The organism is Kitasatospora sp. NE20-6 (genome assembly GCF_045862635.1).
This window is the reverse complement of record NZ_BPRL01000019.1, coordinates 111,689-168,874: the sequence shown is the minus strand read 5'-3', so window position 1 is coordinate 168,874 and position 57,186 is coordinate 111,689. Positions and strand designations below refer to the sequence as shown.

At 73.8% G+C, this 57,186-nt stretch carries 47 protein-coding genes, 1 pseudogene and 1 riboswitch (2 of these 49 only partly in view); of the genes and pseudogenes, 25 read left to right on the top strand and 23 right to left on the bottom strand.

Annotation, left to right across the window (positions count from 1 at the left end):
• Positions 1–1,945, bottom strand: partial view of a hypothetical protein gene (locus SNE206_RS17150; RefSeq protein ID WP_407914236.1) — the 5' portion only. The gene continues 179 nt to the left of window position 1, outside the view; 1,945 of the gene's 2,124 nt are visible here — the first part of the coding sequence; its start codon is at positions 1,943–1,945; its stop codon lies off the left edge, out of view.
• Positions 1,946–2,215: 270 nt separating this feature from the next.
• A riboswitch (cyclic di-AMP (ydaO/yuaA leader) is annotated at positions 2,216–2,401 on the top strand.
• Positions 2,402–2,408: 7 nt separating this feature from the next.
• Here SNE206_RS17150 and SNE206_RS17145 point away from each other — a divergent pair.
• Entirely contained in the window at positions 2,409–3,566 is a 1,158-nt protein-coding gene (locus SNE206_RS17145; protein ID WP_407914235.1) for a transglycosylase family protein, read from the top strand.
• A 422-nt stretch (positions 3,567–3,988) separates the two neighbouring features.
• Positions 3,989–4,189 (top strand): hypothetical protein, encoded by a 201-nt coding sequence (locus SNE206_RS17140; protein ID WP_407914234.1) that lies wholly within the window; start codon positions 3,989–3,991, stop codon positions 4,187–4,189.
• A gap of 168 nt (positions 4,190–4,357) precedes the next feature.
• Here SNE206_RS17140 and SNE206_RS17135 read toward each other — a convergent pair whose 3' ends face one another.
• The 8 genes and pseudogenes from SNE206_RS17135 to SNE206_RS17100 form a co-directional block, all read right to left on the bottom strand.
• Positions 4,358–5,401, bottom strand: a complete 1,044-nt coding sequence (locus SNE206_RS17135) for a LacI family DNA-binding transcriptional regulator (protein WP_407914233.1) — start codon at positions 5,399–5,401, stop codon at positions 4,358–4,360.
• Position 5,402: 1 nt separating this feature from the next.
• Positions 5,403–7,124 (bottom strand): glycoside hydrolase family 13 protein, encoded by a 1,722-nt coding sequence (locus tag SNE206_RS17130; protein WP_407914232.1) that lies wholly within the window; start codon positions 7,122–7,124, stop codon positions 5,403–5,405.
• An 80-nt stretch (positions 7,125–7,204) separates the two neighbouring features.
• On the bottom strand, positions 7,205–8,113 hold the full coding sequence (locus SNE206_RS17125) for a sugar ABC transporter permease (RefSeq protein ID WP_407914258.1): 909 nt from the start codon (positions 8,111–8,113) through the stop codon (positions 7,205–7,207).
• Positions 8,114–8,166: 53 nt separating this feature from the next.
• Entirely contained in the window at positions 8,167–9,171 is a 1,005-nt protein-coding gene (locus SNE206_RS17120; protein ID WP_407914231.1) for a carbohydrate ABC transporter permease, read from the bottom strand.
• Positions 9,172–9,243: 72 nt separating this feature from the next.
• Entirely contained in the window at positions 9,244–10,527 is a 1,284-nt protein-coding gene (locus tag SNE206_RS17115) for an extracellular solute-binding protein (RefSeq protein WP_407914230.1), read from the bottom strand.
• Positions 10,528–10,913: 386 nt separating this feature from the next.
• Positions 10,914–12,002 carry an aldose epimerase family protein gene (locus SNE206_RS17110; protein WP_407914229.1) on the bottom strand — a complete coding sequence of 363 codons (1,089 nt, stop codon included), beginning with the start codon at positions 12,000–12,002 and terminating at the stop codon, positions 10,914–10,916.
• A gap of 225 nt (positions 12,003–12,227) precedes the next feature.
• Positions 12,228–13,736: a hypothetical protein gene (locus SNE206_RS17105; RefSeq protein WP_407914228.1), complete on the bottom strand. Its 1,509-nt coding sequence runs from the start codon at positions 13,734–13,736 to the stop codon at positions 12,228–12,230.
• 913 nt (positions 13,737–14,649) lie between these two features.
• Positions 14,650–15,261: pseudogene (locus SNE206_RS17100) on the bottom strand (AAA family ATPase); the annotation flags it as partial.
• A gap of 242 nt (positions 15,262–15,503) precedes the next feature.
• On the opposite strand from SNE206_RS17100, the gene SNE206_RS17095 reads away from it, so the two are divergent.
• The gene (locus SNE206_RS17095; protein WP_407914227.1) at positions 15,504–16,454 is read left to right on the top strand and encodes a terpene synthase family protein; all 951 of its coding nucleotides are present in this window, start codon (positions 15,504–15,506) and stop codon (positions 16,452–16,454) included.
• A gap of 213 nt (positions 16,455–16,667) precedes the next feature.
• On the opposite strand, the gene SNE206_RS17090 is transcribed toward SNE206_RS17095, so the two are convergent.
• Positions 16,668–17,096, bottom strand: coding sequence for a DUF6325 family protein (locus SNE206_RS17090; RefSeq protein ID WP_407914226.1), 429 nt, complete (start codon positions 17,094–17,096; stop codon positions 16,668–16,670).
• 183 nt (positions 17,097–17,279) lie between these two features.
• Here SNE206_RS17090 and SNE206_RS17085 point away from each other — a divergent pair, with 183 nt between their 5' ends.
• From SNE206_RS17085 to SNE206_RS17065, 5 genes are all read left to right on the top strand, one after another.
• Entirely contained in the window at positions 17,280–17,603 is a 324-nt protein-coding gene (locus SNE206_RS17085; RefSeq protein WP_407914225.1) for a nuclear transport factor 2 family protein, read from the top strand.
• 167 nt (positions 17,604–17,770) lie between these two features.
• Positions 17,771–18,784, top strand: coding sequence for a LacI family DNA-binding transcriptional regulator (locus tag SNE206_RS17080; protein ID WP_405014146.1), 1,014 nt, complete (start codon positions 17,771–17,773; stop codon positions 18,782–18,784).
• A gap of 184 nt (positions 18,785–18,968) precedes the next feature.
• Entirely contained in the window at positions 18,969–20,990 is a 2,022-nt protein-coding gene (locus tag SNE206_RS17075; RefSeq protein WP_407914224.1) for a TIM-barrel domain-containing protein, read from the top strand.
• 37 nt (positions 20,991–21,027) lie between these two features.
• Entirely contained in the window at positions 21,028–21,357 is a 330-nt protein-coding gene (locus SNE206_RS17070; protein ID WP_407914223.1) for a DNA-binding response regulator, read from the top strand.
• 55 nt (positions 21,358–21,412) lie between these two features.
• Positions 21,413–22,390, top strand: a complete 978-nt coding sequence (locus SNE206_RS17065; protein ID WP_407914222.1) for an acetylxylan esterase — start codon at positions 21,413–21,415, stop codon at positions 22,388–22,390.
• Positions 22,391–22,471: 81 nt separating this feature from the next.
• On the opposite strand, the gene SNE206_RS17060 is transcribed toward SNE206_RS17065, so the two are convergent.
• Positions 22,472–23,695, bottom strand: a complete 1,224-nt coding sequence (locus tag SNE206_RS17060) for a serine hydrolase domain-containing protein (RefSeq protein WP_407914221.1) — start codon at positions 23,693–23,695, stop codon at positions 22,472–22,474.
• A 91-nt stretch (positions 23,696–23,786) separates the two neighbouring features.
• Between SNE206_RS17060 and SNE206_RS17055 the strand changes: the two genes are divergently transcribed.
• Positions 23,787–24,299 carry an NUDIX hydrolase gene (locus SNE206_RS17055; RefSeq protein WP_407914220.1) on the top strand — a complete coding sequence of 171 codons (513 nt, stop codon included), beginning with the start codon at positions 23,787–23,789 and terminating at the stop codon, positions 24,297–24,299.
• Here SNE206_RS17055 and SNE206_RS17050 read toward each other — a convergent pair.
• Together SNE206_RS17050 and SNE206_RS17045 are read right to left on the bottom strand one after the other, a co-directional pair.
• Entirely contained in the window at positions 24,272–24,898 is a 627-nt protein-coding gene (locus SNE206_RS17050) for a cytochrome b/b6 domain-containing protein (protein ID WP_407914219.1), read from the bottom strand. The genes SNE206_RS17055 and SNE206_RS17050 overlap by 28 nt on opposite strands.
• Positions 24,882–25,535 carry a molybdopterin-dependent oxidoreductase gene (locus SNE206_RS17045; protein ID WP_407914257.1) on the bottom strand — a complete coding sequence of 218 codons (654 nt, stop codon included), beginning with the start codon at positions 25,533–25,535 and terminating at the stop codon, positions 24,882–24,884. The genes SNE206_RS17050 and SNE206_RS17045 overlap by 17 nt, the downstream gene beginning before the upstream one ends.
• Before the next feature lie 224 nt (positions 25,536–25,759).
• Between SNE206_RS17045 and SNE206_RS17040 the strand changes: the two genes are divergently transcribed.
• From SNE206_RS17040 to SNE206_RS17030, 3 genes are all read left to right on the top strand, one after another.
• A complete protein-coding gene (locus SNE206_RS17040; RefSeq protein ID WP_407914218.1) occupies positions 25,760–26,554 on the top strand; it encodes a TetR/AcrR family transcriptional regulator in 795 nt (264 codons plus the stop codon).
• 106 nt (positions 26,555–26,660) lie between these two features.
• Positions 26,661–28,580: a hypothetical protein gene (locus SNE206_RS17035; protein ID WP_407914217.1), complete on the top strand. Its 1,920-nt coding sequence runs from the start codon at positions 26,661–26,663 to the stop codon at positions 28,578–28,580.
• A gap of 367 nt (positions 28,581–28,947) precedes the next feature.
• Positions 28,948–31,200, top strand: coding sequence for a glycosyl hydrolase family 18 protein (locus SNE206_RS17030; RefSeq protein WP_407914216.1), 2,253 nt, complete (start codon positions 28,948–28,950; stop codon positions 31,198–31,200).
• Positions 31,201–31,258: 58 nt separating this feature from the next.
• Here SNE206_RS17030 and SNE206_RS17025 read toward each other — a convergent pair whose 3' ends face one another.
• The 4 genes from SNE206_RS17025 to SNE206_RS17010 form a co-directional block, all read right to left on the bottom strand.
• Entirely contained in the window at positions 31,259–31,948 is a 690-nt protein-coding gene (locus SNE206_RS17025; protein WP_407914215.1) for a spermidine synthase, read from the bottom strand.
• Between the two features lie 208 nt (positions 31,949–32,156).
• Positions 32,157–32,429 carry a LapA family protein gene (locus tag SNE206_RS17020; protein WP_407914214.1) on the bottom strand — a complete coding sequence of 91 codons (273 nt, stop codon included), beginning with the start codon at positions 32,427–32,429 and terminating at the stop codon, positions 32,157–32,159.
• Positions 32,430–32,514: 85 nt separating this feature from the next.
• On the bottom strand, positions 32,515–34,305 hold the full coding sequence (locus tag SNE206_RS17015; protein WP_407914213.1) for an ABC transporter ATP-binding protein: 1,791 nt from the start codon (positions 34,303–34,305) through the stop codon (positions 32,515–32,517).
• Positions 34,284–36,137 (bottom strand): ABC transporter transmembrane domain-containing protein, encoded by a 1,854-nt coding sequence (locus SNE206_RS17010; protein ID WP_407914212.1) that lies wholly within the window; start codon positions 36,135–36,137, stop codon positions 34,284–34,286. The genes SNE206_RS17015 and SNE206_RS17010 overlap by 22 nt, the downstream gene beginning before the upstream one ends.
• Positions 36,138–36,555: 418 nt before the next feature.
• Here SNE206_RS17010 and SNE206_RS17005 point away from each other — a divergent pair, with 418 nt between their 5' ends.
• On the top strand, positions 36,556–37,410 hold the full coding sequence (locus SNE206_RS17005; RefSeq protein WP_407914211.1) for an aldo/keto reductase: 855 nt from the start codon (positions 36,556–36,558) through the stop codon (positions 37,408–37,410).
• Between the two features lie 105 nt (positions 37,411–37,515).
• Here the strand turns inward: SNE206_RS17005 and SNE206_RS17000 are convergent, their stop codons facing one another.
• Entirely contained in the window at positions 37,516–38,394 is an 879-nt protein-coding gene (locus SNE206_RS17000; protein WP_405014131.1) for a MarR family winged helix-turn-helix transcriptional regulator, read from the bottom strand.
• Between the two features lie 460 nt (positions 38,395–38,854).
• Here SNE206_RS17000 and fabG point away from each other — a divergent pair, with 460 nt between their 5' ends.
• The 4 genes from fabG (at position 38,855) to SNE206_RS16980 (ending at position 41,276) form a co-directional block, all read left to right on the top strand.
• Complete coding sequence (gene fabG / locus SNE206_RS16995) at positions 38,855–39,622, top strand: 3-oxoacyl-ACP reductase FabG (RefSeq protein ID WP_407914210.1); 768 nt, start codon at positions 38,855–38,857, stop codon at positions 39,620–39,622.
• A gap of 225 nt (positions 39,623–39,847) precedes the next feature.
• Positions 39,848–40,039, top strand: a complete 192-nt coding sequence (locus tag SNE206_RS16990; RefSeq protein ID WP_030272071.1) for a hypothetical protein — start codon at positions 39,848–39,850, stop codon at positions 40,037–40,039.
• Between the two features lie 99 nt (positions 40,040–40,138).
• Positions 40,139–40,891, top strand: coding sequence for a phosphatase PAP2 family protein (locus SNE206_RS16985; protein ID WP_407914209.1), 753 nt, complete (start codon positions 40,139–40,141; stop codon positions 40,889–40,891).
• A 118-nt stretch (positions 40,892–41,009) separates the two neighbouring features.
• Positions 41,010–41,276 (top strand): DUF6343 family protein, encoded by a 267-nt coding sequence (locus SNE206_RS16980; protein WP_407914208.1) that lies wholly within the window; start codon positions 41,010–41,012, stop codon positions 41,274–41,276.
• Between the two features lie 79 nt (positions 41,277–41,355).
• Here SNE206_RS16980 and SNE206_RS16975 read toward each other — a convergent pair whose 3' ends face one another.
• A complete protein-coding gene (locus SNE206_RS16975; RefSeq protein ID WP_407914207.1) occupies positions 41,356–42,879 on the bottom strand; it encodes an aldehyde dehydrogenase (NADP(+)) in 1,524 nt (507 codons plus the stop codon).
• 160 nt (positions 42,880–43,039) lie between these two features.
• Between SNE206_RS16975 and SNE206_RS16970 the strand changes: the two genes are divergently transcribed.
• From SNE206_RS16970 to SNE206_RS16960, 3 genes are all read left to right on the top strand, one after another.
• Positions 43,040–43,822, top strand: coding sequence for an IclR family transcriptional regulator (locus tag SNE206_RS16970; protein ID WP_407914256.1), 783 nt, complete (start codon positions 43,040–43,042; stop codon positions 43,820–43,822).
• A 237-nt stretch (positions 43,823–44,059) separates the two neighbouring features.
• Positions 44,060–45,196 (top strand): pectinesterase family protein, encoded by a 1,137-nt coding sequence (locus SNE206_RS16965; RefSeq protein WP_407914206.1) that lies wholly within the window; start codon positions 44,060–44,062, stop codon positions 45,194–45,196.
• A gap of 12 nt (positions 45,197–45,208) precedes the next feature.
• Entirely contained in the window at positions 45,209–46,042 is an 834-nt protein-coding gene (locus SNE206_RS16960; RefSeq protein WP_407914205.1) for a rhamnogalacturonan acetylesterase, read from the top strand.
• 257 nt (positions 46,043–46,299) lie between these two features.
• Here the strand turns inward: SNE206_RS16960 and SNE206_RS16955 are convergent, their stop codons facing one another.
• Together SNE206_RS16955 and SNE206_RS16950 are read right to left on the bottom strand one after the other, a co-directional pair.
• Positions 46,300–47,430, bottom strand: coding sequence for a hypothetical protein (locus SNE206_RS16955; protein ID WP_407914204.1), 1,131 nt, complete (start codon positions 47,428–47,430; stop codon positions 46,300–46,302).
• A 61-nt stretch (positions 47,431–47,491) separates the two neighbouring features.
• Positions 47,492–48,421 (bottom strand): 5-dehydro-4-deoxyglucarate dehydratase, encoded by a 930-nt coding sequence (locus SNE206_RS16950; protein ID WP_407914203.1) that lies wholly within the window; start codon positions 48,419–48,421, stop codon positions 47,492–47,494.
• 318 nt (positions 48,422–48,739) lie between these two features.
• On the opposite strand from SNE206_RS16950, the gene SNE206_RS16945 reads away from it, so the two are divergent.
• From SNE206_RS16945 to SNE206_RS16925, 5 genes are read left to right on the top strand one after another with little or no spacing between them, the layout of a single operon-like run.
• Positions 48,740–49,648, top strand: a complete 909-nt coding sequence (locus tag SNE206_RS16945; protein WP_407914202.1) for a carbohydrate ABC transporter permease — start codon at positions 48,740–48,742, stop codon at positions 49,646–49,648.
• An 11-nt stretch (positions 49,649–49,659) separates the two neighbouring features.
• The gene (locus SNE206_RS16940; protein ID WP_407914201.1) at positions 49,660–50,562 is read left to right on the top strand and encodes a carbohydrate ABC transporter permease; all 903 of its coding nucleotides are present in this window, start codon (positions 49,660–49,662) and stop codon (positions 50,560–50,562) included.
• A 54-nt stretch (positions 50,563–50,616) separates the two neighbouring features.
• Entirely contained in the window at positions 50,617–51,921 is a 1,305-nt protein-coding gene (locus SNE206_RS16935; protein WP_407914200.1) for an ABC transporter substrate-binding protein, read from the top strand.
• Positions 51,922–51,923: 2 nt separating this feature from the next.
• Positions 51,924–53,084, top strand: a complete 1,161-nt coding sequence (locus tag SNE206_RS16930; protein WP_407914199.1) for an enolase C-terminal domain-like protein — start codon at positions 51,924–51,926, stop codon at positions 53,082–53,084.
• Complete coding sequence (locus SNE206_RS16925; protein ID WP_407914198.1) at positions 53,081–53,893, top strand: NAD-dependent epimerase/dehydratase family protein; 813 nt, start codon at positions 53,081–53,083, stop codon at positions 53,891–53,893. The genes SNE206_RS16930 and SNE206_RS16925 overlap by 4 nt, the downstream gene beginning before the upstream one ends.
• Before the next feature lie 46 nt (positions 53,894–53,939).
• Here SNE206_RS16925 and SNE206_RS16920 read toward each other — a convergent pair whose 3' ends face one another.
• Together SNE206_RS16920 and dxs are read right to left on the bottom strand one after the other, a co-directional pair.
• Positions 53,940–55,340, bottom strand: coding sequence for an aspartate aminotransferase family protein (locus SNE206_RS16920; RefSeq protein WP_407914197.1), 1,401 nt, complete (start codon positions 55,338–55,340; stop codon positions 53,940–53,942).
• Positions 55,330–57,186: the 3' portion of a 1-deoxy-D-xylulose-5-phosphate synthase gene (gene dxs, locus SNE206_RS16915; protein WP_407914196.1), read on the bottom strand. The gene runs 54 nt beyond the window's last position; only the last 1,857 of its 1,911 coding nucleotides appear in the window; its start codon lies beyond the right edge, outside the window; it ends in the stop codon at positions 55,330–55,332. Before dxs ends, SNE206_RS16920 begins: the two co-directional genes overlap by 11 nt.

The following is a 57,186-nucleotide window of genomic DNA, read 5'->3' as shown; positions in this document are numbered from 1 at the left end:
GCACGATCCTGGTGGGCGGCGGCGAGTCCGGGTCGAGCCAGACCTCCGTCCCGCCGGCCTTGCCGTCGAAGCTGCAGTCGAGCACCGCGATGTCGTCCGGCTGCCCGTCCGCGGTGGCACGGAAGGCGATGCCGGCCTTGCGATAGCCCGTCAGCCGGCACCGCCCGATCGTCACCGTCGTGCCGGCGAGCTGGTGCTTCGCGGTGACGATCGCGTGGTCGGACTGCCCGGCGGCGTCGACGAGCAGGCCGTCGAGGACGGTGCCGGCGTCGCGTCCGAGCGCGTGCACGGTGACGCCCGCGGCGGCGTTGCCGTACAGCACGCCGGCCGTGTAGTCGAAGTCGTTGAGGTAGGCACCGTGCTCGATGCCCGATGCGCCGTTGTGGTACGCCACGAACTGCGTGACGGTGTGGTGGTGCCGGGCGTTCAGCCAGACGAAGATGCCGTTCTGCAGGTTGTTGTGGGCCAGGCAGCGCTCGAAGGTCCACACGCCTTCGCTGGTCTCCGGCCACTCGAACCCGGACGCCCCCTCGGCGCCCTGCACGCCGACCGCCACGCAGTCGCGGGCGATGCCGCCCGTGCCCGCGCCCAGGGCGAAGCCGGTCAGCCGGTAGCCGCGCGGGGCGGGTTCGTAGACGGTGCGCGAGGCCACGCAGGACTCGTAGACGATGTCGTCGGACGGCGCCTGCGGGGTGCGGGTGTCCAGCGGCCCGTCCCACCAGTAGGCGTCCTCCCACGTGTCGTGGCTGATGCAGCTGCGGAAGGTGATGCCGTGACTGGCGTGCGGCACGAAGGCGTGGCTGCCCGTGTCGCGGACGACGACCCCCTCGACGACGGTGCCGCGCGAGGAGTCGGCGAGCATGTGGAAGTGCAGGCCGTAGCGTCCGAGCACGGGCTCGGTGACGGGCTCGCCGTTCCAGCGCTCCTTGCCCGCGCGGCGCGGGCCGAGCCAGCGCAGGGCGGCGTGCCGGATCTCGGCCTGCCGGGAGCTCGTGAGGTGGACGTGCGCGCGGCCCTTGGCGGTGCCTTCGATCCGTACGCTGCGCGTCAGGTTGAGCACCTCGGCGCCGGCCGTCACGCCACCGCCCACGGCGACCCTGGGGTGGGCGTGCGCCAGCGGTTCCGCGAGGGTGACGGTGCGGCCGTCGACCCGTCGGATCGTGCACAGATCGTACCGGGTGGAGAAGCCGTCCTCGGACGGGGGGCCCGTCGGGGCGACGGCGAGCTCGTCGCCCGCGCGCCATCCGGCGGGCACGGCGGCGAGCTCCAGGGCGGTGTCGCCGGCCTTCAGCGGACGGGCGGCGCGCACCCACGCGGTCTTGGCGGCACCGTCCAGGCGCAGGCGCCCGGCGCCGGTGACCCACAGGCCGGTGTCCGTGCCGACCACCCCCATGCCGCCCCCGACGAAGGTTCGTTCACCGACCGACGGGAAGCGCAGGGCGTGCACCGCCCCGTCGTCCGGCACCAGGGCGAGGGTGCCGCGGACCTCGACGTTGCCGGCGGACGCCAGCGTCACGCTGCTGCCGGGCGCGAAGACCAGCGAGCCGCCCGGCTCGACGAGCAGCGAGGCCACGGTGGCGTCGGTGTCCAGCAGCACGCGGTCGGCGATGCGCACCGCCGTCCGCGGGCCCGGCACGGTTCCGCCCCAGCCGCCCGCGTCGGACCACCGGCGGCCCGTCAGGTCGAGCGGGGAGGGCGTCGGGCTCTCCGGGGGCGGCGCGCCGTGCGAATGCCCGGCCACGGCCGCCTGGGTGGCACCGGAGGGGGCCACCGTGCGGGCCACAGGGCCGGCCTCGCCGGCCGCCGGGCGGCGCAGCAGTGCGCCGCCGCCGACGGCTGCCGCGGCGACGGAGACCGCCGTCCAGCCGAGCATCCGCCGACGGCCGACCCGGCGGTGGGAGACGGGCTTCCCCGGCGCCGCCGGCATGTCCTCGTCGCGTTCCATGATCGGTGAAACCCCTCCCCGGGCCGCCGCCCGGGGCCCCGACGCCTGAAGCATAAACAAGCCCGTTTCGGCTCAACGGGTTTGCGCGAAAGCGGCCGAAGGCGACCGGAACGGCGCCGAATAATCGATCATGAATTCATACAAGATCCACTGTGATCGGGCTCACACATGTTTGCAGTTTGAACTTATCTCTGCCTAATGTCCTCCCACGTTCGTGGTCACACGGACCCAGTTGGCCCGAACGCCGAGTCCTGCCGGCGGTCCGACTGGCAAAGCGAAACGCACTTCGGCAGGGGCGGGGGAACCAGGTAAGTCGCCAGGGAACGGTCCAGCGCCGTTCCCCGGCTTGGGGTGAAGCCGCACGCGCAGAAACGTCATTTCGACGTGTCCGCACGTGCGGCCGGGCAACTCCAGCCCGAATCCGACAGCTCACCTCGCAGGCGTGGGAGAGGAACGCTCCTTCATGCTGTCCATCAACTCCAAGCGCAGCCGCCGCATCCTCGCCACCACCGGCGTCGTCGGCATCGGCCTCTCGATCCCGTGCCTCACCGCCGGCACCGCCTCCGCCGCCTCGGTCGCCACCTGGGACAAGGTCGCCCAGTGCGAGTCCTCCGGCGACTGGCACATCAACACCGGCAACGGCTTCTACGGCGGCCTGCAGTTCACCAACAGCACCTGGGCCGCCTTCGGCGGCACCTCGTACGCGTCCCGCGCCGACCTCGCCACCAAGGACCAGCAGATCGCCACGGCCGAGAAGGTGCTGGCCGTCCAGGGCCCCGGCGCCTGGCCCGTCTGCTCCGTCCAGGCCGGTCTGACCAAGGGCGGCCCCGCCCCCGAGATCAGCACCGGTGGCTCCGCCACCACCGCGCCGAGCACCCCGGCCACCACCGCGCCGAGCGCCCCGGCCACCACGGCCCCGAGCACCGGCACCGGGTCGACCGCCTCCGGCACCTCGCAGGGCGGCACGTCCTGGCAGGGCAAGCAGTCCTGGGGCCACCGCACCGGCGCCACCTACACCGTGAAGGCCGGCGACTGGCTCTCCACCATCGCCGACCACAACCACGTGCAGGGCGGCTGGCAGAAGCTCTACGAGATCAACAAGTCGGTCCTGACCCAGGGCCCGCACTCGATCTACCCGGGCCAGAAGCTGTCGCTGGGCACCTCGGCCACCGCGCAGACCCCGGCCCCCGCGAAGACCGCGACCACCACCACGGCCACCACCGCCGCCGCGACCACGGCCGCCCCGGCCAAGGCCGCCACCGGCTCCAAGGCCGCCGCAGTCGACTTCGCCCTCTCCAAGGTCGGCCAGGCCTACATCTACGGCGGCACCGGCAACGGCGGCTGGGACTGCTCCGGCCTGACCCAGGCCGCCTTCAAGGCCGCCGGCATCGCGATCCCGCGCGTCGCCGCCGACCAGGCCGACTTCTCCACCCGCGTCTCGCTGGACAACCTGCAGCCGGGCGACCTGCTGTTCTGGTCCAACAACGGCGCCAACTCCGGTGTCTACCACGTCGGCATGTACGTCGGCGACGGCAAGTACGTCGAGGCGGCCAACCCGAGCGCGGGCGTCCGCACCCAGACCGTCGCCAACTGGGCGCCGGACTTCGCCGGCCGGATCTGACCTCACGGCAGACCGCCGGTTCCCGACCGCCGTCCGGCCGGCCCGCTCCTGGCACAGAGGGGTGGACCGGCGGGGCGGCTTCGGCGCGCCGACGGGCCCGGCCCGGCCGATCTGCCGGGCCGGGCCCGTCGGGCACGCCCGGGTGCGGCCCCGGCGGGTGGGCAGGGAGGCCCGCCCGCCCGGGACCGCACCCGACTCCGCGCCTTCCCCGGGGGCACCTGCCCGGGGCACCTGCCTCCGGGCGCCTTCCTCCGCCGGTGCCGCACACCCGGCATCCGACGGCCGGACTGCGGCCATCGACCATCGGCCCCCAACCCTCGGACTCCGGACTCCGATCTCCGGACTCCGGGCTCCGGCAGAACCGGCGACCCCGCCCTCCGGAGCCCCTAGGCTGCTGCTCCCCGGAGTTGAGGAGCACCGCCATGGCGAAGGTCACCGTCACCCTGGACGCCGATCTGGCGATCGAGGTGATGTTGCTGTCCGGCACCGGCAACCCGCAGGACGCCGTCGAGCTGATCGTCCGTGACTACCTGGCGCGCGGACGGCGCACCGAGGCCCGGACCGGGAACCCCGCCGACGCGCACCGCACCGCCCGGCCGCAGCGGGGGGCGGAGGAGGGCTGAGCGGGGGCCGAGCGGCCCGTACGGGCCCTGCACGGCCCCGCACCGCACGGCAACGCCGACGGCCCCGGAGAGACCGCTCTCCGGGGCCATCGGCGTTGCCGTGCCTGGTGTACCTGCCGTACCTGGTGTATCTGTCGTGCCTGCCGTGCCTGCCTCGCCCGGTGCGGGTCAGCGGCCGCCGGCCGCCGTGGAGCCGCGCATGACGAGCTCCGGCTGGAACATGAACTCGGCGCGCTGCGGCGGGTTTCCGCCGACCTCCTCCAGGAGGGCGTCGACCGCGGCGGTGGCCATGGCCTCCACCGGCTGCCGGATCGTCGTCAGCGGCGGCTCGGTGAACGCTATCAGCGGCGAGTCGTCGAACCCGACGACCGAGACGTCCTGCGGCACGGAGAGCCCGCGCTGCCGGGCGGCCCGGATCGCACCGAGCGCCATCATGTCGCTTCCGCAGACGATGGCGGTGCAGCCCTTGTCGAGGAGCGCGCCGGCCGCGGCGTGTCCGCCCTCCACGCTGAACAGCGTGTGGTGGACGAAGCTCTCGGCCTCCTCGGGCGTGCGTCCGAGGAGTTCCCGGACGGCCGCGGTGAAGCCCTCGATCTTGCGGAGCACGGGCACGTACCGCTTCTGCCCGACCGCGAGGCCGATGGTGGTGTGGCCGAGCTCCACCAGGTGCTGGACGGCCATCCACATGGCCGCCCGGTCGTCCGGTGAGATGAAGGGTGCGGCGATGCGTTCGCTGTACCCGTTGATCATCACGAACGGCACCTGCCGGCCGATGAGCTTGTTGTAGCGGTCGTGGTCGGCGGTCGTGTCGGCGTGCAGGCCGGACACGAAGACGATGCCGGCCACGCCGCGTTCGACCAGCATCTCCACGAGTTCGTCCTCGGTGGAGCCGCCGGGCGTCTGGGTGCACAGGACCGGCGTGAAGCCGTGCCGGCTGAGCACCTGTTCGATCACCTGCGCCAGGGCCGGGAAGATCGGGTTGCTGAGCTCCGGGGTGATCAGGCCGATCAGCCCGGCGCTGCGCTGCCGCAGGCGGGTGGGCCGCTCGTACCCGAGCACGTCGAGTGCGGCCAGAACGGTCTGGCGGGTGGCGGCGGAGACACCCGCCTTACCGTTGAGTACACGGCTGACGGTGGCTTCGCTGACCCCCGCCTGCGCTGCGATGTCCGAGAGTCGCGCTGTAGTCACGATCCCAGAGCCTATTGCAACCATGTCAGACCGCCCACCATACGGTGCTGTCGGCTGCCAGAAGAATCTCGCCGCCCTCGCGGCCGGCCTCGGCGGAGGCGAGCAGCAGACGGCCCGGGGACGGGATGCGGACCGACTCGCCGGTGGTGTTGGCGGTGCACACGAACGAGCCCTCGGCGCTGTCGCGGCGGAAGGCGAGAACGCCCTCCGGGGCCTCCAGCCAGGTCACTTCGGTGCCGGCGCCGAGCGCGGGCTGGGCGCGCCGCACGCTCAGCGCGGAGCGGTAGAGCTCCAGGGTGGAGGTGGGGTCGCCGGTCTGCGCCTCGACGCTGAGCTGCGCCCACTCGGCGGGCTGCGGCAGCCACGACGGCCCGCCGGCGGAGGGCCCGAAGCCGTACGGGGCCTCGGTGCCCGACCACGGGATCGGCACGCGGCAGCCGTCGCGGAAGCCGTCCTGGCCGGCCGCCCGGAAGTACGACGGGTCCTGGCGGACCTCGTCGGGCAGGTCGGTGACGTCCGGCAGGCCGAGCTCCTCGCCCTGGTAGATGTACGCGGAGCCGGGCAGGGCGAGCATCAGCAGGCTGGCGGCGCGGGCGCGGCGCAGGCCGAGCTCGCGGTCGCCGGCGGTGCGGATCTGGGTGCCCAGGCCCGGCTCGTTGGCGAAGCGGGTGGCGTGCCGGGTGACGTCGTGGTTGGAGAGCACCCACGTGGTGGGCGCGCCGACCGGGCGCATCGAGTCGAGCGAGAGGTCGATGACCTCGCGCAGCGCGGCGGAGTCCCAGGAGGTGCCGAGGTACTGGAAGTTGAACGCCTGGTGCAGCTCGTCCGGGCGGACGTAGTTGGCGGTGCGCTGCACGGTGGGCGTCCAGGCCTCGGCGACGCCGATCCGCTCGCCCGGGTACTCGTCGAGGATCCGGCGCCAATCGCGGTAGATCGCGTGCACGCCGTCCTGGTCGAAGAACGGCATGACGTCGTTGCCGAGCAGCTTGAGCTGGTCGCCGCCGGTGACGAGGTCGGGCAGGCCGGGGGCCTTGACCATGCCGTGGGCGACGTCGATGCGGAAGCCGTCGACGCCCATGTCGAGCCAGAACCGCAGGATGGAGCGGAACTCGTCGGCGACGGCCCGGTTCTCCCAGTTGAAGTCGGGCTGCTCGGGGGCGAAGAGGTGCAGGTACCAGTCGCCGGGGGTGCCGTCCGGGTCGGTGGTGCGGGTCCAGGCCGGGCCGCCAAAGATGGACTCCCAGTTGTTCGGGGGGAGTTCGCCGTTCTCGCCCTGGCCGGGGCGGAAGTGGTACCGCTCGCGCAGCGGCGAGGAGGGGCCCTCCCGCAGGGCCCGCTGGAACCACTCGTGCTGGTCGGACGAGTGGTTGGGCACCAGGTCGACGATGATCCGCAGGCCCAGGGCGTGGGCGTCGCGGATCAGGCCGTCGGCGTCCAGCAGGGTGCCGAACATCGGGTCGACGGCGCGGTAGTCGGCGACGTCGTAGCCCGCGTCGGCCTGCGGGGAGGCGTAGAACGGCGACAGCCAGACGGCGTCGACGCCGAGGTCGCGCAGGTAGGGCAGGCGGGCCCGGACGCCCGGGAGGTCGCCCATGCCGTCGCCGTTCGCGTCGGCGAAGCTCCGCGGGTACACCTGGTAGATGACCGCGTCCCGCCACCAGCCTCTGGACGCGCCCGCACTCGCTGCGATCGGCTCGGCGGCGGGGACGGGGGCGGGCCGGGAGGCGTCGGCCAGGTTCTGGGTCATTGGACAGTCATCCCTTGGGGATTCGTGGCGAACAGAGCGTGATGTGACGGTACGTCGGAAGCGTGCGGCGCGTCAGCGCGTCACGACTTCGCGGCTCCGGCCGTCAGGCCGGTGACGAGGTGGCGCTGCACGAGGTAGAAGACCAGTGCGGCGGGCAGCGCGATGAGCACCGAGGTGGTGGCCATGAGCTGCCACTGGTGGTCGTGCTCGCTGATGAACGACTGGAGGCCGACGGCCAGCGTGTACTTGTCGGAGCTCAGCATGAACGTCGAGGCGTAGGCCACCTCGGCCCAGGCGGTGAGGAAGGAGTAGAACGCGGCGACCGCCAGGCCCGGACGGGCGAGCGGCAGGATCAGCCGCCAGAAGGTGCCGATCGGCGAGAGGCCGTCGACGCGGCCGGCCTCGTCGATCTCCTGCGGGATGGTGTCGAAGTAGCCCTTCAGCAGCCAGGCGCAGTACGGCACGGTGGTGCCGGAGTAGACCAGGATCAGGCCGACGTAGCTGTCCAGCAGCTGGAGGCTGGAGAGGATGTAGTACATCGGCACGATGAGGACGGCGATCGGGAACATCTGGGTGACGAGCAGCACCCACATCAGCTGCTTGTAGCCCGCGAAGCGCATCCGGGAGACCGCGTAGCCGGTGGAGGCCGCGACGATGACGCCGAAGACGGTGGTGCCGGCGGCGATGATCACCGAGTTGCCGAACCAGGTGAAGAAGTCGGTGTTGTTGAGGACCTTGCCGTAGTTCGCCAGGGTCGCCTTGCCGAAGATGTCGCCCGGGTGCAGGTAGTCCATGTCGTCGGGCCCGAGCGAGATGTAGGCGATGTAGACGACGGGGAACAGCGCGATCAGGCTGGCGCCGATCAGCGCGGCGTGGCTGAGCACGGTGGCGAGCGGGCTGCGCTCCTCGCGGCCGCGCACCTTGGCGGGCTTGGCGGCGCGGGCGGCGGCGGGGGCTTCGGCGGTGGGGCGTTCGGTGGTGACGGTCATCGGGGTACCTGCCTCGTCGAGGTCGCTGGGCTGCTGGGCGCTGGCGGCGGCGGTCATCCGTTCGCCTGCTCGTTGCGGGCCAGCCAGCGGCGGTAGAAGCTGGTGAAGACGATCAGGATCGACAGCAGGATCACGCCGTACGTGGCGGACTGCGCGTAGTCGCGCGGCATCTGGCCGAAGCCGAGTCGGTAGGCCCAGGTGACCAGGATCTGGGCGTCGGGTGCGCCGTTGCCGCCGAACAGCAGGAAGATGACGGCGAACTGGTTGAACGTCCAGATCACGCCGAGCAGGACGACCGTGCTGCTGACGGAGCGCAGGCCGGGCAGGGTGATGTGGCGGAAGCGCTGCCAGGGGCTGGCGCCGTCCATCTCGGCGGCCTCGTAGAGCTCGGCCGGGATGGACTGCAGGCCGCCGAGCAGGGAGACCATCATGAACGGCACGCCGACCCAGGTGTTGACCGTGATCGCGGCGGCCTTCTGCGCGAGCGGCTCGGAGAGCCAGCCCGGCTCGGGCAGGCCGAGCGTGCCCAGCACGGCGTTGACCGCGCCGCCGTCGGCCAGCATGAGGCGCCAGGAGAAGACGGTGACGAAGGTCGGCACGGCCCAGGGCAGGATGAGCAGCATGCGGTAGAAGCCGCGGCCCTTGAGCTTCTGGTTGAGCAGCATCGCGAGGGCGAGGCCGATCGTGTAGTGCAGGACGACGCAGATGACCGTCCAGGCGATGGTCCACACGAAGTGCGACCAGAAGCGGTCGTACGATCCGGGGCCCCACAGCACGTCGGCGTAGTTGTGCAGGCCGACGAAGCTGAAGCTGTCCGGGATGTGGTTGACGCCGATCTGGCGGCCGGTGTTGAGGCTGGTGGCGTCGGTGAGGGTCAGGTAGAGGCCGCGCACGAGCGGGTAGCCGACCAGCAACCCGAGCACGATCACGACCGGTGCGACCATCGCGTACGCGTACCAGTACTTGCTGTACGAGATCCTGATGCGCTGCACGAGGCCGGGACGCGGTTCGCGCCCGCGGCTGCTCTGACCGGGAGCGCCCTGCACGGCGACTGCCATTGTTGACACCTTTTCGGGAGGTCCGCCGCCTCGCGCCGGCGACTGGTGTTCGTTCGGGGGCGGCCGGGGGTCCTACTTGGCGAAGGTCGGGAGGAGCTTCGCGTAGTCGACGGAGGTGGCGTCGAGGCCGGCCTTGGTGTCGGCCTGGCCCTGGACGATCTTGCCCAGGTTGGTGCCGATCGAGCCGAAGAGCGAGCTGTACTCGGGCAGCTCGGGACGCGGCTGGGCGGAGGCCAGGATCGCCTGGTAGCCGGCGATGCCCAGGTTGCCCTTGACCTCGGCGGTGTAGGCGTCGCTGCGGGTCGGCAGGGTGGAGTTCTTCAGCGCGAGCTCGGTCTGGCTCTCCGCGGAGGTCAGGAACGCGGCGAGCTTCTCGGCAGCGGCCTTGTGGGCGGCGTCGGAGCCGGCGTAGACCGAGACGTTGTGGCCGCCGGTCGGGGCGCCCGCCTTGCCGGTGGAGCCGGCCGGGACGGCGGCGATGCCGAGGTTGGCCTTGTCGCTGAAGGCCGAGCCCTTGTAGATGTTGGTGATCTCCCAGGGGCCCTGGATGATCATGGCGACCTTGCCGGTGTTGAAGGCGTCCATCATGTGGGCGTACGAGTCGGTGGTGACGTCGGCCTTGACGGTGCCCGGCGCGGTGAAGACCGACTTGTAGGTCTCGATGGCCTTGACGGCCTCGGGCGAGTTCACCGTGATCTTCTTCGCGGTGGCGTCGACCATGTTGGTGCCCTCGCCGTACAGGAACGGCATGGCGTAGTAGCCGTCACCGGCACGCATGAAGAAGCCGTCGACGCCGGCCTTCTCCTTGAGGAGCGCGGCGTCGGCCTTCAGCTCGTCCCACGTGGTGGGGGCGGCGGTGATGCCGGCCTTGGCGAAGAGGGCCTTGTTGTAGAGCAGGCCGAGGGTGTCGGTGACCAGCGGGGCGCCGTAGGTCTTGCCCTCGTACTTGGCCTGCTGGATCAGGCTCGGCTGGAAGGCCGAGACGTCCGGCAGGGCCGGGGTGCCGTCGAGCGGCTCCAGGAAGCCGGCCTTGGCGAAGGCGGAGGTCCAGCCGACCTCGGCGCGGAAGGCGTCCGGCGCGCCCTTGGCGCCCATCGCGGTCTGCAGCTTGTTCTGCGCCTGGTCGAACGCCACGTTGACGAAGTTGACCTTGATGTCCGGGTTCGCGGCCTCGAACTTCTTGACCAGCGCCTGGTAGGTCGGCGCCTCGTTGGTGGCGTTGGAGGTGTCCCAGTAGGTGATGCTGACCGGACCGCCGTTGCCCTTGGCGTCCGAGCCGGAGCCGCTGCTGCCGCAGGCTGCAAGAGAAACCGCAAGGGCCGCAACGAGTGCGGAGGCCGCAATGCCACGCCGCATGAGAACTCCTAGGAAGGTGGGGGTGCCCGAATTGGTGGAGGACGGCGCATAATGGCTGTCCCGTGCCGACTGCGCCGTTGCGGCCGTCGGGCTTGTGGAGGAACGTAACAGCGGCGAAAGCAACCTGAAAGCCCTTGCAGCAACTTTCTGCAAGGCTCGTTCATATCGTTACATCCGCGTGTCCTGCGGGTTGCCGGGGCGGGGAAGCGGGGGCGCCGGCCCGGTCCGCGCCATCGCCGCAGATCCGCCCGGACATGCCGTGAACATGCCGCGGACATGCAGAACGGCCCGCACGGCCGGGGTCCTCCCCGGCGGCACGGGCCGTCGTTGCACTGCTTTTCGGCAAGCCCTGTCAGGGCCCCCGCTGCGTCAGGGCTCCCCCTGTGTCAGGCGCCCCCGCCCGGTCGGGCGGAGCCGAGGCGCAGCACCGTGGTCGAGCGGAACTCCTCCCCCGGGCGCAGCACCGTCGACGGGTACGCCGGGTGGTGCGGGGAGTCGGGGTGGTGCTGGGTCTCCAGGGCGACGCCCGCGTACGGGCCGTACGCGACGCCGCGGGCGCCGGTGACGGCGCCGTGGAAGCCGTTGGCGGTGTAGACCTGGACGCCGGGCTCGGTGGTCAGCACCTCCAGGGTGCGGCCGCTCGACGGGTCCTCCAGGAACGCGGCGCGGGCCGGGCCGCCGTCCGCGGGGCGCTCGCGGAGCACCCAGTTGTGGTCGAAGCCGTGTGCCGCGGCGACCTGCGGGTGGTCGGAGTCGATGCCCTCGCCGAGCGGCCGGGCCTTGGTGAAGTCGAACGGCGTGCCGGCCACCGGCTCGTACGGGCCGAGCGGGATCTGCCGGGCGTCGACGGGCGTGTAGTGGTCGGCGTCGACCGTGAGGAGGTGGTCCCGGACGTCGCCGCTGCCCTCGCCCGCGAGGTTGAAGTAGGCGTGGTTGGTGAGGTTGACGACGGTGGGCTTGCTGGTCACGGCGTGGTAGTCGATGGTGACGGCGTCGGCGGAGAGCGTGTAGTCCACGGCGACGTCGAGGGCGCCGGGGAAGCCCTGGTCGCCGTCGGGGCTGTGGAGCTTCAGCCGGACGCCGCCGGGGATCTCCTCGGACGTCCAGACCCGGTGGGCGAAGCCGTCCGGGCCGCCGTGCAGGGTGACGCCGTTGCCGGTCGGGGCGATCGGGTGGTCCTCGCCGTCGAGGGTGATCCGGCAGTCGGCGATGCGGTTGGCGTAGCGGCCGACGGTCGTGCCGTAGTGCCGGGCGGCGCCGAGGATCAGCGGCAGCTCGTCGGTGGACAGCAGGATCTGGCCTGGGGTGCCGTCCCGGTCGGGGGCGACCAGGGTGTGCAGGGTCGCCCCGAGCGTGAGCACGCTGGCCTCCAGCGGGCCGTTGCGCAGCGTCCAGCGCTCGATCGCCGCTCCTGCTCCGCTGGGCTCGAAGAGCTCCCGCCGTACTTCGGTGGTGGCCTCTGCCGACCCCGCCATGCCCTGCTCCTCACCTGGGCGGCCGAGCCGCCTCACGTCCGCTGGCTGTCGATGCGGGCGATCTTGCCGCCCCGGGAGCAGCCTAGCCGGACGCGGCCCCGCCCGGCGGCGGACTGCCTGGCGTGCCCAGGTCGGTCGGCGCGCCGGGGCGAAGGACCGTCAGTGGACGTGCGGCCCGCGCGGGGGCGTGCGCCCGGGCGCGGGCGCCGCGACCTCGACGGACCGTCAGCTCTGCGGGTCCTCGGGGTCCTCCGGCCGGCCGAGGGCGGCGGCCAGCCCTTCGGGTCCGGTGCCCGCCTTGCGGTGCACGGCGGCCAGCCGGCGGTGCACCAGGCTCAGCGGCAGTCGGAGGTCGTCGGCGATCCGCTGCGGCGGCAGCCCGCGGACGGCGAGTTCGGCGACCTCCCACTCGTGCTGGCTGAGGGCGTCCTTGGAGAGCGTCCGCAGCCGGTTGGGGCGCAGCCCGGAGGCGGCGAGTTCGCGGCGGGCGCGGGCGACGAGGCCGTCGGCGCCGCACTGCTGGCCCAGTTCCATGCCCTGGTAGAGGTACTCGGCGGCGTCGACCAGCCGGCCGCTGCGGCGCAGCGCGGCCCCGAGGTCGACGAGGGCGTGGGCGTGCTCGTAGCCGGCCGGGGACTGGCCGAGCACGGAGACGGCCTCGCTGAGGAGGTCGACGGCGACGTGGCCCTCGGACACGGCGGCCTGCAGCCGCAGGGCGGTGCCGATCGCGGAGGCGGAGCCGAAGGTGCGGGCGCGGTCGACGGCGTCCTGGGCGACCTTGCGGGCGCCGTCCGGGTCGTCCGGGGCGAGGGCGAGCGCGAGGTGGCCGGCCCAGGGCGCCCAGACGGTGTTGTGCCGCTCGCGGTCCTCCAGCTGCCGACCGGCGTTGGTGAGTGCGTCGACGGCGCCGGGCAGGTCGCCGCGGGCGAGCAGCAGCTTGCCGTAGAGGGTGGGTGCGTCGGGCAGCACCATGGCGGTCGGGTGGTACGGCGGGGCGAAGCGGTAGTGCTGGGCGAGGTCCCAGGCCTCCTGGACGCGGCCGCGGGCGAGCAGGGTGTCGGCGAGGACGCCGACGATGTCCCACTGCAGCGGGAGGTCGGGGGCGATCCGCTCGGAGATCCGCAGGCCGCGGCGGAGGAAGTCCTCGGCCTCCAGGAGGAAGCCGCGCCGGAAGCGCACGAGGCCCATGAGGAAGTAGGCGAAGCCGCGGTGGGCGCCGCTCCAGCCGGCGACCTCGAACTCCATGATGGCGTCGGAGAAGAGCCGCTCGGCGCGGGCGAGTTCGTCGGTGTAGGTGAGGGTGAGGCCGATCAGGGCGGGGAGTTCGAAGCCCCAGGTGGTGCCCGTCCAGCCGAGGCCGTCGGGGAGCCGGCCGCCGACGAGGGCCCGGTCGGCGTGCTCGACGGCCAGGGCGGCGGACTCGCCGCGCAGGGTGAGGTCCCAGGCGCGCATGGCCTGGACGGCCCGTGCGGCGCTGTCGTGGCCGGCGAAGGAGGACTCCGCGAGTTCCCTGAGGCGGCGGGAGCGGCCGGGGCCGTCCTCCTCGTCGCGCTGGAAGGCGGCCCACATGAAGTGGGTGGCCTGGAGGCGGAGGCGGCCGGGTCCGGGCGGGGTGCGCTCGGCCTCCTCCTGGCAGATCCGGGCGGCCCGGGTGAGTTCGCCGTTGTGGGCGAGCGCCTCGGAGAGCCGGAAGGTGGCGTCGATCCGCAGGGCGGGGCCGAGGCCGTGCTCCATCTCCAGGGCGAGGGTGAGCTGGTTGACGGTGGCGGCGGGGTCGGTGAGCAGGGCGGAGCAGCCGAGTTCGTAGGATCACCTCGGCGCGGATGTCGTCGTCCGGCGGCTCGTTGAGGGCGCGTTCCAGGCAGCGTTTGGCGGCGTCGGGGGCGCCGATGGCGAGGTGTTCCTGGGCGGCCTTGCGCAGTTTGCGCACGATGGCGTAGTCGCCCTCGGCGTGGACCTCCAGGAGGTGCCGGGAGGCGGTGAGCAGGGAGCCTCCGGAGTTCTCGATGGCGGCGGCCGCGATGCCGTGCATGGCGGTCTTGGTGCCGGCCGGCATGGTCAGGTAGATGGAGGTGCCGATGAGGGGGTGGACGAATTCGAGCCGTCCGTTGGGCGCGGCGGTGAGGACGCGCTGGCGGCGGAGCTGCCGCACGGACTCCTCGGCCTGTTCGGGGCCCTGGGCGGAGATGGTGGCGGCCAGGCTCTGCCGGATGTCGGTGCCGAGCAGGGCGGCGGCCCAGGCGAACCGCAGGGTGGTCGGGCCGAGCTTGTCCAGCCAGTGCTGGAGGGTCTCGCCGCGGGCGGCGGCGGCGAGGTCGTGCAGGCGGCGGGCGTTCTCCTCGCTCGGTTCGAGGCCCTGGTCGCGGACCTCGCGCAGCAGCGCCACGATCTCGTACGGGGTGCCGCCGGTGACGGCCCAGACCTGGCGGCAGAAGGAGTCCTCGGCGTCGCTGCCGAGTTCGGCGCGGACGAGGTCGGCGACGGTGTCGGGGGTGAGGCGGCGCAGTTCGTGGCGGTGCTGCGCGATGGACTCGATCTGGTGCCGCAGGCCGTGCGCGGTGTGGTCGAACTCGTCGCGGTAGGCGAGGACGAGCAGCACGGGCAGTTCGCGGGAGCGGACGGCGAAGGAGGCGAGCCAGTTGAGCGACTCCATGTCGGCCCAGTGGAGGTCGTCGACGACCATGACGAGCGGGGCGCGGCGCGGGGCGAGCTGGGTGAAGACGAAGTCGAGGCCGTCGCGGACGCCCTGGGGGTCGAGGGGTTCGAGTTCGTCGGAGGGCGGGACGAGGCCGATGGCGGGGCCGACGATGCCGTACCAGCTGCCGAAGACCTCCTCCTTCTCGTCCTCGGAGAGCGAGCCGAGGACCGGCTGGAGGAGCTGGCGCAGGACGCGGAAGGGTTCGTTGCGCTGGCGTTCGCCGCCGCGGGCGAAGAGCACGGTGCACTCGGGCTGGAGCTTGGCCATGCGGCGCACGCGGTGCAGGATCGAGGTCTTGCCCATGCCGCCGTGGCCGGAGTAGAGGAGGACCTCGCCGATCTCGGTGCCGCCGGCGGCGAACTTGCGGCAGAGGCCGGTCACGGCCTGCTCGGCGGCGTGCACCTCCGCGTCGCGCTCGCGCAGCGTCTCCTCGGTCGGCGGTCCGCTCTGTTCCCGCCCGCCCTGTCCGTGCTGGTCTGCCGACACCGCCGCGCCCTCCGCCTCTTCCGTTCCGTGGTCCGTTCCCGACCCTAGCGCCGTGTGCGAGCCGGTGGGCGGCATTCGCGCAGGCCGGGGCGGGAACGGAGGGTTGAGTGCGGGTGCCGAGGGCAAATGCCCTGGTGCGCCCGACATCTGATGATCCGATCAGGTAATCTGCCCGCCCGGCGACACCTGTGATCTTCAGCGGATCCCGAGCGGTCATCACCGGCCACCAGCAGTCATCAGCAGTCATCAGCAGTCATCGAGGTAAGTGCGCACGCACACGCTCAGCACCGAACCGCCAGCCCAGTGCCGGGAGCACGATGTCCGACGACGCCTCACTCACTCTTCCCTTCCCACTCCGCCGCAGCCGACACCACGCCCACGCCGCCGACCGCCACCGCACCTGGCTGGACCGCCACCGCGAGCTCGCGGACGTCACCGACGAGGCCGCCTACGGGCACTGGGAGGTGGCCGAGCTCGCCGCGCTGGGCTACCCCGCCGCCGGACCCGACGAACTCGCCCTGGCCGCCGACCTGCTGGGCTTCTACTTCCTCTTCGACGACCAGTTCGACACCGAGCTCGGACGCCGCCCGACCGAGGTCGCCCGGATCTGCGACCGGCTCACCGACATCCTGCACGGCGCCCTCCCCGACGCCTCGTCGGCCGTCGAGCGGGCCTTCGCCGACCTGTGGCGGCGCTCCACCGCCGGCATGCCCGGCCGCTGGAGAGCGCGCGCCGCCACGAACTGGGAGTGGTACTTCGCCAGCCACCCCGCCGAGGCCGCGGGCCGCCTGGCAGGCCGGATCCCCGACCGCGAGGGCTACCTGATCCTCCGCCGCGGGACGGCCGCCATGGAGACCATCTTCGACATGGTCGAACGCCTCGGCGGCTTCACCGTGCCACCGAGCACCTACCACCACCCCGTGCTCCGCCAGATCCGGCAACTCGCCGCAGACATACCGTCGTTCAGCAACGACGTCCGCTCCTACCCGCTGGAGGCGCCGCGCGGCGACGTGTACAACCTGGTGATGATCGTGCAGCGCGAACGCGACTGCCCCCCGGAGGAGGCCTGCGCGATCGTGCTCACCGAGGCGCAGCACATGGTCGACCGGTACACCCACCTGCTGACCGAACTCCCCTGCGCCTACGACGAGCTGGAACTCGACGAGGAGCAGAGCCGGACGGCGCAGCAGTACGCCGACGGCATCACCGCCTGGCTGACGGGCTACCTCTACTGGGAGCGGCGCACCGGCCGGTACCGCGCCGGGTGAGACCGCTCGGACGGGGCGCCGCGGACGGGGCACTCCGGGTGGGGTGCTCCGCGTGACCGGCAGTACACCCACCGTAGCGGACCGTGCGCGCCGCGACCAGAGCGCGGGGCGCCCCGGGGCGGGAAATCCTGGCGGGCGCGCACCGGGCCGGGCGCGCCCGCCCGCGCACCCACCCGCTGCGGCCGCGGGGCGGCCCCGGCCTGGGTGCGGCGGTCAGCGCTCCGCGCGGCTGCGCGCCTCCGCGGCGCGGACGGCGGCCTCGATGCGCTCCTCCGGGATCCGCACCCCGGAGGCGATCCGGCCGCCGACCGCGGCGAGCGCCTCCGCGGCGGTCCGCGCCCACAGGTGTTCGATCAGGACGAGCACGCCGACGGTGCCCGGTTCCAGCAGCCCGGCCGCCTCCTGCGCGTCCTCCGGTCCGATGAGCGGCAGCCCGTGGCCGCCGGCCGCGACCGTCCCGCGGAGGTGCTCCACCTCGCCGACCTCGGCGTAGCCGATCCCGCCGTCGGCGTGCCGCGACACGACGAGCGAGTCGATCACCCGGATGTCGCCGGCGGTCCGCAGCGCACCGAGCGCCCGGGCCTCCTCCGCGGTGATGACCTCGTGCGGGAACGTCAGGACGATCAGTTCGGCCGGCCCCATCCAGGGCTCCCTTCCGTCGGCGGTTGCCCGCGGCTGCCCCCGGAAGCGGATCAAAGCACAGGTCACGCCCCTCCCCCGGGAGGCGGGGCGCGGACGGCGCACGGCCGCTGGCGGGCGGGCGGACCCCGTGGTCTCTGGAAAGCACGGCACCGTGCCGCCCCTGGACCGAAGGAGTCCCCCGCCATGACCATTCCCGCCGCCAAGCTCTCCCATCCCGCCGTCCGCGCCCTGGTCTCCGCCATCAACGGCGGCGACCCGACGGCGTTCTTCGCCGCGCTGACGCCGGACGCGACGATGTCGGACGACGGCGCGGACCGCCCGCTGGCCGCCTGGGCGGACCGTGAGATCTTCTCCTCGCGCGGCCGCATGGAGGTGCAGGCCGAGAAGCAGGGCGGCCTCGCCCTGGTCGCCAACTACCGGAACGACACCTGGGGCGAGATGAGGACCGCCTGGCGGTTCACCGTCGACGGCGGCCGCATCAGCCGCTTCGAGACCGGGCAGGCCTGACCCCGGAACCCGTGCGAACGGGTTGGTGAAGCGCTTCGACACCAGGTCTGGACACAGCCCATCTGCCTCTCTAAGCTCTCCCGGCAGGACAGCATCGAGCCGCACAGCAGACATCGTCGAAGCGCTTCACCACCGGCGCCCGGCCGTGTCGCGAGATGGAGCACCAGATGGTCACGCTCGCCCAGGTCGCCCGGCACGCCGGGGTGTCCCCGAGCACGGTCTCGTACGTCATCAGCGGCAAGCGGTCCATCTCGCAGGACACCCGGCTGCGGGTGGAGCGCAGCATCGCCGAGCTCGGCTACCACCCGCACGCGGGAGCCCGGGCCCTGGCCAGCAACCGGTCCAACGTGATCGCCCTGATGATCCCGCTGCGCACCGACATGTTCGTGCCGGTGATGATGGAGATCGCGATCGCCATCACCACCACCGCCCGGCGCTACGCCCACGACGTGCTGCTGCTCACCAGCGAGGAGGGGCCGTCCGCGGTGAAGCGGATCGCCGCCAGCGGACTCGCCGACGCGATGATCCTCATGGACGTCGAGCTCGACGACGAGCGCATCCCGCTGCTGCGGCAGACCGGCGCGGCCGCCGCACTCATCGGCCTGCCCGCCGACCCGGCCGGGCTCACCTGCGTCGACCTCGACTTCGAGGCCACCGGCGCGCTCGCCGCCGACCACCTCGCCGACCTCGGGCACCGCGAGATCGCGCTGATCGGCGCCGCCGAGTCGGTCTACCGCCGGCACACCGGATTCGCCGAACGCACCCTGGCCGGATTCCGGCAGCAGGCCGCCGCCCGCGGCGTCAGCCACCTGCACCGGCCCTGCGGCGCCGGCCACCAGGCCGCCAGCGGCACCCTCTCCCGCATCCTCCAGGAGCGGCCGAACACCACCGGCTTCGTCGTGCAGAACGAGGCCGCCCTGCCGCACCTGCTCAGCCAGCTCCGCCAGTCCGGGCGGGCCGTCCCGGAGGACGTCTCCGTCGTCGCGATCTGCCCGGACGAGGTCGCCCTGCACTCCGCCCCGCAGCTCACCTCCGTCTCCATCCCCGCCCAGGAGATGGGCCGCCGGGCCGTGGAACTCCTCATGGCGCAGGCCGCGGGGGAGGACACCTCCGGGCTCACCCTGCTCAGCCCCACCCTCACCATGAGGGAGAGCAGCGGCCCCGCGCCGCACCGTGCCTGACGCATCGTCGGCCACTCCACGAAGCACGAAGCACGAAGACCGCACCACCGGGCTGCTCGCGCGCATCGCCGATCCCCGGGACACCGGGCCCCACCACGCCCGGCCCCCACCGATCCCGCCCGCCGGCGGACCACCCGCCGCCGGCGTGCCCCGCGCTGCCCGCGCGCAACCCCAGGAGCCGTCCGTGAACCACCCTTCACCCATTGCCCCGCCGGAGAAGCCCGAGGGCCCCGGTGTGCTCCGCGAGAGCGGCGGCGCCCTGGAGTGGCACGGCCACCTGGAGAGCCTGCGGCTGGAGCCCTGGGGCCCGGACGCCGTACGGGTCCGGGCCGTGCGCGGCGGACGGCTGCACCACGGCCTGCCCGGCGCGCTCGCCGAGGAGGCGCCCGCCGCGCCGCAGGCCGTGGTGAAGAACGAGGGCACCGTCGGACGCATCGTCAACGGCGCGATCACCGCCGAGATCACCGACCGCGGCATCGTCCGGTTCCTCCGCGCCGACGGCAGCGAGCTCCTCTCCGAGCAGCCCGCGCACTTCTGGTGGCCCGGCGCCCGGCTCTACACCCCCACCGGCAACGGCTACCACCGCCTGGAGCAGCGCTTCGCCGCCTACGACGGCGAGAAGATCTACGGCCTCGGGCAGCACCAGCACGGCCTGCTCGACCAGAAGGGCGCCACGATCGACCTCGTGCAGCGCAACGCCGAGGTCACCATCCCCGTGCTGCTCTCCGACCGCGGCTACCTGCTGCTGTGGAACAACCCGGCGATCGGCCGCGTCGAGCTCGCCGTCAACGGCACCCGCTGGGTGGCCGACAGCGCCCGGCAGTTCGACTACTGGATCACCGCCGGCACGCCCGCCGAGACGCTGTCGCGGTACGCCGACGTCACCGGCCACTCCCCCGAACTCCCCGAGTGGGCCACCGGGTTCTGGCAGTGCAAGCTGCGCTACCGCACCCAGGACGAGCTGATGGCCGTCGCCCGCGAGCACAAGCGCCGCGGCCTGCCGCTCTCCGTCATCGTCAACGACTTCTTCCACTGGACCCACCTCGGCGAGTGGAAGCTCGACCCCGCCGAGTGGCCCGACCCGGCCGCGATGGTCCGCGAGCTGGACGAGCTCGGCGTGCGCCTGATGGTCTCCGTCTGGCCCTCCGTCAGCCCCCTCAGCGAGAACCACGCCGAGCTGGAGCGCCGCGGCCTGCTCATCGGCACCGAGTACGGGCCGATGGCGCACGCCGAGTGGCCCGACAAGGGCGTCGACTCCACCGTGCAGGTCGCGTTCTACGACGCCACCAACCCCGAGGCCCGCGACTTCCTGTGGGAGCGGATCTCGGAGAACTACCTCGCCCACGGCATCAAGGTCTGGTGGCTGGACGCCTGCGAGCCGGAGATCAACCCCGGCCACCAGGCCAACCTCCGCTACCACGCCGGCCCCGGCCTGGAGGTCGGCAACTTCTACCCGCGCGAGAACGCCCGCACCTTCCACGAGGGCATGCTCGCCGCCGGCGAGACCGAGGTCGTCACCCTCAACCGCTCCTCCTGGGCCGGTGCGCAGCGCTACGGCGCCGCCCTGTGGTCCGGCGACATCGGCACCGACTTCGCCACCCTGCGCGACCAGATCAAGGCCGGCCTCAACGTCATGGTCTCCGGCATCCCGTGGTGGACGACCGACATCGGCGGCTTCCACGGCGGCAACCCCGACGACCCGGCCTACCGCGAGGTCATCGTCCGCTGGTTCCAGTACGGCGCGTTCTGCCCGCTCTTCCGCCTGCACGGCTACCGCGAGCCGTGGATGCCGCTCGGCCCCGAGATGACCGGCGGCCCCAACGAGGTCTGGTCGTACGGCGAGGAGGCGTACGAGATCTTCAGCCACTACCTGCACCTGCGCGAGCGGCTCCGCCCGTACCTGCAGGAGCAGATGCGGCACACCGCGGAGACCGGCGTGCCGCCGATGCGGCCGCTGTTCGTGGAGTTCCCGGACGACCCGGCCGCCTGGGAGGTCCAGGACGAGTTCCTGCTCGGTCCCGACCTGCTGGTCGCCCCGGTCACCGAGGCGGGGGCCCGCTCGCGCACCGTCCACCTGCCGGCCGGCGCCGAATGGCGCTGCGCCTGGACGGGCGAGGTGCACCCCGGCGGCACCGCCGTGACCGCCGACGCCCCCATCGACCGGATCCCGCTCTACCTGCGCGACGGCGCCCGGCTGCCGATCTGACCCGGGCATCCCACCCCCTCGTGGCAAGGAGGCCACCATGCACGCGACCACCACCCTGCACGCGCCCACCGCCCTGAACCGCGCCCGCACCCGGACGGCTGCACTGCCCGCGGCGGCCGCGCCGCACGGCCGACCCCAGCCCGCGCCGCAGCCGCAGACCCGGCGCCCCGCCACCGGTCTGCTCGCACCGGAGGAGCACCAGCTGCTCCTCCTCCTCGCGGAGGGGCTGCCGCTGGACGCCGTGGCCCGCCGGCTGTCGACGTCCAGCCGCACCCTGCGGCGGCGCATCCGCGTCCTGTGCGACCGCATCGGGGTGCGGACCCCGCTGCAGGCCGCGGTCTGGGCCGCCCGCCGCGGCCTGATCTGACCCGCCGAGTCCCGCCACCCGCCCCGCCGGGCCGCCCGCCGACCGAGGAGACGCCGTGCCGCTGACCGACCTGCCCCACGAGGAGCTGCTCCGCTACCGCCCCGAGGCGGCCGGGCCGGCCGACCTCGACGCCTTCTGGGACGGCACGCTCGCCGGTGCGCGGGCGCACGGCGACGGCGGCGCCCGCGTCACCCCCGTCGCCGGCAGCCTGCTGCGCAGCGTCGACGTGTACGACGTGCGCTTCCCCGGCTTCGGCGGGGAGCCGGTGGCGGCCTGGCTGCTGGTGCCGCGGGGCGCGGAGGGGCGGCGGCCGGCCGTCGTCGAGTACCTCGGCTACAGCCAGGGCCGCGGGCTGCCGGTGGAGCGGCTGCTCTTCGCCTCCGCGGGCTACGTCTCCCTGGTCGTGGACAGCCGCGGCCAGGGCAACGACACCCCGGACCCGCACCCCGGCGGCCCCCAGTGGGTCGGCGGGTTCATGACCCGCGGCGTGGAGTCGCCGGAGGGCTACTACTACCGGCGGCTGTACACCGACGCCGTGCGCGCCGTCGACTTCGTCCGCGGCCTGCCGCAGGTCGACCCGGACCGCGTGGTGGTGGCGGGCGGCAGCCAGGGCGGCGCGCTGGCGCTGGCGGCGGCGGCGCTCGCCGACGGGCTCGTCGCGGCCGCCCTGGTCGACGTGCCGTTCCTGCAGCACGTCCGGCGGGCCGTGGAGATCTCCTCCGACGGCCCGTACCGGGAGGTCGCCGAGTACCTGCGGTTCCACAGCCGCGGGAACGTCGAGCAGACGTTCGCCACGCTCGCGTACGCCGACGGGATGCACCTGGCCCCCCGGGCGACCGCGCCGGCGCTCTTCAGCGCGGCGCTGATGGACCCGGTCTGCCCGCCGTCCACGGTCTTCGCCTCGTACCACCGGTACGGCGGGAAGGCCGACATGGAGGTGTGGCCGTTCGGCGACCACGCCGGCGGGCGGTCCTCGCAGCAGCAGCGGCAGCTGGAGTGGCTGCGCGACCACGGCCTGGGGGTGGCGGACTGACGGGCACGGCCCGCCGTGCCCCGCGCGGGGCGTGGCGGCGCGGCGGGGTCCGTACGGGGTGCGGGGCGGCCGGCCGGGGCGTCAGCCGAGGCAGGTGCGGACGGCCGCCATCAGCGCCCGCGAGCGGATGTCTCCCGTCACGCCGGGCTGCATGCCGTTGGTGACGTAGCCGAAGCCGATGCCGAGCTCCGGGTCGGCGAAGCCCAGCGAACCGCCGCGTCCCGGGTGGCCGAAGCTCGCCGGGGAGGCCATCGGCGAGGTGCCGCCGTGCCGGAAGAAGCCGTGGCCGAAGGTCGTGTTGACGATCAGCACCTTGTCCGGGCCGCTGACCGCGGGGCCCATCGCCTCCTTCAGCACGTCCTGGCCGAACAGCGCGGGCAGCCGCTCCCCCGGCGTGCCGCCGTGCCGGTCGGCGGCGCCGATCAGCGCCGCGTAGAACCGCGCGACCGAGCGGGCCGTACCGATGCCGCCCGCCCCCGGCACCTCGGCGGCCTGCACCGCCGGGTCGTTCAGGTCGACGGTCGCGCGGACGGCGCCGAACGCCCGGCCGGTCAGCGACGTCGGGTCCTGGTAGGCGCGGACCACGGCGGCCTTCGGCCGCACCCGCAGGCCGTTCGGGCCCGTCTGCGCGGCCGGCGGCGCGGGCAGGTCGACCAGCTTCCCGACCCGGGGCGCGGCACCCGCGGGCAGGCCGATCCACAGGTCGAGGCCGAGCGGCCGGGTGATCTCCTCGGCCAGGTAGTGGCCGATGCTGCGCCCGCTCACCCGCCGGACGACCTCGCCGACCAGCCAGCCGAACGTGTACGGGTGGTAGCCGTGCGCGGTGCCCGGCTCCCAGGCGGGGGCCTGCGCGGCGACGGCCGCCGCCGCGGGCTCCCAGGTGAGCAGGTCCTCCAGGCGCAGCGGCACGTCGAGCACGGGCAGCCCGGCCTGGTGCGAGAGCAGCCAGCGGACCGGGATCCGTCCCTTGCCGGCGGCGGCGAACTCCGGCCAGTACGAGGCGACGGGCGCGTCCAGGTCGAGGGCGCCGCGCTGCACGAGGTGGAGCGCGGTGGCGGCGGTGAGGCCCTTGGTGACGGAGCGCAGCACCTGGGCGGTGTCGGCCGTCCACGGCACGGCGGGGGCGGGCCGGCCGCCGACCTCGGGGCGGGCGTCGCCGGCCCACAGGTCGACCACCTTGCGGCCGTCGGCGTACAGCGCGAACGCGGCGCCGAGCTCGCCGTACTCGCGGAAGTTGCGGGCGAAGGCCTCCCGGACGGGCTCGAAACCCTCCGCCGTCTCGCCCCAGATCTCGACCGCTGTCACGTGCCCGCCCTGCCTTCGCCTCGCCGGTGCCCCCCGGTCGAACGATAGTCCGGCAGCCCCGGCGGTGCCGACCCCGGTAGCGTGCTGCACCATGACGAACCCCGCCGAAGAGGTGCTGGACGTGGTCGACGCGCAGGACCGGGTGGTCGGCACCGCCACCCGCGCCGAGGTCTACCGCGACGGCCTCACCCACCGCTGCGTGTTCATCCTCGTCCGCGACCCGCAGGACCGGATCTTCGTGCACCGCCGCACCGACACCAAGCTCTTCGCCCCCGGCGCGTACGACTGCTTCGTCGGCGGCGTGGTCGGCGCGGGGGAGACGTACGGGCACGCGGCCGTCCGCGAGGCCGAGGAGGAGCTCGGCGTGCAGGGGGTGCGGCCGGTGCCGCTGTTCAAGTACCTCTACGCGGAGAACGGCCTGTCGTGGTGGTGCGACATCTACGAGGCCCGCTGGGACGGCCCGGTGCAGCCGCAGGTCGAGGAGGTCGCCTGGCACGGCTGGCTGACCCCGCAGGAGCTCGACGAGCGGCTGGCCGCATGGGAGTTCGTGTCGGACGGGCGCGAGGCCTACCGCCGCTACCTGGAGCTCCGCCGGTCGTCCTGAGGATCCCACTCGGGGTGCTCGCGGACGGCCCACAGCGGGTCGACGGACCCGGTGCGCATGCCGCGCCGGGCCTCCGGGTCGCGCACCGCCATCCAGACGTGGCCGCCCACCGCGACCGCCACGGCCACCGCCAGCCAGTCGTGGACGAAGGTCGCGCCGGTGCGCCACACCAGCGGCGCGAGGTGGGTGAACCACATCAGCAGCCCGGTGCCGAGCATGACGAGCACGGCACCGGCGATCCACGCCGCGTACAGCTTCTGCCCGGCGTTGAACTTGCCCGCCGGGCGGTCCCAGGAGCGGCGGCGCACCGCGCGCAGCCACTGCCGGTCGCTCGCGGTGAAGCGGTTGAGCCGCACCAGGTCGGCGCGCAGCGCGCGGGAGGCGAGCCCGAGCAGCAGCGGCACCGGCAGCATCAGGCCGCACCACTCGTGCACCACGACGACCAGCCGCCGCCGGCCGACCAGTTCGGAGACCGGCGGGTAGTAGAGCACCAGCGCGGTCGCCAGGCAGACCAGCATCAGGCCGGCCGTGGTCCGGTGCACCCACCGCTCGGCGCGGGCGAAGCGGCGGACCCTGCCGCCGTCAGCCGGTGGGGGCATCGTCGCGTCCGTTGGAGCGGCCGACCCAGGCGTCGACGTCATAGCCGTAGTTCTCCCAGTAGCCGGGCCGGACGGTGGGGGTGACGGTGATGCCGGAGAGCCACTTCGCCGACTTGTAGAAGTACATCGGCGCGACGTACAGCCGCACCGGGCCGCCGTGCGCGTGGGTCACCGGCCGGTCCTGCATCTTCACGGCGACCAGGACGTCGTCGCGGCGGGCCTGGTCGAGGGTGAGGCTCTCGGAGTACTCCCCGTCGAAGCAGGTGAAGCGGACGGCCGTGGCGCCGTCCCGCACCCCGGCGAGCTCCAGCAGCCGGCTGAGCCGCACCCCCTCGAAGGGCGTGCCCGGCACCCGCCAGCCGGTGACGCACTGCACGTCGTGCACGATCCGGGTCTGCTCCATCGCCAGCAGGTCCGCGAGGCGGTAGGAGGCGGGGCGCTCGACGAGGCCGTCCACCGTCAGCGCGTAGTCGGAGGCGTCCCGGTTCGGCACGGAGGACACCACCGAGTAGTACCGGAACCCCCCGCCGCCGGGCAGCACACCGCTCAGACCGGTCGGGTCGCGGCTGGTCACCGCCTCGACCGCGCGCTGCAGCGAGGGCCCGGCGGCGACGCCGGCCACGCCGAGGCCCAGCATGCCCAGCACCACCCGGCGTCCGACCGGCGTACCCGGTCCGGAGGATTCGTTCACACCACGATTCGACCACCCCTGCCCGCCCGGGACCAGGGGCAGCGGGTGTCCGTCAGACTTTCGTCAGGTCCTCGGCCGGACGGACGGGCGGACCGGCGGACGGGCGGACCGACGGACGGGCCCGCGACCGGACGATCATGCCGGGGGCCGGGCCTCGGTAGGGTGGCGCCATGGTTTCCCGTACGCCCCCGGCGGCGCCCAGCTCGGAGGAACAGCCCGGCCGCGCCGAGAAGGCCCCGCGCCGCCGCCTCAGCGTCGACGAGCGGCGGGAGCAGCTGATCACGGTGGCCCTGGACCTCTTCAGCCGCCACCCCCCGGAGGACGTCTCGATCGACGACATCGCGGCCGCCGCCGGCGCCTCCCGCCCGCTGGTGTACCACTACTTCCCCGGCAAGCAGGCGATCTACGAGGAGTCGCTGCGCCGGGCGGGCCGCGAGCTCGCCGCCCGCTTCGAGGAGCCCGCCGAGGGCCCGCTCTCCGAACGCCTCCTGCGGGTCATGGACCGCTACCTCGACTTCGTGGAGAGCCACGGCCCCGGCTTCGCCGCCCTGCTGCGCGGCGGCTCGGTGACGTCCGGGCCCGGCACCAGCGCGGTGATCGACGAGGTGCGGCGGGCCGCGCAGGAGCAGATCCTGCTGCACCTCGCCCCGGCCGAGCCCGGCCCGGGCGTGCGCCGCACCGTCCGGGCGTGGATCGCCAACGCCGAGATCAGCTCCCTCGACTGGCTCGGCGAACGCGCCGTACCCCGCGAGGCCCTGCAGCTGCAGCTGGTGCAGGAACTGGTCGCCGCGCTCGCCCTGACGGCGGCCCGCGAACCGGCGCTCGCCGCGGAGTTCGCGACGTTCCTCGCCGAGGAACGCGCGGACGGCCCGGCCGCCGGCCTGGCCCGCGACCTGCTGGGCCTGCTCGCCGTCGACGGCATGGCCGGGGCCCTGGCCCGCCTCGCCGGCGACGGCACGGCCTGACGTCACCGCCCGCACCGGCCCGGGTGCCGCCCGCACCGGCCGCGCCGTCCACCGGGTCTGATAGAAAGTGGACAGATTTTCCACCGAGAGCGAGGGGGCTCGGCGCATGACCCTGGACGGCTTCGCGGGCGCGGAGCGGATCGCGGCCACACTCGACGTACTGGCCGAGACACTGCTGGACGAACGGTCCACGCACTACCCGCTGGACACGCTGGCGGCCTTCCGCCGTGACGCCCACCCCTCCGCCGACGGGCTGTTCGGCCTGCGCCTCGGCACCGCCGGGACCGGCCTGCTGACGGTACGCGGGCTCGGCACCGTCGTCTCCGCCGGCACGGCGCGGCGCCCCGGCCCGGCGACCGGTGCGGTCGCCGCCCTGGCCGCCCGCTACGGCGCCGGCCACGTGCGCGGCGTCCCGGTCGGCGGCGGGGCCCCGGTCACCGCGGACGCCTTCCGGCTGCCCGTGGTGCCGGAGGCCGGCGACGCCGCACGGCGTCCGCCCTTCGCGCAGCCGCTGGCCGCGCTCGCCTCGGAGCGCCCCACCCGCGGACCGGAGGAGCTGTCCACCGGCTCCGGCGTGGAGGTGCGCCTGGTCGTGCCGTCCGTCTTCCACCCGCTGACCGCGCACGGCGACGGCGCGGCCGTGGCCGGCCACCTCGCCGAGGTCGCCGAGGAGCTCTTCGCGGGCAGCGGCCCCGCAGCCCGCCGCGAGTGGTCGGTGATCGCGGCGTCGCTCGCCGCCGGGGCCGCCGAGGCGGGCGTCGTGTTCGCCGGCCTCGCCGCGCTGCGCGCCGCCGGCCGCCTCACCCACGCCTCGCTGACCGTCGCCCTGCACCCCGTGCACGGCCCCGCCGACGAGACCGCCCACCGGCTCGCCGACGCCCGCCCGCACGCCGAGGTCTGGACGGTGCTGCTGCCCGCCGGACCGGCCGCCCTGCTGGTCGAACCGCGCAGCACCGCCGTGCCGGCCCCGTTCGGTGCGGACGGCGCGCAGCAGCGGGTCGCCGGTTCCGTGGTCGAGGCCTTCGTGCCGCTCCCGGACGGCGCCACGACGCTGACCCTCCAGCTCGGCACGGTGCAGGCGGAGGACTGGGAGCTCTACACCGAGGTGTTCGCGCAGGTCCTGCTGAGCGTCCAGCTCGGCTGGGACGGCGTCGTCCGCACCCGGCCCGCAGCCCAGGCCCAGGCTCAGGTTCAGGCCTCCGCACCCGCACCGCAGCCCGTCGTGGAGCAGCCGTACGCCCCGGCGCAGGCCGCTCCGGCGATGCCCCCGATGCCGCCCGCACCGCCCGTCGCACCCGTCACCGCACCCGCCGTGCCCGCACCTGCACCCGCACCCGCCGTGCCCGCCCCGGTGGCCGCCGTACCGGTCGCCGCCGTCGTGGAGCCCGCCCAGGAGAGGCCCAAGGGCACGCCGGTGCGCGTACCCCCGCCGGACTTCAACCCCTTCGCTCCCCCGGCCCCCGCCCCGGCCACACCCGCAGCTGAGCAGGACGCGCCCGGGCCCGGCAAGGGCACGCCGGTGCGCGTACCCCCGCCGGACTTCGACCCCTTCGCCCCGCCCGCCCCGACCGGCGGCGCTGCCGCCCCGGCGGCTCCCGCGCCCGCACCTGCGCCGGTGGCGGCGGCCCCCGCCCCGGCCACGGCCGATCCGTTCGGCACGGTGGTCGCCAACGCGCCGCTCGACCCGTTCGGCACCGTGACCACCGCCCCGGCGGCAGCGCCGGCGCCCCGGCCTGTCGCCGCACCCGTCCCGGTGGCGGCGGCCCCTGCGCCGGCCGGGCCCGGCAAGGGCACCCCGGTGCGCGTACCCCCGCCGGACTTCAACCCCTTCGCCCCGCCCGCCCCGGCCCCCGCCGCCGAGGCGGAGGAGGAGGTCGCGGCGCCCGGCAAGGGCACCCCGGTGCGCGTGCCCCCGCCGGACTTCGACCCCTTCGCCCCGCCCGCCCCCACCTCGGCCGCACCCGCCGCCCCCGTCGCGGAGCAGGCCGCACCGGAGGCGCCCCCGGCGTACCACCCCTTCGGCTGAGGCCGGCGGACGCACGCCCGGCGACGGCCGGGCGGGTCGGGTGCCCTGCGCACCGGCCCGCCCGGCCGTCGGCCGTTCCGGACGCCCCCGCCGCCGTCCGCCGCTGCGTCTTCCACTGCCTCCGGCGTCCGATCGGCGTCGACGATCCGTCACATGTCCGTCACCGTGCGATGGTCCAGACCTATTGCCCTTCCGTCCGGAGGTCCCTACGCTCCCGGACAGGACCTCCACGGCAACCCGACGGCCCCGAGGACCCGGCTCCGCCGCGCCGTCGCGGCCGGAGCCCTGCACCTGGCACCTTCCCCACAGGTCGCGGAGCCCTGGTCCGGTGACGGTCCGGCGTGCTCCCGGACAGGAGCTCACACCCATGCGCAGACGTCGGTTCCGCCTCCCGCTGCTCGCCGCGGGCACCCTGCTCGCACCGTTCCTCGCGGTGGCGCTCCCCGCCACCGCGGCGCACGCCGCCGGTGCGACCGCCACCTTCACCAAGGACCAGGACTGGGGCACCGGTTACGGTGGCAGCTACACCATCACCAACGGCAGCACGGCCCCGATCAACGGCTGGACGCTCGAGTTCGACCTGCCCACCGGCAACACCGTGGGCTCGCTGTGGAACGCGACCTACACCACCGCCGCCTCGCACGTCACCGTGAAGAACCCGAGCTGGCAGCCGGTCATCGCCGCCGGCGCCTCGTACAACTTCGGCTTCAACATCGCCTACTCGGGCGCGTACGCGCCGCTCGCCAACTGCAAGCTCAACGGCAGTCCGTGCAGCGGCGGCGGGGGCGACACCACCGCACCCACCGCACCCGGCGGCCTGACCGGCGCGCTCAGCGGCACCAACGGCGCCGCGCTCTCCTGGACGGCCTCCACCGACAACGTCGGCGTCACGGGCTACGACGTGCTGGAGGGCACCACCAAGCGGGCCACCGTGACCGGCACCTCGGCCACCGTCACCGGTCTCGCGGCGGGCGCGCACGGCTTCACCGTGGTCGCCTTCGACGCCGCGGGCAACCGCTCGGCCGCGGCCGGTCCGGTCACCGTGACCGTGCCGGGCACCACCGACACCCAGCCGCCGACCACGCCCGGCACCCCCCTCGCCACGGGCAGCACGGCGAGCTCGGTCTCGCTCACCTGGGGCGCGGCCACGGACAACGTCGGGGTGACCGCCTACGACGTGTACAACGGCGGCACGATCGCCACCACCGTGAGCGGCACCAGCGCCACCGTCGGCGGTCTGGCCGCCGACACCGCCTACACCTTCACGGTGAAGGCGCGGGACGCCGCGGGCAACACCTCAGCGGCCTCCAACGCGGTCACCGCCCGCACCCAGAAGGGAGGCGGGGGCAGCGCCGGCCTGAAGATCGGCTACTTCACGCAGTGGTCGATCTACGCGCGCGGCTACAGCGTGAAGCAGTTGGAGACCTCCGGCAGCGCCGCGAAGCTCACCACGCTGAACTACGCGTTCGCCAACATCCACCCGACGACCAAGCAGTGCTTCATCACCAACAAGGCGGCCGGCAACGACTCCGACCCGAACGCCGGTGACGGCGCGGGCGACGCCTGGGCCGACTTCGGCAAGGGCTGGGACGCGGGCACCTCCGTGGCCGGCACCACCGACACCTGGGACCAGCCGCTGGCCGGCAACTTCAACCAGCTCAAGCAGCTGAAGGCCAAGCACCCCGCCCTGAAGATCCAGATCTCGCTCGGCGGCTGGTCGTACAGCAAGTGGTTCTCCGACGCGGCCTCCACCGACGCCTCCCGCAAGGCGCTCGTGAGCTCCTGCATCGACATGTACATCAAGGGCAACCTGCCGGTGATCGACGGCCGCGGCGGCGCCGGCTCGGCGGCGGGCATCTTCGACGGCATCGACCTCGACTGGGAGTGGCCGAACTCCGACGGGCACCTCGGCAACGTCTTCAAGCCCGCCGACAAGGCCAACTACACCCTGCTCGCCCAGGAGTTCCGCCGCCAGCTGGACGCCCTGGGCACCACCAACGGCAAGCACTACACGCTGAGCGCCTTCCTGCCGGCCGACCCGGCGAAGATCTCCGCGGGCATCGACATCCCCGGCCTGTTCGGCGCCTTCGACTTCGCCACCGTGCAGGGCTACGACTACCACGGCGCGTGGGAGCCGACCACCAACCAGCAGTCCGCGCTGACCCTCCCGGCCGGTGACCCCAGTGCCGCCGACCGCCGGTTCAGCTCCGAGATCGCCATCAACGCCTACGTCGGCGGCGGCGCGCCGAAGAGCAAGCTGACCCTCGGCATCCCGTTCTACGGACGCGGCTGGCAGGGCGTGCCGCGCGGCACCACCAACGGCCTGTTCCAGTCCTCCACCGGTGCCGCACCCGGCTCCTACGAGGCCGGGTACGAGGACTACCACAAGCTCAAGGAGATGGCCGCGAGCGGCGGTTACACCATCTACCGCGACCCGGTGGCCGGTCACGCGTACATCTACAACGGGAACGTCCTCTACACCTACGACGACCCCACGGAGATCGCCCGCAAGACCGCGTGGATCAAGGCACAGGGGCTGGCGGGGGCCATGGTCTGGTCCTTCGACGGCGACACCGCCGGCGGTGAACTCATGACCGCGGTGGACAACGGCCTGAAGTGACGGGCCCGTTCACCGGCGACAGCCGGTGACGTTCGGCAACGGCCGGTGACAGCCGGCGTCACGCGCGGCGTGCCAGGTGCACCGCATCGGGCACGCCGCGTGCGACCGCCACCTCCAGGGTGTGCACGTCGGCGAAACCCGCCGCCCGCAGCGCGTCCTCGAAGGCCGCGGACGGCTTCGCGCTCCACACCGCCAGCACCCCGCCGGGGTTGAGCCGCCGCCGGGCGGCGGCCAGCCCCGCCGGGCCGTACAGGCCGTCGTTGGCGTCGTCCACCGTCCAGTCCGGCCCGTTGTCGATGTCGAGGCAGAGCGCGTCGTACGACGGGCCCGGCCCGGCCAGGTGGGCGACCAGGTCGGTGTGCAGCACCACCACCCGCGGATCGTCCAGCGCCCCGGCGGAGTACGCGGCGAGCGGTCCGGTCCGGTGCCAGTCGATCACCGCGCCCTCCCGCTCCGCGACCGCGACGGCGCCCCAGCGCGGCTCGGCCGCCGCGTACGCGAGCGAGAAGCCCACCCCCAGGCCGCCGATGAGCACCGAGGGCCGCGGCGCGTCCAGCCGGTCCAGGGCCGCCTGGACGAGGAGGCGCTCGGAACGGCCGTCCGCGGTGTCCATCAGGAAGCACCCGTTGGCGATGATCTCCAGGTGCCCGCCACGGCGCCGCAGCACCACCTCGCCGTACGGCCCCTCGCGCCGGTCCAGCGTGACGGGGGCGTCGTCGGCTGCGTCCCTGACGGGCAGTTGGGTCATCGGACGGCACCTCACGGGAGTTCAGGTCGTGTCCATCCGACCTTAACCGGCCGCGGCGCACCGGGGCACGTCGAACACCCGTCCCGGCACCGACCGCCGCCGGGACGGGGCCCCGTGACACCCCCTCAGGTCGGCGCGCGGCCCGGCCCGCGGCCACCCCGGCGGGCGGCACGGCGCCGGGGCCGGTCAGTCCGGCGGGGCGGCGGGCTCACCGGTCCCGGCGGCCCTTGAGCAGCCAGCCGAGCACGCCGCCGGCCAGGAGGGTGGCCAGCAGGGCGACCCAGAGCGGCGCCGTCACGGTGAACACCCAGAACTGGATCTTCACCTTGTCGAGGTTGGCGAAGAGGAACCAGACCGCGAGCACCACGAGGACGCCGATGGCGATGTAGCGGGTCGGAACGCCCGCGATCTCGCCCCGCAGCCTGCCGTCCTTCGGACCACCCGTCGTGCCGCCGGAGGAACCACCCGATGTCTTGGTCACCCTGCCAGTCTGCTCCGGTACGGCACGGTTTTCCGGTATTGCGCCGCCCGCTCCGCCCCGGGCGGCGCAATACCGGCCCCGGTTCTCAGCGTTCGTCGCGCCACGACCTCCACAGCGCCGCGTACGCGCCGTCGGCCGCGACCAGCTCCGGGTGGCTGCCGTACTCGCTGATCCGGCCCTGCTCGACGACGGCGATCACGTCCGCGTCGTGCGCGGTGTGCAGGCGGTGGGCGATCGCGACGACCGTCCGCCCGTCCAGCACGCGGGCGAGCGAGCGCTCCAGGTGCCGGGCGGCCCGCGGGTCGAGCAGCGAGGTCGCCTCGTCCAGGACGAGGGTGTGCGGGTCGGCCAGGACGAGCCGGGCCAGCGCGAGCTGCTGGGCCTGGGCCGGGGTCAGTGCGGTGCCGCCCGCGCCCACCTCGGTGTCCAGGCCCTCCGGCAGGGCGTCGGCCCACTCCGCGGCGTCGACGGCGGCGAGCGCGGCGCGCAGTTCGGTGTCGTCCGCGTCCGGCCGGGCGAGCCGCAGGTTGTCACGCAGCGTGCCGACGAAGACGTGGTGCTCCTGGTTGACCAGGGCCACCTCGGTGCGGACCCGCTCGGCGGGCATGGCGGCGAGTTCGGCACCGCCGAGGGTCACCCGTCCGCGGCCCGGGGCGTAGATGCCCGCGAGGAGCCGTCCGAGCGTCGACTTGCCCGCCCCGGACGGGCCGACCAGGGCCACCCGGGTGCCGGGGGCGACGTCGAGGCTGATGCCGTGCAGCACGTCGGCGCCCTCCCGGTAGCCGAAGCGCACCTCCTCGGCGGTGACGCGCCGGCCGTCCGGGTGGAGCGAGCCGTCGGTGTCCGGGTCCTCGACCTCGCGTACGCCGACCAGCCGCGCCAGGGAGGCCTGGCCGATCTGCAGCTCGTCGTACCAGCGCAGGATCAGGTCGACGGGGTGCACGAGCGCCTGGGCGTAGAGCACCCCGGCGGTGAGCCGGCCGACGTCGATCCAGCCGTGCACGGTGAGGAGGCCGCCGAGGGTGAGGGTGCCGAGCACGGCGAGTGCGTACGTCGCGTCGACGGTGGGGAACCAGACCGAGCGCAGCCAGAGCGTGTAGCGCTCCCACGCCGCCCACTCGCCGATCTTGCGGTCGGTCAGCCGGATCCGGGCGTCCCCGAGGCGCAGCGCCTCGACGGTGCGCCCGGCGTCGACGGTCTCGGCGAGCACGGTGTTGACCGCGGCGTACCCGGCCGACTCGGCCCGGTAGGACTGCGGGGCGCGCCGGAAGTACCAGCGGGAGCTGGCGAGCAGCAGCGGCAGGCCGATCAGCGAGGTGGCGGCGAGCAGCGGCGAGGTGATCAGGAGCGCGCCGAGGACGAGGACGACGGAGACCACGGCGACGGCGAGTTCGGGGACGGCCTCGCGGACGGACTTGGCGAGCCGGTCGATGTCGGTGGTGCCGCGGGAGACGAGGTCGCCGGTGCCGGCGCGTTCGAGGACGCCGGGCGGCAGGGCGACCGAGCGGACGAGGAAGTCCTCGCGGAGGTCGGCGAGGACCTCCTCGCCGAGGATGCTGCCGCGCAGCCGCGACAGTCCCATGAAGACGGACTGCACGACGAGCGCGCCGAGGTACCAGGTGACGGCGCCGAGGATGCGGTCGGCGGCGGTGCCGTCGGCGAGCGAGTCCACGAGGGAGCCGAGCACCCACGGGCCGACGAGGCCGGCCACGGTGGCCACGGCGTGCAGGGCGACGACGGTGGTGAAGCCGAGCCGGTGGCGGCGGGCGAGCAGCCGCACGTAGGCGCGGACGGTGGCCGGGCCGGCCACCGGGAGCATGGTGGCCGGTCCCTGCTCCTGGGTGCTGGGGGGCTTCAGCCCTCCTGGGATGCGCATACCGCCTCCTCGGGGGTGCGGCCGGCCGCCGGGGCGCCGGGGGCGGGGGTCGGGGTGGGGGTGGTCGGGGTCGGGGCGGGGTCGTCCTCGCGGGTGACGACGGCGCGGTACCGCGGTTCGTCGGCCATCAGGTCGCGGTGGGTGCCGTCGGCGACGACCCGGCCGTCCTGGATCAGCACGACGGTGTCGGCCTGGTCGAGCAGCAGCGGGCTGGTCGCGAGGACGACGGTGGTGCGTCCGCCGCGCAGTTTGCGCAGTCCGGCGGCGATCCTGGATTCGGTGTGCGCGTCGACGGCGCTGGTGGGTTCGTCCATGACGAGCACCGGCGGGTCGGCCACGAGGGCGCGGGCCAGGGCGAGCCGTTGGCGCTGGCCGCCGGAGAGGGAGCGGCCGCGTTCGGTGATGCGGGCGCGCATCGGGTCGCCGTCGCACTCGGGCGAGCCGTCGACGAGGGCGTCGAGGACGTCCTCCGCGCGGGCGGCGGCGAGTGCGTCGGCGAGGTCGACGCGGCCGGCGCCGGGGACGTCGAGGAGTTCGGCGAGCGTGCCGGAGAGCAGCACGGGCTCCTTGTCGTGGACGAGGACGGCGGCGCGGGCGTCGGCCAGCGGGACGCGGTCGAGGGGGGTGCCGCCGAGCCGGACGGACGGCGTGGGCTGCTCGTCCTCGGCCCGTGGCACGTGGCCGCCGAGGCGGGCGGCGAGCGCGCCGGCGAAGTCCGGGTCGCCGCAGACGACGGCGGTGAGCCGTCCGGCGCGGGCGGTCAGCCCGGTCAGCGGGTCGTGGAGGTCGGACCGCTCGGGGCGGGTGAGGGCGGCGTCGGCGGCGTCGGTGTCCGCGGTGCGCCGGAGTGCGAGGACGCGGGTGGCCCGGCCGGCGGAGACCCGGGCGACGGACCAGGCGTGGGCGGCCTCGCCGAGGATGCGCAGCGGTGCGGCAAGGAAGGCGGTCGCTCCGTACACGGCGACGAGTTCGCCGATGGTGAGCCGCCCGGTGGCGGCGAGGTGGGCGCCGTACCAGGTGACGCCGACGACGAAGAGGCCTGGCAGGAGGACCTGCTGGGCCTGCATGAGGGACCAGATCCGGGCGGCGCGGACGGCGGCGCCGCGCACCTTCTGGGAGGCGGCGCGGTAGCGGTCGAGGAAGAGCTTCTCGCCGCCGATGCCGCGCAGGACGCGCAGGCCGGCGACGGTGTCGGCGGCGAGTTCGGTGGCCTTGCCGCCGAGGGCGCGCTGCTCGGCGTAGCGGCGTTCGAAGGGGCCGAGCAGCGGCCAGACGGACGCGGCGAGGACGGGGACGCCGAGCAGGACGGCGCTGCCGAGGAGGGGCTGGCGGACGAGCACGACGAGGCTGACGCCGAGCCAGACGATGACGGCGGCCCGGACGCGGGCGGTGAGCTCCACGTACCAGCCGATCTTCTCGACGTCTCCGCTGCTGACGGCGACGATCTCGCCGGTGGCGATGCGGCTGGAGAGGCCGGCGCCGAGGTGGGAGGCCTGCCGGGCGACGAGCTGGCGGACGTGGGCGGCGCAGGTGATCCAGTTCCAGACGGCCTGGCGGTGCAGCAGCACGGTGCCGGTGGCCTGGACGGCGGCGAGGAGGACGGCGAGGGCTCCGGCCCGCAGGATCGCGGCGGTGTCGCCGTCGACGGCGCCCTGGATGCCGAGGCCGAGGGCGAGCGGCAGGGCGGCCTGGCAGCCCATCTCCAGGACGCCCCAGCAGGTGGCGAGCACCTGGCCGCGTCGCTGGGAGCGGGAGAGCCAGCGCAGGAAGCCCAGCGGGGTGGTGAGGTCGGGACTGCCGGGGTCGGGCAACGGCAGGGGTGTGAGCGGCATGACGCTCCGTTACGGGTGGTACGGGACAGTGGGCGCGCGGGCCCGGGTCTCGGGCACGGCTTGGGGCCCGGCGGCAGGTGCTGCGGCCTGGGCGGGGAGGAGGCGGTGGCGGCGGGGGACCGCTCGGGGGCGGCGGGGCGCCCGACCGCTCGGAGGCGGAGTTCAGGACATCATGGTCACCGAGCGTGCCCGCTCGGCAGCGGCCCGCGCAACAGGTTTTCCGCCCGGCCCGAGGGGTTCCGGCCACGGATCGGTGCGCTCGACGTGAAGGCCCGGGCGTGACCGGTGAATACGGGGTGGGGGGCCGGGGCGGGTTCGGCGGTCCGGGAAGAATTCCCTCCGGACGGGAATGATCCTCCGGTGCCGGAAGTTGGGCGCTTGCGGAAGCCGTCGGACGACCAGGAGGGCACCCCTTCCCGTGAGCACCATTCCCACTGTCACGCTCAACAACGGCGCGGTGATCCCGCAGCTCGGGTTCGGCGTCTGGCAGGTCCCGGACGCGGAGGCGGCGCCGGCCGTCGGCGCGGCGATCGAGGCGGGTTACCGCTCGATCGACACCGCGTCCGTCTACGAGAACGAGACCGGCACGGGCACGGCGATCGCCGGGTCGGGCGTCGCCCGCGAGGAACTGTTCGTCACCACCAAGCTGTGGAACTCGGGCACCGTGGACTGGTCCGGCCGTCAGGGCCGGGACGCCGTGCTCCGCGCGTTCGACGACTCGCTGGCCAAGCTGCGCCTGGACCACGTCGACCTGTACCTCATCCACTGGCCGCGGCCGATGCACGGCACGTTCGGCAACGTGTGGAAGGCGTTCGAGGAGCTGGCCGCGGACGGCCGCGCCCGCTCGGTCGGCGTCTCGAACTTCGGCCCGCAGCAGCTGGAGGTGCTGCTGCAGGAGAGCGCGGTGGTGCCGGTGCTCAACCAGGTCGAGCTGCACCCGTACTTCCCGCAGCTGGAGCTGCGGGCCTTCCACGACGAGCACGGCATCGCGACCGAGGCGTGGAGTCCGCTCGGTCAGGGCGGGGCGCTGCTGGGCGAGCCGGTGCTGGCGCGGATCGCGGAGAAGCACGGCCGCACGCCGGCCCAGGTGGTGCTGCGCTGGCACCTGCAGAGCGGGGTGATCGCGATCCCGAAGTCGGTGACGCCGGCGCGGATCAAGGAGAACATCGACGTGGCCGGCTTCGAGCTGGACGCCGACGACCTCACGGGGATCGCCGGGATCGGGAACGGCGGCCGGATCGGCCCGGACCCGCAGGCCTTCGACTGGAACTGACCGTGCGGTGCCGCGGATCCGTCCGCGGCACGACCGAGGGCCGCCACCCCGCACAGGTGACGGCCCTCGGGCAGCGGACCGGGCGAGCCCGTCCGTGCCGAATCGTTACGCCTCGTCGGCCAGCCGCGCCGTCTTGGCGAGCAGCACCAGCGCGGCCTGGTGCTCGTGCGGCTCCAGCGGGCCGAGCAGCAGCTCCTGCACCTCCCGCACTCCGGAGGCGGAGCGGTGGAGCAGCTCCTGTCCGGCGGGCGAGAGCGAGAGCAGGTTGCGACGGCCGTCGGACGGGTCGCGGCGGCGCAGGACGAGACCGCGCCGGACGAGCCGGCTGACCATCTCCGCCATGGTGGCCTTGTCGAGCGAGGCGAGCTCGCCGACCGTTCGCTGGTCCGCACCCGGCTCCGATTCGAGCGCGTCCAGCACCGCATACTGGGGCGCGGTCAGCTCGACGCCGACCTTCTCGGACCAGAGCTTGGTGTGCACCTGCTGTGCCACCCTGATGAGATAGCCGATCGCACGCTGCGCGTCCAGCAGCGGTCGGGCGTCGGTCAGTGCCGCGACCGCAGCCGGCTCCAGACGGGCTATCCTTGCCATGACCCGGACGATTTCGATCTGTTCGTCGGGGGTGAGCGGCTCGAAGAGCGTCCGCTGGACGCGGACGACCCCTCCGGTCGCCTCGCGGACCGCCTGGGCCCCGTTCTGCGACAGGGCCAGGAGCTTGCGCCGGCCGTCCGCCGGATCGCGACGCCGCAGCACCAGGCCGCGCCGTACCAGTCGGGCCACCATCTCGGCCATCGTCGCCTTGTCCAGCGACGCCCGTTCGCCGACGGTGCGCTGGTCGGCACCGGGCTCCAGGGCGAGCGCGAGGAGCACGGCGAACTGCGGAGCCGTGAGGTCGGCTCCGACGTGCTCGGACCACAAGCGGGTGTGCACCTGCTGGGCCACGCGGATGAGGTGTCCGGGCGACTGCTGCAGTCGTCCGGCCACGCGGGTTGTCGGGATCTCCCCCAGCACCATGAAATCCGTCCCGGTGTCACGCTCGGTGTGTGTGGGACACCCGAGCGGGGCAGTAACGGCGAGTAAGCGACCTGCTGTGTGGGAGGGCGCGCCAGCCGTGCAGCCGGTGGCTGCTGGCGCACACTATACAAACGGTCGAGCCGCCCTGGCAGGCAGGGGCTGATAGTAGTCGCATGTTCGGCAAAGTTGGCATATTTCCGCCATCTGTCGGGCCCACGACAGGACGCGTTTCGCCCGTCCGGCCGCACCGCCGCCTTCACCCTGCGTCACCTGCGACTCTTCACCCTGGCCCGGAAGGCTACCCGCCGGTAGGGTGTTCGCCCAGCACGCTGTGTACCACCTTTCACCCCGGGCCCGCTCCGGGGAGCTCTCGGGTCGGCACCGCTCTCGGGGCCGCCCGTCCCACCCTCCGAGAGAGACGAGTACGAGCATGACCGAGCAGTCCAGCACCGTCCGGGTCGCGATCGTCACGGGCGCCGCCCGCGGCATCGGCGCGGCGACCGCGCTCCGGCTGGCCGCGGACGGGTACGCCGTCGCGGTCGTCGACCTGGAGGAGTCGGCCGGCAAGCAGACCGCGGACGCGATCGTCGCCGCGGGCGGCCGGGCGCTCGCCGTCGGCGCCGACGTCTCCGACGCCGGCCAGGTGCAGGCCGCCGTCGACCGGATCGCCGCCGAACTCGGCACCCCCGTGGTGCTGGTGAACAACGCCGGGGTGCTCCGCGACAACCTGCTGTTCAAGATGTCGGAGTCCGACTGGGACACCGTCATGGACGTCCACCTCAAGGGTGCGTTCCTGATGACCCGTGCGGTGCAGAAGCACATGGTGGACGCCGGGTTCGGACGGATCGTCAACCTCTCCTCCTCGTCGGCGCAGGGCAACCGCGGCCAGGCCAACTACTCGGCCGCCAAGGCCGGTCTGCAGGGCTTCACCAAGACCCTGGCGATCGAGCTCGGCAAGTTCGGCATCACGGCCAACGCCGTCGCGCCGGGCTTCATCGCCACCGACATGACGGCCGCCACCGCGGCGCGCGTCGGCATGGAGTTCGAGGCCTTCAAGCAGGCCGCCGCCACCCAGATCCCGGTCAACCGGGTCGGCACGCCGGACGACATCGCGCACACCATCTCCTTCTTCGCCAGCGAGGGTGCCGGGTTCGTCTCCGGCCAGGTCGTGTACGTCGCCGGCGGACCGCTCGACTGACCCGCCGGCCGGCGCCCCCGCCGACGCCCGGCGGGGGCCTTCACCGGCCGGGCGCAGGGCCTCCACCGGTCCGATCCGGCATCCGCCCGGGAGTCGCAGTGCGATCAGCCCCTCCGAGGGTCCACACTCGGTAGCAGACGTCCGCCGCCCCGGCGGGGCGGCGGAGACGGAACCGGTCGGGTCCGTTCACGGCCAGGGCCGGTACTCGCACACCCGGAGGTCCACATGTCCGAGTCCACCGACAGCCGATCGATGCCCACCCCGGACCATCTTCTGCACACCGGGGCCGAACACCCCGTCGACCCCGAGGACCTCGTGATGGCCTCCGGCCGCACGCCCACCCCGGAGCTGATCGAGAAGGCCCGGCAGGACCTCCAGAAGTACGGGCGGGTCGCCGTGGAGCGCCTGCTCCCCTGAGCACGGCCGTGCCGCCCGAGGGGCCCCGCGACAGCGCGGGGCCCCTCGGCGTTCCCCCGCCCGGCCGGAGCGGCGGGAGCCTGCGGGTAGGGTCGTGGGGTGCGTGCCTCCACCCGACCCTCCCCCGCCCTGCGGGCCGAGCCCGTCCCCCCTGCCCCTCCGCGGCGCCCGGCGGACCGGTTCCGCCCGCTGTTCCTCGGCGTGACCGCGCTGGTCTACGCCGTGGTGATCGTCGGGGTGCTGGCCGACACCGCGCTGGTGCGGCTCGACTGGTCGCTCGAACTGCTGAAGCCGTACAAGCGCTGGCCGGAGGTGCGGCCGCTGCTCGACGTGTGGATCGTCGCGGGGCAGCGCGGGCCGTCGGCGGTCGTGGCCTGCCTGTGGCTGGGCTGGCGCTCGTACCGGACGCGCACCGTGCGGCCGCTGGTGGTGATGGGTGCCGCGCTGCTGCTGCTCAACATCACGGTCGGCGGCGTCAAGATCCTCACCGGGCGGCTGGGCCCGCACTACGCGCACTACATCGACTCCCCGGAGCTCTTCGCGGGCGGCACGATCTTCCCGTCCGGGCACACCGCGAACGCCGTGGTGACCTGGGGCGTGCTGGCGTACCTCGCGGTGCGGTGGCGGCGCACCGGGGCGGCGCTGGCCGCGCTGACCGCGGCCTCGATCGGCCTGACCACCGTCTACCTGGGCACCCACTGGATCTCCGACGTGGTCGCCGGGTGGGCCGCCGGCCTGCTGGTGCTGCTCGCCCTGCCCTGGACGGAGCCGCTGGTGGACGCCGTGGACCGGTGGGTCACCGCGCTCTACCACGGGCCCGCACGGTCGCGCGGCAGGGTCTCCGCGCCGTAGCCGCCGTACGTCCCGCAGGTGCCGGCGGCGCCACCCGGGCCGGTCGGCGTCCCGGGCCGGCCCTAGGCTGGAGAGCGGGAACGCGAGGCGGGGGCCGGAGGTGAGTGGTGTGCGGACGGTGAGGACACCCCGGTACTGGCGCAGCGGCACCGAGCCGGCCACCGCACGCAGCGACCTGAAGCTGAGGTTCCTGCTGTCGGTGCTGTTCCTGCCGGTGTTCGCGCTGATGACGGCGGGCTTCGCGGTCTGGGCCGCCCGGAGCGGCGGCACGGACGTGCCGAGCAGCGGCACGCTGGTGGTCTTCGCGGTGTGCTGCGGCGTGCTGACGCTGCTGGCCGCGGCCGATCTGTGGGTGGTGGTCCGCCGCCGCCGGACGGAGCTCTGAGCGGGGCCGCCGGCGGAGCGGTGCGCGGGGGCTCCGCCGGCGGAGCGGTGCGCGGGGGCTCCGCCGGCGGCCCGGCCGGTCAGCCCTCGCGCCGCCCGTCGACCTGGCGCGGCACGCCGAGCGGGTTGGCGTCGTGGAGTTCGGGCGGCAGCAGCGCCTCGGGGGCGTTCTGGTAGCTGACCGGGCGCAGCCAGCGTTCGACGGCGGTGGCGCCGACCGAGGTCGAGGTGGAGGTGGTCGCCGGGTAGGGGCCGCCGTGCTGCATGGCGGGGGCGACGGTGACGCCGGTGGGCCAGCCGTCGACGACGAGCCGGCCGGCCAGCGGCACGAGGCGCTGGAGGAGGGCGGCGGTCTCCGGGCCGCGTTCGTCGGCGGCGAGCTGGACGGTGGCGGTGAGGTTGCCGTCGAGCCGGGCGAGGACGTCCTCCAGCTCGGCGGCGTCGCGGTAGCGGACGAGGACGGTGACGGGTCCGAAGCACTCCTCCAGCAGCAGGTCGGTGAGCCGGTCGGCGGGGACGGCGAGGATGCCGGGCCGGACGGCGAGCGGCGCCTGCTCGGTGGGCTCCGCACCGGCGGCGAGCAGCACCTCGACGCCGGGCCGGGCGGCGCGCTCGCGGACGCCGTCGAGGAAGGCGGTGCGCATGCGGGGGTCGAGCAGGGCGGCGGCGGGGGCCTGGGCGGCCGTGTCGACGAGGGCCTTCTCGACGGCGCCGTCGCCCGCCGGGACGAGGACCAGTCCGGGCTTCACGCAGAACTGGCCGTTGCCGAGGGTGAAGGACGCGGCGAGGCCGGTGCCGATCTCCTCGGCGCGGGTGGCGGCGGCGCGTTCGGTGACCACGACGGGGTTGAGGCTGCCGAGCTCGCCGTGGAACGGGATCGGACGGGGCCGGGCCGCGGCGATGTCGTACAGTGCGCGGCCGCCGCGGACGGAGCCGGTGAAACCGGCGGCGGCGGTGAGCGGGTGCCGGACGAGGGCGGGGCCGGCGTCGAAGCCGTGCACGACGGCGAGGACGTCGGCGGGCAGGCCGACGGAGACGGCGGCCTCGCGGACCAGCCGGGCGGTGAGCTCGCTGGTGGCGGGGTGGTCGGGGTGGGCCTTGACGACGACGGGGCAGCCCGCGGCGAGCGCGCTGGCGGTGTCGCCGCCGGGCACGGAGAAGGCCAGCGGGAAGTTGCTGGCCGCGAAGACGGCGACGACGCCGAGCGGGAGCTTCATCCGGCGCAGGTCGGGGCGGCCGAGGGCGGGGTCGGCGTGGTCGATGATGACGCCGAGGTGGGCGCCGTCGGCGGTCTGGTCGGCGAAGGCGCGGAGCTGGTAGGTGGTGCGGGCGAGTTCGCCGGTGAGCCGGGCGGGGCCGAGGGCGGTCTCGGCGTCGGCGGTGGCGGTGATCTCGTCGGCGGCGGCGTCGAGCCGGTCGGCGGCGGCGCGCAGGAGGGCGATCCGGCGGGCGCGGTCGGCGAGGGCGGGGGCTGCCGCGGCGGCGGCCCGTACGGCGGCGTCGACCTCGGCGGGGCCGGCCTCGGTGGCGACCCGACCGAGGCCCTCACCGGTCCGGGGGTCGACGGAGAGGACGGGCGAGGGCTGGACGTCGTCGGTGTGCACGCGGGCCTCCTCAGTACGGTGCGGGGTCCGGTAGCGTCCGCTCCGCGGGGGTGCGACGCGGGTTCTGTCCCCACATCACGCATCTGTTCAGTATGCTGAACGTCATACGACTATTTGAACTCGCGGGACGATACGCCGCGTGACGGAAGGGGTCAAGGCCATGCCCTCGCCGAACGACGCCGCCAACGGCGGCGGTGCCCAGGTCAAGTCCGCGGTCCGCACCGTGGAGTTGCTGGAGTACTTCGCCGGGAACACCGGCATGCACAGCCTCGCGGAGGTGCAGGAGCAGACCGGCTATCCCAAATCCAGCCTGTACATGCTGCTGCGCACCCTCGTCGAGCTGGGCTGGGTGGAGACCGACGCCACCGGCACCCGCTACGGCATCGGCGTGCGCGCCCTGCTCGTGGGCAGCTCCTACATCGACGGCGACGAGGCGGTCGCCGCGGCCCGGCCCACGCTGGACCGCATCGCCGACGACACCGGCGAGACCATCCACCTCGCCCGGCTGGACGGCACCAGCGTGGTGTACCTGGCGACCCGCCAGTCGCAGCACAGCCTGCGGCCCTTCACCCGGATCGGCCGGAGGCTGCCGGCGTACTGCACCTCGCACGGCAAGGCCCTGCTGGCCACGCACACCGACGAGCAGATCCGCCGGCTGCTGCCGGAGAAGCTGGAGCCGCTGACCGAGCACTCGCACACCGACCGCGAGCAGCTGATCGAGGAGCTGCACCGGATCCGCGAGCTGGGCTACGCGGTCGACCGCGAGGAGAACACGCTGGGCGTCCGGTGCTTCGGCGTGGCGATCCCGTACCGCCACCCCGCCCGCGACGCGATCAGCGTCTCGGTGCCGGTGGCCCGGCTGACGCCCGGGCGGGAGCAGATGATCCGCGACGCCCTGATGGACGCACGGGACCGCCTCACGCTGGCCACCCGGCACATCTGAGCCCCGCCCGGCCCCGGCCGTCACCCCGCCGGGCCGCCTGCGCGCCCCGCACCTCCCGGTGCGGGGCGCGTTCGCGTGCGCCCGCAGGGGGCATTGACAGCACACGGGCAGCCTCCTAGTGTCCCGGCCATGGATGCGACCACCGTTCATGTATTTGAACGCTTACGGGGTGCGTCGCCCTCTCCGGGCCCCGACACGCCCCCACAGCGCCGGGGCCCCCGGCCACCGGAGCCCGCCATGCCCACCCGCCGCACCGTCCTGCTCGCCTCCGCCGGATCCCTGATCGGCGCCGGCGCCACCACGTCCCCCGCCGCCGCCTCCCCCGCCGCCGCCCGGCCGGCCCGCACCCCCTGGGGCTGCTACGGCTCGCCCGCCGACCGCCTCGACTCCCGCACCCTCTACGTGGACCCGGCCGGCACCGGCGACTTCGCCACCGTGCAGGCCGCGGTCTCCGCGACCCCCACCGGCACCACCGCAGCGACCGGGTGGACGCTCGTGCTCGCCCCCGGCACCTACCGCGAGACGGTCACGGTGCCGTCCTCCCGCCCCTTCCTCACCCTGCTCGGCGGCAGCCGCCGCGCCCGGGACACGGTCGTCGTGTACGACAACGCGGCCGGCACGGCCAAGCCCGGCGGCGGCACGTACGGCACCACCGGCAGCGCCAGCGTCACCCTGCAGGCCGAGGGGTTCACCGCCCGCGACGTCACCTTCGCCAACGACTGGCTGCGCGCCGACCACCCCGGGGTCACCGGCACGCAGGCGGTCGCGGTCAAGGTCACCGGCGACCGCTCGGCCTTCCACCACTGCCGTTTCCTCGGCCACCAGGACACGCTGTACGCGGACACCCCCTCGCTCGCCACCACCGCCCGGCAGTACTTCGAGCACTGCTACGTCGAGGGCGACGTCGACTTCGTCTTCGGCCGCGCGACCGCGGTGTTCGAGCACTGCGTGCTGCGCACCCTGGACCGCCCCGACGCCGCCTTCACCCCGCAGGGGTTCGTCTTCGCGCCCAGCACCGCCCGGGCCACCGCGCACGGCTTCCTCGCCGTCCGCTGCACCGTCGGGAGCACCGCACCCGACGGCGCGTACTGCCTCGCCCGCCCGTGGGTGCCGAGCAGCGACCCGACCGCCTGGCCGATGCTGACCGTCCGCCAGTCGTACCTCGGCGCGGGGATCGACGCCGTCGCGCCGTACGCCGACATGGCCGCCGCCCACCCGTGGCAGCAGCAGCGCTTCGCCGAGTACGCCGACGAGGGCCCCGGTGCCGTGATCACCGTGCCCGCCAACCGCCCCCAGCTGACCCGCACCCAGGCCGCCCTGCACACCCGGGAGAGCTACCTCCTCGGTGCGGACGTCTGGCAGCCCTGGCGCTAGGAGAGACCGACCATGACCGACCTGACCCGCCGCACCCTCGCCCGGGCCGCCGCGGCCGCCCCGCTGCTGGCCGCCGCCGCGGTCGCCGCCGGGGCCGGTCCGGCCGCCGCCGCACCGCGGCGCCGCACCACCGTGTTCGTCGCCGGCGACTCCACCGCCTCCGTCTACCCGGAGGACGTGGCGCCGCGGGCCGGCTGGGGGCAGGCGCTGCCGGTGTTCGCCACGCCGCGCCTGGCCGTCGACGACCGGGCGCTCTCCGGGGCGAGTTCGAAGTCCTTCGCCGACCTGGGCCTGCTCGACGGAATCCTCGCCGACCTGCGGCCCGGCGACAGGCTCCTGATCTCCTTCGGCCACAACGACGAGAAGACCTCCGACCCGGCCCGCGGCACCGACCCGGCCACCACGTACCCGCAGTACCTGCGGCGCTACCTGGACGGCGCCCGGCGGCGCGGCGCCCTCCCGGTGCTGGTGACCTCCGTGGAGCGGCGCCGCTTCGACGCGGACGGCAACGCCCTCGCCTCGCACGGCGCCTACCCGCAGGCCGTGCGCGACCTGGCCGCGGCGGAGGGGGTGCCGCTGGTCGACCTCCAGGCGCTCAGCCTGGCGCTCTGGCAGCGGCTCGGCCCGGAGGCCACGAAGGAGTACTTCCTGTGGGAGCCCGCCGGCTCCGCCCACTACCCGGACGGGGTGGCGGACAACACGCACTTCCAGGCGCACGGCGCGATCGAGGTGGCGCGGCTGGTCGCGGGCGAGCTGCACCGGCGGCACCTGGTGCCGCCGGGCTCGCTGTGCGGGCTGCACGCCCCGGTGGCGGACGACCGGCTGGTGTGGCCGGCGGCGATCTGAGCCCCGGCGGCCTGTGCCGCCGCACCGGCCGCCGCCCGGCCCTCGCCGCCCGGCGAGGGCCGGGTCGACCGCCCGCGACGCGCGGCGCCGGTCGGTCCACGACTTCCCCGGGGACCACGCCGGGCTCGTGGAGCTGACCGAGCAGCGGTTCACCTCGGCCGGGCATCCGCAGGGGTTCGGCCCGGAGGCGTCGGAACGCGTCCGGGCCGCCGTCGTGGCCTCGCTCCGCCCGGCCCGGTGAGCGCCGCCGCGCAGGCTCAGGCCAGCAGCGCCCGGATCGCCGCGAGGTCGGCGTCGGAGGCCAGCCCCGCGTGGTAGAGCCGCAGTTCGTCGGCCCCCGGCACGAGCGCCGGGGTGCCGCCGCCCATCCCGGCGACGACCGGCAGGTTGGCCGCCAGCACGCTGCCCGGCCGCCGGTGCGGCGCGGCGAGCGGCAGGGTGCGGGCGGGTTCGGGCAGCACGAGCCCGTCCGCGAGCGCGAGCAGCCGGGCGGCGTCCACACCCGGGTTGGCGCCGCTGCGGTGCACCAGCGGGTCGCCGTGCAGCAGGATGCGGAAGCCGGGCGGTGCGGCGGCCCGGACGGCGCCGACCGCCGCCTGCTGGAACGCGAGTGCGGCGGCCGTGCGGTGGGCCAGCGCGGCGGCGGCGGGCCCGGCGCCGAGCAGCGCCTCGATGCGGCCCCACTCGTCCGCGGCCTCCGGTTCGGCCTCGCCGCGCCAGAGCGGTTCGAGGGCCGTCCGCACGGCCTTCCGCAGTCCGGCGGCGTGCTCGCCGTAGCCGCGGGTGCAGGCGTCGCAGAAGCAGAGCGACATGAGGAACTGGCCGGCCTGGCCGAGCGGCACCCCGGCGATCTTGTCGTGGGCGTGCAGGTGCGCCAGCCCGTACCAGCCGCAGGACTCCAGTTCGGTGCCGGCCGCGCCGGGGCGCACCGCCGCCTCGGCCGCCAGGTCGGCGGCGTACTCGACGACCTCGGGCCGGGCGATGCAGGGCGCCCAGGGGTAGTGCTCGCCGTAGGCGTTCTGCACGGTGACGCCCGGATGCTCCTCACCCAGACGGGAGTTGTGCGCGAGGATCACCCAGGTGTGCACCTCGATCCCGGCGCCGCGCAGGGCGTCGGCGGCGTCGCCGAACGGGTCGGCGGCGTCCAGCCAGCCCTGTGCGTACGGGCGCAGCGCGCGGCCGCGCCAGCGCTGCGGGGAGGCGGGGTAGTAGACGGCGGCGTGGCGGGCCGTGACGATCCGCCGCTCGGGGTGACGGGGAGTCAGGGCCCGGGTGGAGTGGTAGGCGGAGGCGAGGGTGACCCGGTCGAGGCCGAGCCCGGCGAGGCGCGCGGCGGCGTGCGGGTCGCCGAGCACGTCCCAGGGGTAGAGGAAGGCGGAGGTGCGCACGGCGGCTCCGGGGTGAGGGGCGCCCGGTCCTCCGGACCGGGCGCCGGGGTCGGCGGGCGGGTCAGATCAGGGTGCGGCCGTGCTTGACGAGGGCGGCGAGCTGCTCGACGTGCTCGGGGGCGGGCTCGGTGAGCGGCGGGCGGACGGGTCCGACGTCCAGGCCGTCGAGGCGCACGCCGGCCTTGACCAGGGAGACGGCGTAGCCGGAGCCCTGGGCGCGGAGTTCGACGAGCGGGCGGAAGAAGCCGTCGAGCAGGCGGTTGACCGTGTCGTCGTCGCCGCTGTTGAGCGCGCGGTGGAAGGCGAGCGCGATGTCGGGGGCGAAGCAGAAGACGGCGGAGGAGTAGAGGGTGACGCCGATGCCGCGGTAGGCGAGGCCGGTGAGCTCCGCGGTCGGCAGGCCGTTGAAGTAGCGGAACGGCAGGCCGGGGCGGGCGGTGCGGACGGCGCTGACGATGCGCTGCATGCGGTCGAGGTCGCCGATGCCGTCCTTGAGGCCGACGATGTTGTCGATCGCGGCGAGCTGCACGACGGTCTCGGGGTCGATCACGGCGTTGTCGCGCGCGTAGACGATGATCTCCAGCCGGGTGGCGGCGGCGATGGCGCCGTAGTGGCGCAGCAGCCCTTCCTGGGAGGGCTTGACCAGGTACGGGGGCAGGGCCAGCACGCCGTCGGCGCCGGCGCGTTCGGCGCGGCGCAGGAAGTCGAGGGCGAGGGCGGTGCCGTGGCCGACTCCGGCCACGACGGGGACGGCCCCGGCGGTTTCCTCGACCGCGGCGGCGATGACAGCCTCGTACTCGTCGAGGCCGAGCGCGTGGTACTCGCCGGTGCCGCAGGCGGCGAAGACGGCGGCGGCGCCGTCGTCGAGGCGGGCGCGGACATGGGTGCGGAAGGCGTCGAGGTCGACGGTGCCGTCCGGCGCGTAGGGGGTGACGGGGAAGAAGAGGAGGCCGTCGAGGCGGTCGACGAGCGGGGTGCGGTCAGCAGGCATGGGGGTCGCTCTCCAGAGAGGGGCGGCAGAGGGGGCGGGGTGCGCGGGCGGTACGGCACCTCTCGACAGCGTTATACATCATCATGACCTGAGTCCACATCCATGAACGCTGAGATCGATGCAAGCGGCCTCTACTCTGCCATCGCACGGTCCCGCAGGAGGGGTTGACGCCAAGAGATGGCAAACCTAGGGTGTCCACACCTGTGAACGACGTCCACGAGCATGGAGCTCATGTTCCACCGCCGAGGCCTGGCGCCCGTTCCACCCCACCCATCTGCCCCTGACTTTGCCCCCGGCAGAGAGGAGGCGAGCTCAAGCGTGGCTCTCGCCGGCACTCCCCCCCACCGCGGCGCCCGACTGCGCCGGGCCCTCACTCCGTACACGCTCATCGCCCCGACGGTCCTGCTGCTGGCGGTCTTCCTGGTCGTCCCCGTCGGCAGCGTCGTCTACTACGCCCTGCAGCACCACGTCGTCAACGAGCCCTACGACGACGCCTTCGTCGGCCTGGACAACTTCCGCCGGATGTTCGCCGACACGCAGTTCTGGCAGAGCCTGGCCTTCTCCGCCAAGTGGGTGTTCGCCGAGGTCGTCCTGCAGCTGCTGCTCGGCCTGGGCCTCGCCCTCATCGTCAACGAGACGTTCATCGGCCGGGCCGTGGCCCGCGCGATGGTCTTCTCCCCCTGGGCGGTCTCCGGCGTGCTGACCACGAGCATCTGGATGCTGCTCTACAACCCGGCCACCGGTGTCTTCCACTACCTCGGGGAGGCCGGCATCGGCGACAGCGCCACGTCCGTCCTCGGCAACCCGGGCACCGTCTTCTCGGCCGCCGTGGTCGCCGAACTCTGGCGCGGCGTCCCCTTCTTCGCCATCCTCATCCTCGCCGACCTGCAGTCCGTGCCGAAGGAGCTCTACGAGGCGGCGTCCATGGACGGCGCCGGCCGGATCCGCAGCTTCTTCCACGTCACCCTGCCGCACCTGCGGGACGCCATCGTGCTGGCCACCCTGCTGCGCTCGGTGTGGGAGTTCAACAACGTCGACCTGCTCTACACCCTCACCAACGGCGGCCCGGCCGGCGCGACCACCAGCCTCCCGCTGTACGTCGCCCAACTCGCCCGCAAGTCATACGACTTCGGATACGGCTCGGCCCTCACCACGGCGGCCTTCGTGATCCTGCTCTTCTGCTCGGTCCTCTACCTGCGGCTCAGCAAATTCGGCGGCGGGAAGTGACGGCGTCCGCGATGACCACCCCCGACCTGGAGCCCGCCCCCGTGACCACCGCAGCCCTGCCGGCCGGCGCCCGCACCGCCGCCGCACCCGTCCGACGCCCCGGCGACCTCGGCGGCCGGATCGCCCGGATCTTCCTGCCGCTCGGCCTCTACCTGCTCTTCACCGTCGTGCCGTTCTACTGGATGCTGCTCTTCGCGCTCCGCCCGGCCGGCTCCACCTCGCTCCTGCCCTGGCCCGTGACCACCGCGCACTTCGAGACGGTGTGGAACGGCATGGGCTTCAGCACGTACTTCCGCAACAGCGTGTGGATCGCCCTGCTCACCCTGGTGTTCGTCACGTTCTTCGCGCTGATGGGCGGGTACGCGCTGGCCCGGTTCGAGTTCCGCGGCCGCAAGGTGTTCATGCTCGCGCTGCTGTGCACGCAGTTCGTGCCGGGCGCGATGATGCTGATCCCGCTGTTCAACATCTTCCAGACCTTCGACCTGATCAACTCCCGCTGGAGCCTGATCATCGCCGAGACCACCTTCCAGCTGCCGCTCGCCATGATCCTCATGAGCGGCTTCGTGAAGAACGTCCCGGTCGAGCTGGAGGAGTCGGCGATGGTCGACGGCTGCGGCCGGATCCGCGCCTTCCTCGCCGTCGTGCTGCCGCTCCTGCGGCCGGGCATCGTCGCCGTCGGCTCGTTCGCCTTCATCGGCAGCTGGAACAACTTCCTGTTCGCGCTGATGTTCCTCAACGACCCCGAGCTGCAGACCGTCCCGGTCGGCCTGCAGACCACCATCGGCGAGAACACCGTCGACTTCGGCGCGCTCGCCGCGGGCGGCGTGGTCGCGGCCGTCCCGGTGGTGCTGGTCTTCGCCGTCGTCCAGAAGTACCTCGTCCAGGGCATGAGCGCCGGCGCCGTCAAGGGCTGAACCCGCCGCCAGGACCACTCCCCGAACACCCCCGTCTCCCGACAGGAATCCGCCATGAGCCGCACCCTGCGCACCACCGCCGCCGCCCTCGCCGCCCTCGGCCTGCTGACCGCGTGTTCCTCGTCCGGCTCCTCCTCGGAGGCCGCCGGCGGCAAGGTCACCATCACCTACTGGGACAACAACGCCGGCCCGGCCAGAACGCCGCTGATGCAGCACCTCATCGACCAGTTCGAGAAGGCCCACCCGACCATCACCGTCAAGTACGTGGGCGTCACCAGCTCGGAGATCTCCGAGAAGTACAACACCGCGGTCGCCTCGAACTCCACGCCGGACATCGGCGGCGTCACCACCGCCCTGCTCGCCTCCCTCACCGCGCAGAAGGCCCTCGCCCCGCTCGACGACCTGTACGCGAAGAGCACCCTCAACGGCAAGCTGTCGGAGAACTTCCTGACGATCTCCAGGAGCGCCGCGGGCGGCAAGGGCCTGTTCCAGCTGCCGTCCTCCGGCAACCAGGACGTCATCTGGTACCGCGCCGACAAGTTCAAGGCCGCCGGCATCGCGGCCCCGAAGACCTGGGACGAGCTGTTCGCCGCCGCCGGCAAGCTCACCGACCGGTCGAAGAACCAGTACGGCTTCACCATCCGCGGCGGCGCCGGCTCCGGCTTCCAGGTGCTCTCCGAGGCGTACGCCTACTCCGGCGTCGACGCGATGTTCGACGCGAGCGGCAGGTCCACCGTCGACGACCCGAAGAACGTCGCCCTGATCGAGAAGATCGCCGCGCAGTACAAGGCCACCACCCCGGAGGCCGACGTCTCCAACGCCTACCCGCAGATGCTCGCGCAGTTCCAGGCCAACCAGGTGATGATGGTCCACCACAACCTCGGCTCCACCAAGGACGTGAAGACCGCGCTCGGCGACAAGGTCGCCGGCATGCTGCTGCCCGCGGGCCCGGCCGGCACCTCGATCCTCGCCAACCCGGTCGACGGCTTCGGCCTCTTCAAGAACAGCAAGCACCAGGCGGAGGCCTGGACGTTCATGGAGTTCCTCGACTCCCACGAATCCAACAGCTACTGGAACGAGAACGTCGGCCAGATCCCCGCCAACACCGAGGCGTACGCCGACGAGTGGTACACCAAGTCGGGCATCACCAAGCAGGCCGGCGACGCGCTCAACTCCACCAGCATCAAGATCGTCCAGCCGCCCGTCTACCTGCCGCAGTACTCGAAGATCACCAAGACCGACGCCGAGCCCAACTTCCAGAAGGTGCTGCTCGGCAAGATGTCCGCGGCCGACTTCGCGAAGTCGATCGCCGACGCGTTCACCAAGGCCCAGGAGACCTACAAGGCGAAGAACGGCTGACCATGACCGCGACCATCGAACGCATCGAGCTGTCGGTCTTCACGACCACCGCCCGCACCACCGTCGACGCGCACGGCCACCGCCACCCCGCCCCCGCCCACGAGGTCCGCGAGGCCCTCCTCACCGTCACCGACACCGACGGGGCCTGCGGCCGGGTCCTGGCGCAGCCCGACCACCTGCGGCCCGCCGTCCTCGACAAGCACGTCCGCCCCGCCCTGCTCGGGCAGGACCCGCTGGAGCGCGAACGCCTCTGGACGTCCCTCGCCCGCAAGCAGCGCGGTGCGCACGGAGGCCTCACCGACCGGGCGATCGGCTTCGTCGACCTCGCCCTGTGGGACCTCGCCGGGCACCGCCTCGGCCTGCCCGTCTGGAAGCTGCTCGGCGGCGCCCGCAGCGAGGCACCCGCCTACGCCTCCACCATGTGCGGCGACGAGATCCCCGGCGGCCTCGCCACCCCCGCCGACTACGCGGCCTTCGCCGTGCAGCTCGTCGAACGCGGCTACCGCGCCATCAAGCTGCACACCTGGATGCCGCCGGTCGCCGGCGCCCCGTCCGTCGCCCTCGACATCGCGGCCTGCACCGCCGTCCGCGACGCCGTCGGCCCCGACGTCGAGCTGATGCTCGACGCCAACCACTGGTACTCCCGCACCGAGGCCCTCAAGCTCGGCCGCGCCCTGCAGGAGCTCGGCTACCACTGGTTCGAGGAGCCGATGGAGGAGGCGTCGATCGCCTCGTACCGCTGGCTCGCCGACCAGCTCGACATCGCCGTCATCGGCCCCGAGACCGCCTGGGGCAAGAACTTCACCCGCGCCGAGTGGGTCACCTCCGGCGCGTGCGACATCCTGCGCACCGGCACCACCGACGTCGGCGGCATCACCCCGGCCGTCCGTACCCTGCACCTCGCCGAGGCCTTCAACATGGAGTGCGAGGTGCACGGCAACGGCTCCGGCAACCTCTCCCTCCTCGGCGCCACGACGAACGGCCGCTGGTACGAACGCGGGCTGCTCCATCCGCACACCGACTTCGACGCCGTTCCGCCCCACCTGCACTCGATCGTCGACGCGATGGACGAGCATGGCATCGTCCGGTTCCCCGACCGGCCGGGCCTCGGCGACGACTTCGACCTGGACCACATCAAGCGCCACACGATCACCACGGAATGACGATGCCCCAGACCATCCTGCTCACCGGAGCCGCCGGCGGTGTCGGCAGCATGCTGCGCCACCTCCTGCCCGCCTTCGGGTACGAACTGCGCCCGGCCGACATCGCCCCGCTGCCGGGCGAGGACGACGCGCGCACCTTCGACCTGCGCGACGCCGACGCCGTCCGCGAGGCCGTCCGCGGCGTGGACGCGATCGTCCACCTCGGCGGCATCTCGCTGGAGGACACCTTCGCGAACATCCTCGGCGCCAACATCGAGGGCAGCTACCACCTCTACGAGGCCGCCCGGCTGGAAGGCGTGCGGCGGGTCGTCTTCGCAAGCTCCAACCACGCCGTCGGCTTCACCCCGCTGGAGGGCGCGGGCCCCGGCGGCAAGGGGCTGATCGGTACGGCCATACCGCCCCGGCCCGACACCTACTACGGCCTGTCCAAGGTCTTCGGCGAGAGCCTGGCCCAGCTCTACGCCGACAAGTACGGCGTCACCACGGTGTCGATCCGGATCGGCTCGTGCTTCCCCAAGCCCCGCTCGACCCGGATGCTCTCCACCTGGCTGAGCCCCGCCGACTGCGCACGGCTGGTGCACGCGGCGCTCACCGCGCCGGTCGACGGCCACACCGTCGTCAACGGCATCAGCGCCAACACCCGCGCCTGGTGGGACCTCGCCCCGGCCCGCGCGCTCGGCTACGAGCCGCAGGACGACGCCGAGGAGTACGCCGCCGAGGTGATCGCGGAGCACGGCGAGCTGGCACCGGACGGTGTCGACGCCCGGCTGCTGGGCGGCGGCTTCACCACGGTCGAACCGCCGCGCTGAGCACCGCCGGTGCGGGGGGCCTCCCCCCGCACCGGCGTCACCGGCGTCACCGGTTCGAGACGGCCTGCTTGACCAGGGTGCGGCCGAAGTCCCACATGAGTCCGCTGCCGCGGTGGGCGTCGTCCATCACCTCGGTGAAGGCGTCGACGAACCGGTCGACCTCCTTCTCGGTGATGATCAGCGGCGGGATCAGCTTGATGACCTCCAGGTGGTCGCCGGAGACCTGGGTGAGGATGCGGTGCTTCTGCAGCAGCGGCACCACCACCATCTGGGCGAAGAGCCCCTTGCGCGCGGCCTGCAGCGCCGTCCAGCCGGTGCGCAGCTTCAGCGACCTGGGCCGGCCGAACTCGATGCCGATCATCAGCCCGCGCCCGCGGACGTCGGCCAGCAGCTCGTACCTGTCGGTCAGCGCCGCCAGGCGGGTCCGGAGGAGGTCGCCGATCCGGCGGGCGTTCTCGACGACCTGCTCGTCCTGCACGACCTGGAGGGTGGCGAGGCCGGCGGCCATCGCCTGGGCGTTGGAGCCGAAGCTCGCCGAGTGCACGAGCACCCGGTCCATCGAGGAGTACACCTTCTCGAAGATCCAGCTCTTGCCGAGGGTCGCACCGACCGGCACGTAGCCGCCGGAGAGCGCCTTGGCCGCGCAGACGAGGTCGGGGCGCACCCCCTCCTCGTGCTGGTAGGCGAAGAACGTGCCGGTGCGGCCGATGCCGGTCTGCACCTCGTCGCAGATCAGCAGCGCCTTGTGGGCGTGCAGCAGCTCCTGTGCGGCGAGCAGCCAGCCGGGCGGGGCCTCGTGCACGCCCTTGCCCTGGATCGGCTCGACGATCAGGGCGGCCACGTCGCCCTTCTTCAGCTCCCGCTCCAGTGCGGCGAGGTCGCCGAGCGGAACGGCGGTGTCGGGGAGCAGCGGGTCGAAGCCCTTGCGGAAGCCGTTCTCGCCGTTGACGGAGAGCGCGCCGGTGGTGAGGCCGTGGAAGGCGTGGTCGCAGTAGAGGACGCGGCGCCGGCCGGTGGCGTACCGGGCGAACTTGAGTGCCGTCTCGACCGCTTCGGTGCCGCTGTTGCCGAAGAACACCCGGTCGAGGCCGGGCGCGCGGGCGAGGAGCTGCTCGGCGAGCAGGCCGGGCAGCGGCGGGCAGTCGAAGCGGGTGAGGTCGGGCAGGTCGAGGTCCATGACCTGCCGGAGGGCGTCGCGGACGACGGGATGGTGCCGGCCGAGGGCGAAGATGCCGAAGCCGGCGAGCATGTCGAGGTACTCGTTGCCGTCGGCGTCGTAGAAGTACGGGCCCTGGGCCCGCTCGTAGGTGCGGTCGAAGCCGATGGTGTGCAGCATCCGGGGCAGCTGCGGGTTGAGGTGACGGGCGTGCAGCTCGTACCGCTCCGCGCCGCGGTCGGCGAGCAGGGCGGCGAGGTCGAGTCCCCGGGCGGGGCGGTCAGCCGGCATTGTGCGGGTTCGCTCCTCTGATCGGCAGCAGCTGCTTGGCGAAGACGGCGGTCTGGGCGGCGACGCCGGTGCCGGTGAGTCCGATCTCCTCCAGGATCTCACCGCGGCCGGCGTGGGCGAGGAACTCCTGCGGGATGCCGAGGTCGCGCAGCGGGGTGTCGACGTCGGCGTCGCGCATGGCCTGGGCGATCGCGGAGCCGACGCCGCCGGTGCGGCCGTTGTCCTCGACGGTGACGACGAGCCGGTGGGCGGCGGCCAGGGTGACGAGGGCGGGGTCGACGGGCTTGACCCAGCGCGGGTCGACGACGGTGGCGCTGAACCCCTCGGCGAGGAGCAGGGCGGCGGCGTCGAGGCAGGCGGGGGCCATCGCGCCGACGGCGACGAGCAGGATGTCGGGGGTGGGGCCGGTGCGCTGCAGCACGTCGACGCCGCCGACGCGTTCGAGTGCGGGGACGCCCGGTCCGAGCTCGCCCTTGGGGAAGCGCAGGACGGTGGGGGCGTCGTCGACCTCGACGGCCTCGCGGAGCTGGGTGCGGAGCTGTTCGGCGTCGCGCGGGGCGGCGAGCCGCAGGCCGGGCACGAGCTGGAGGATCGACATGTCCCACATGCCGTTGTGGGAGGCGCCGTCGTTGCCGGTGACGCCGGCCCGGTCGAGGACGAGGGTGACGCCGAGGCGGTGCAGGGCGACGTCCATGAGCACCTGGTCGAAGGCGCGGTTGAGGAAGGTCGCGTAGACGGCGACGACCGGGTGGAGGCCGCCGGTGGCGAGGCCGGCCGCGCTGGCGACGGCGTGCTGCTCGGCGATGCCGACGTCGAAGGTGCGCTCGGGGAAGGCCTGGGCGAACGGTCCGAGGCCGACGGGCTGCAGCATGGCGGCGGTGACGGCGACGACGTCGGGGCGGTCGGTGCCGAGCTCGACCATCTCGGCGCCGAAGGCCGAGGTCCAGGACTGTCCGGCGGCGGGCCGGACGGGCAGGCAGGTGTACGGGTCCATGGCGCCGACGGCGTGGAAGCGGTCGGCCTCGTCCTGCTCGGCGGGCCGGTAGCCGTGGCCCTTGCGGGTGATGCAGTGGACGATGACGGGCCTGCCGAAGTGCCGGGCGCGGCGCAGGGCCTGTTCGACCGCGGCGATGTCGTGCCCGTCGACGGGTCCGACGTACTTGAGGCCGAGGTCCTCGAACATGCCCTGCGGGGCGAAGGCGTCCTTGAAGCCCTTCTTGGCGCCGTGCAGGGCGCCGAAGATGGGCTGTCCGACGATCGGGGTGCGCTGCAGGGCCTCCTTGCCCCAGGCGAGGAAGCGCTCGTAGCCGCGGGTGGTGCGCAGGGTGGCGAGGTGGTGGGCGAGGCCGCCGATGGTCGGCGAGTAGGAGCGCTCGTTGTCGTTGACGACGATGACGAGGGGGCGGTCGTCGGCCTCGGCGATGTTGTTGAGCGCCTCCCAGGCCATGCCGCCGGTGAGGGCGCCGTCGCCGACGACGGCGACGGTGTGCCGGCCGGTCGCGCCGAGCAGCTGGTTGGCCTTGGCGATGCCGTCGGCGTAGCCGAGCGCGGTGGAGGCGTGGGAGTTCTCGATGAGGTCGTGGTCGGACTCCGCGCGGGAGGGGTAGCCGGAGAGCCCGCCCTTGGCGCGCAGCCGGCTGAAGTCCTGGCGTCCGGTGAGCAGCTTGTGCACGTACGCCTGGTGGCCGGTGTCCCAGAGGATGCGGTCGCGCGGGGAGTCGAAGACGCGGTGCACCGCGATGGTGAGTTCGACGACGCCGAGGTTGGGACCGAGGTGTCCGCCCGTCCGGGTGACGGCGTCGATCAGGAAGTCCCGGATCTCGTCGGCGAGCAGCGGGAGGTCGCC

Coding starts and splice junctions, on each gene's coding strand:
- SNE206_RS17115 (WP_407914230.1), bottom strand. CDS start 10,527: ATGCGGCGTGGCATTGCGGCCTCCGCACTCGTTGCGGCCCTTGCGGTT.
- SNE206_RS17085 (WP_407914225.1), top strand. CDS start 17,280: ATGACCATTCCCGCCGCCAAGCTCTCCCATCCCGCCGTCCGCGCCCTG.
- SNE206_RS17030 (WP_407914216.1), top strand. CDS start 28,948: ATGCGCAGACGTCGGTTCCGCCTCCCGCTGCTCGCCGCGGGCACCCTG.
- fabG (WP_407914210.1), top strand. CDS start 38,855: ATGACCGAGCAGTCCAGCACCGTCCGGGTCGCGATCGTCACGGGCGCC.
- SNE206_RS17145 (WP_407914235.1), top strand. CDS start 2,409: ATGCTGTCCATCAACTCCAAGCGCAGCCGCCGCATCCTCGCCACCACC.
- SNE206_RS17015 (WP_407914213.1), bottom strand. CDS start 34,305: ATGCGCATCCCAGGAGGGCTGAAGCCCCCCAGCACCCAGGAGCAGGGA.
- SNE206_RS16930 (WP_407914199.1), top strand. CDS start 51,924: ATGACCGCGACCATCGAACGCATCGAGCTGTCGGTCTTCACGACCACC.
- SNE206_RS17140 (WP_407914234.1), top strand. CDS start 3,989: ATGGCGAAGGTCACCGTCACCCTGGACGCCGATCTGGCGATCGAGGTG.
- SNE206_RS16950 (WP_407914203.1), bottom strand. CDS start 48,421: ATGCCTGCTGACCGCACCCCGCTCGTCGACCGCCTCGACGGCCTCCTC.
- SNE206_RS17090 (WP_407914226.1), bottom strand. CDS start 17,096: ATGGGGCCGGCCGAACTGATCGTCCTGACGTTCCCGCACGAGGTCATC.
- SNE206_RS17105 (WP_407914228.1), bottom strand. CDS start 13,736: ATGGAGCACGGCCTCGGCCCCGCCCTGCGGATCGACGCCACCTTCCGG.
- SNE206_RS17035 (WP_407914217.1), top strand. CDS start 26,661: ATGACCCTGGACGGCTTCGCGGGCGCGGAGCGGATCGCGGCCACACTC.
- SNE206_RS16920 (WP_407914197.1), bottom strand. CDS start 55,340: ATGCCGGCTGACCGCCCCGCCCGGGGACTCGACCTCGCCGCCCTGCTC.
- SNE206_RS17095 (WP_407914227.1), top strand. CDS start 15,504: ATGTCCGACGACGCCTCACTCACTCTTCCCTTCCCACTCCGCCGCAGC.
- SNE206_RS16990 (WP_030272071.1), top strand. CDS start 39,848: ATGTCCGAGTCCACCGACAGCCGATCGATGCCCACCCCGGACCATCTT.
- SNE206_RS17055 (WP_407914220.1), top strand. CDS start 23,787: ATGACGAACCCCGCCGAAGAGGTGCTGGACGTGGTCGACGCGCAGGAC.
- SNE206_RS17120 (WP_407914231.1), bottom strand. CDS start 9,171: ATGGCAGTCGCCGTGCAGGGCGCTCCCGGTCAGAGCAGCCGCGGGCGC.
- SNE206_RS16965 (WP_407914206.1), top strand. CDS start 44,060: ATGCCCACCCGCCGCACCGTCCTGCTCGCCTCCGCCGGATCCCTGATC.
- SNE206_RS17045 (WP_407914257.1), bottom strand. CDS start 25,535: ATGCTGGGCCTCGGCGTGGCCGGCGTCGCCGCCGGGCCCTCGCTGCAG.
- SNE206_RS17070 (WP_407914223.1), top strand. CDS start 21,028: ATGCACGCGACCACCACCCTGCACGCGCCCACCGCCCTGAACCGCGCC.
- SNE206_RS17135 (WP_407914233.1), bottom strand. CDS start 5,401: ATGGTTGCAATAGGCTCTGGGATCGTGACTACAGCGCGACTCTCGGAC.
- SNE206_RS17125 (WP_407914258.1), bottom strand. CDS start 8,113: ATGACCGTCACCACCGAACGCCCCACCGCCGAAGCCCCCGCCGCCGCC.
- SNE206_RS17050 (WP_407914219.1), bottom strand. CDS start 24,898: ATGCCCCCACCGGCTGACGGCGGCAGGGTCCGCCGCTTCGCCCGCGCC.
- SNE206_RS17010 (WP_407914212.1), bottom strand. CDS start 36,137: ATGCCGCTCACACCCCTGCCGTTGCCCGACCCCGGCAGTCCCGACCTC.
- SNE206_RS16940 (WP_407914201.1), top strand. CDS start 49,660: ATGACCACCCCCGACCTGGAGCCCGCCCCCGTGACCACCGCAGCCCTG.
- SNE206_RS17040 (WP_407914218.1), top strand. CDS start 25,760: ATGGTTTCCCGTACGCCCCCGGCGGCGCCCAGCTCGGAGGAACAGCCC.
- SNE206_RS17025 (WP_407914215.1), bottom strand. CDS start 31,948: ATGACCCAACTGCCCGTCAGGGACGCAGCCGACGACGCCCCCGTCACG.
- SNE206_RS16925 (WP_407914198.1), top strand. CDS start 53,081: ATGACGATGCCCCAGACCATCCTGCTCACCGGAGCCGCCGGCGGTGTC.
- SNE206_RS16970 (WP_407914256.1), top strand. CDS start 43,040: ATGCCCTCGCCGAACGACGCCGCCAACGGCGGCGGTGCCCAGGTCAAG.
- SNE206_RS16960 (WP_407914205.1), top strand. CDS start 45,209: ATGACCGACCTGACCCGCCGCACCCTCGCCCGGGCCGCCGCGGCCGCC.
- SNE206_RS17130 (WP_407914232.1), bottom strand. CDS start 7,124: ATGACCCAGAACCTGGCCGACGCCTCCCGGCCCGCCCCCGTCCCCGCC.
- SNE206_RS16935 (WP_407914200.1), top strand. CDS start 50,617: ATGAGCCGCACCCTGCGCACCACCGCCGCCGCCCTCGCCGCCCTCGGC.
- SNE206_RS17080 (WP_405014146.1), top strand. CDS start 17,771: ATGGTCACGCTCGCCCAGGTCGCCCGGCACGCCGGGGTGTCCCCGAGC.
- SNE206_RS17110 (WP_407914229.1), bottom strand. CDS start 12,002: ATGGCGGGGTCGGCAGAGGCCACCACCGAAGTACGGCGGGAGCTCTTC.